This window comes from Bartonella sp. AP88XZML (assembly GCF_042195565.1).
Taxonomy (GTDB): domain Bacteria; phylum Pseudomonadota; class Alphaproteobacteria; order Rhizobiales; family Rhizobiaceae; genus Bartonella.
Genome location: NZ_JBHIOQ010000067.1, coordinates 1 through 56,015, shown reverse-complemented (window position 1 = coordinate 56,015; position 56,015 = coordinate 1). Strand labels below are relative to the sequence as shown.

The window sequence follows — 56,015 nt, the reverse complement described above, 5'->3', positions numbered from 1 at the left end:
ATCGTACGGTATCATCTCAATCAAATATATCAAGCACTATGTATACAGACCCGCGAATGCTATCATACGGTAGTGGTATGATACAAAGCACTGAATTGCCACCTGTGGAATCAGGTGATGATTCGTGGGGAGATGACAATTCTCCCTATAATTTTCCACATCAAGATAGGATAACTTCTTCTGATGGTCGCGTTATGGGCTCCCCTCCACGTAATCTTGGAACACTTTCTCGTTCACAAATGGATAAATCTCCTATTTTTCGGCGGAATTCTTATATTGTCCAGAGTGGAGATACACTGCTCAGTATTGCACGACAAGTAGGGATTAGTGTTGAGGCATTAAAATTAGCAAATGGTATAAACAGCAATTCCATTTATATCGGTCAGGTCCTTGTTGTTCCAAGCAGGCGTACATTAGCAGCTTCAAATGCACACAATAATAACGATTGGGCAGTGTCAACAACAGAATCTGCATCCCAGTCTGTGATGTCCTCTATAAAAAACAAGAAGTCTTCTCCTATATATAAAGCTCCTGTAACAACGCCACCCTCTGCAAAGATGAACAAATCAAGTTCTGAGAAAAATTTTTCTAAACAGATGACGCAATTGAAACATGAGACTGGTTTGTCAAGTACTGTTACGAATACAGATAATATGACGACTCCGCAAGCCACAGGAATTTCTAAGATGCGTTGGCCAGTACGAGGGCGTTTATTAAGCCAGTTCGGTCAAAAAAAGGGAACAGTAATGAATCGAGGAATAGATATTGCAGTGCCTGAAGGGTCTTCGGTAAAGGCGGCAGAAAATGGTGTGGTTATTTATGCGGGAGATGGACTAAAAGAGCTTGGTAATGTTGTGATGATTCGACATGAAAATGATATTATCACTATTTATGGATGTAATAGTAAGCTTGTTGTTAACAAAGGACAAAGGATAAGGCGCGGTGATGAGATTGCTAAATCTGGTGTTTCAGGAAATGTTAAAACGCCACGTGTCTATTTTGAGATGCGTAAGAATTCATTACCTGTTGATCCCCTTAAATATTTAGAAAACTAATTTATTGATGACGTTTACATTTGAATAGTCTTACAGTTTATAGAAAATTCATGAAAAATAATTGATTTTCTTAAATCAATGACATTACAGCAAAAAATCATTGGTTTTAGAAAAGTAGTTCGTTGGGGTCGGTAAATATTACCATTTTTGTATTTATGAAAGTGTAAGACAATAGTATCATACTATTTGTCAGCTTTGAGTGTTTCAATTGCTCTTGCATTTGAGAGAAGCATGAAAAAGATATTTTCACGCCTTTCTTAAAAAGTTTTTATCTACAGGCTCATTTAATATGTGTGACGTGCAAGAAAATCGTTTTGATTAATTCAGAAGGTTTGAAATGAGAGCGTTTTATTGTATTTAGATCTGTCATTTGATATCAAAAACGATAAATTATCTATATAAATTAAGTTTGTTCATTAGAAAAATTATCTTGTATAATTTATTGAGTTAGTGAAAAGATTTGTATTGTAGGATATACAATAGGGGAAAGTGAATCTATTTTTTAAGATTTTTCTCATTGTATTTTGGTATTCTGCCTCTTAAGGATTTATTGTATTTTTGTAAAGCTGTGATTAGATTATGTAGTTATTGCTTTTTATGATAAATTCTTTAGGAATTTTTTCTGTATCGGAATTTCATTTTAATAGAGTGGGAAATACCTGAGGTTTAACTATAGGAGATAAAAATGTTTATTACGAACGCTTATGCTCAAGTTGCAGGCGATGTTTCCGGTGGAATTTCATTTGCTAGCGCTGTCCCATTCATTTTAATTTTTGCAATTATGTATTTTTTTATCATTCGTCCACAGCGTGCCCAAATGAAAAAACGCCAAGAAATGCTTAATGCAGTACGTCGTGGTGATACAGTTATAACGGGTGGTGGTATTATCGGCAAGGTTACGAAGGTTCACGACGAGAGTGGTGAATTAGAGGTTGAAATTGGTGAGAGTATGAATATTCGTGTTATTCGCTCAACATTAGCTGATGTGCGCGTTAAAGGTGAGCCGATTGCAGAAAAAAAATCAAAACTTAATGCTAAAGCAAAAAGACCACAAAAGTCTAAATCTAAAACGACAACGAAAGAAGATATGAGTATCTCTAAAGAGAAAAAAGCTATATCAAAGGAAAATGCATCTTAAGGTGTAATGGCAGTTTATTACATTTTTTAAGCATTTTTATAAAAAGCTTGGCAAGATCAAGACAATTTCATTGAAAAAGGGGCTTTTATAGTGGCTACAGAAAATGGAGTTTTTGTTTTCTTTAGATGATTAAAATAGTTGTTTTATTTATGGAATATTACGCAATTTTTTCTGTTTTTAAAACAAGATCATTGTTTCTATAAAAAGAAATTTGCGAGTAAATAAGCTGAGAAAACTTTTTAAAAGATAGATTTATTTAAGCAGGTATAGCTTTTGATTGCGGTTTATTATCGAATTTTCATATACTTGTTGTATGAGAAGATTAGGGTTTTATATAAAATTTCCACTTCAATACTAGGCTATGGTTAAGATATCAATGTTTGTATCAGCCTTCCTTTAATTTTATGGTGAGAAGTAGCAAAGACAATTGGATTATTCAAAAATAAAGGGTGCTTGTTCATGTTCGATGCAATTCAAATTCGTGAAGCACATTTTCCAAGTCGCGCACCTATTGATGCTTATGGAAATGGTGGATTTCGTTTTGCTGATATGTCTCATAGAGGTTCTATTGTTTGTGTACCATCAGGTATTTATGGCATTGACATGGCAGGGCCTGTTCCCACTCAAAGGGATATATCTCGTATTTTAGAAGAATCTTCTGAAATCGAAGTTTTATTAATAGGTACTGGAATTGAATTATTACGATTACCTGAAGAGTTACGGGTGCTTTTATGGGAAAAACGTATTTCATCAGATACAATGAGTACGGGAGCGGCGGTGCGTACATTTAATGTTTTATTGGCTGAAGATCGCGCTGTTGCGGCGTTATTATTTGCGGTAGAATAGAGTATTGTTTAATAAAACAAAGGCTCTGGTCTAGCATGAAAGACTTGTGTGATTATTTTCTGCGCTGTAAAATACTGTCGTTTAAGGCGGTGATATAAGGGTATAGAATATACATAACTTAACACATTAAGTGTTTTTTAAATACAGCAGCAAGTATTCAGGACAAAGTTTGCTCATAGTTCCTAATGAATCACATGAGTGATCAGCTCTTGGGACTTAAGACAGTTCATAAGAGGCATTTTAATTCTTTCTTATACAGTTTTTACCTACAAGCCAGTTCCGCTTATGACGTGCAAGGGAATAGTTTTTATTGATGTAACATGGAATTGGTTTGAAATGAAAGTATATCTACGATATTTGGGATTCTAATTTAATATACAAAACACAAAATTATGATTATAAATCAATGCGTTTATAGTAACAGAAACGCACCGAGAGCAATTGGATTTTTTACAAATTGGTGTTGGTAAGAACCTTTGTCTTTTAGGATGGGGAGGAGGTCAATGATTGATGAAGTTTTTGTGATCAGTGCATTTTTTATAAAATAACATTGTCATCTATCCACTGAAAAAGTGTTTTGCGTTGTTTGTTGTTCAAGTTTTACTATGCATGTTACGATTGGTTTTTAGCTTTTTTATTGCAAATGAAAACTTGAAGTCCGATAAGATAAGTTTTATCAGAAAAATTATTTATTTAATTTTTTTCTTTCTAAAACGAAAAGGGATTAGAAAAGAAATTTTAATTCATAATACAGTTAAGAGACACATTTAAAAATCTTATTTTCTGAACTGTATTTGCTTATCCTTCATTTTTTAATATGAATAAAAAGAGGGTATTAATTTAATTGCTAAAAAAGGGACGTTAATAGGTTCATAGAATGATAGGCTCTCTTCCTTATTGTCTTGATATTTTACGTACCATAGATCGTGATCGCTATATATCGGTTTTATTTGCACCTAAAAAAAAGCGCCAAGCATTGGCTGCTCTTTATGTATTTAATGCTGAAGTTTCTCGTATCCGCGAAAGTGTACATGACCCACTCATAGGAGAAATACGGTTACGTTGGTGGTATGATGCTATTGCTCATGGTGAAATGCAAACGAGTGGAAACAATCCGATTTTGAATGATTTATTAAAAGCAATCACTCTTTTTAATTTACCTAAGACAGCTTTTTTACGTTATTGTGATGCGCAAATTTTAGATCTTTATCACAATCCAATAGAAACACTTCATGATCTAGAGCATTATTGTGGTGAGACAGCAGGCATAATTTTACAGCTTTCTTGTCAGATATTAGATCCTGAAACTGCACAAGAGTTTACAGATATCTATGAACATGGAGGGATTTCTCAAGGATTAAGCGGTGTATTGCGTCTTTTATCATTCATGCAATCACGATATCAATATTATTTACCCACTGATATATTAAAGGCTGTAGGAGTGAATAGGGAAGATTTGGAATCTCATCGTCTCAGCGATCAACAAAAGGGTTGTATTGTTGAAGCTATGGTAGCATTATCGCGCGATCATTATACCCAATTTTACGAGTATTCTTGTACTTTACCTAGAGTTCTTAAGCCAGCTTTTCTTCCATTGGTCATTGTACCAGCTTCTCTTCAAAAAGCTATACAGCTGGGGGCAGCAATTTTTCAAGAGAGTGCAACTTTGCCATTGATGTATCGCTATTGGTTGATAACAAGGGCAGCAATAAGCGGCAATTTTCCAAAGATATTGTAAAAAAATATTACTACGTTGGAATGCGTAACATGTAGACTGATTTTTTCATATGAAGATAAAAGGAGCTATTGTGATTCCAAACCATTTTTTTGTTATAAAAAATGTTGATGTTTTGGTTGTTATGAACGCAAAAGAATAAGAAATTTTATGATCTTGAAAATACGCTGTATTTCTTCATCAGTAATATGTTTTATTCAGTGTATTGGATGGGTGAGATGCAGAGAAAGAAAAACATGAGATAAAATTTCTATTTTATGAGAGAAGTTATCTTAGCAGTCTATAAGTCTATAAAAAACTCTTATTTTTGAGAAATTATAACATCATAATTGATGACTGTTATGATTGATGAATATATTGATTTATAATGATAATACGTTTTTTCTTATATTGAATGAGAGTCTTGAATAGAAAAAGATTTCTCCATTTTTATAATGAATTTTAAAAATAGTTTTTTATCTATTATAAGTTGGATGTGTAAATGAAATCATTTAAGGAAGAAGCAATACACTCCCTATGAATGAATATTAAGAGTAGCAATATAATGAGCTATGAATGAATGACGATAGGGATGATGTTTATAGCTTAATGGGCGGCAACCTTTACGACCTTTGGATGGATAATGTTTTTTAATGCATTGCAAAAACGATTCTACATTCCATTGACTATTTTCTCGCAAATCCATACATGCACTGTTTTGCGAGAAAATGAATCATTATACAAACGCTGATCCTAAGATATGCAGACAAGAAATCCGTCTTACCTCTTCAACTATAGACGAAGAGCTGATGAAAACTTTATCAATAAGTTCTTAAAATTATGCACAATCTTTTTATTGGAGAGCGTTAAAGATCTGATTATAATTTGTGCTATTAATTTCCAAAGGATGTTCTTTATTGGCAACTTGTAGCATTTCTAGCTTGAGATCTTCTCTTATCATCATATCTATATTGGCGCGGACCTCAGTTGAAAGAGTATGAGACGTGATATCTTTAGGCATGGTTACAGTCTTTATTTGATAAATGATACGGTTTGTTGCAACCGGACCTTTTATGATGCCATAATGACCTTTGGGAGCGGAAAATAATGCTTTAATGCCTTCAACGCCAAGGGTTTCAGATGAGTCTTGACGCCGGAGGGTTGGTGTTGTTTGTTTTGTAACACCAAGGGTATGAGCAAGAGCAACAAGACTTTTTCCTTCCGTGAGCTGTTTGAGAGCATTTTGGGCTTTTTCATCAAGAAGACGTTGGATTTCCTCATTTTTCCATTGAGAAAGAACATCTAGCTTAGCCTCTTCAAGTGTCTTATCACGGGAAGGAATAATTTTATCGACCTTGTACCAGAGATATCCACCATTTTGAAAAGAGAGAGGATCAAGATCGACTCCTTCGTTTGATTGATAGATGGCATTCAGTAAAATATCTTTTTGAGGTAAATCCGTGAGTATTGCACCTTCAAGCGTTTTTCCCGTTTTATCAATAGTAATTGTGCGCAAAGATAACTTGTATTGGTCAGCTAACTCTTTGAGAGAAGCACCCTCAAAACGAGCATTTTCAATGGCAGCATAATTGTTACGGATATCATCAGTAGCACGATTTTTGGCAAGTATTTGGCGAATATTTTCTTCTACACTTTCAAAAGGAAGAGAGCTTGAAGGTTCAATATGCGTAACGCGAATGAGAACAGGTCCCTGTAAGTCATTTATCACAGGACTGACTTGGCCTTGTTGAAGTTCAAAAATTTCAGATGTCAGATGATTAGGAAGTTCGTTTTCTGCGAGAGGACCTTTTTTTATGTCATTAAGAGTCTTTTTTTCAGCTTTTACCAGTTCATCAAAACTCAATCCGTCAGCTATTTTTTTTGCTGCATTATCGGCTTCTTCGCGTGAGGGGAATCGCAGTTCTTCGAATGTACGCTTTTCAGGCGTTACAAAACGTGAAGCATTTTGTGTATAATAGGCTTTCGCCTCATCTGTTGAGATATCTTTAGGTTTTACAAAATCATTAAGTTCCATAGATAGCAAAGAGACAGTACGGTATTCTGGAGCACGAAATTGACTTTGATGTGTTTCAAACCATTTTTGTAATGTTTCGTAATCAGGATCAGCAATTGTTTTCTTTTCTTTTAGATCAATAACGAGATAATCAGCAATACGCATTTCTCCTTGATAAAGAGCAAGTGCTTTATAAAAGAGATTTGGTGCCTTCATATCAGAAAGTAAAGCAGCAATCAGCTGATTACGCTTTTCTTGTTTGGTGTAATAATTAAGAAAAGCACTTTCACTAATACGTAAATGCTGAAGATAGTTATAAAACAAGTTTTTATCAAAAGTGCCATTTACCTGGAACATCTTATCAGAACCAATCGTATGAGCTATTGTATCTTTTGAAAGACTTATTTTCATTTTACGTGCTTGTTCATCAAGCAGTACATTTTGTTGTAATTGATTAAATACAAAAGCAGGAATTTGGTATTGCTGCATTTCATTTGTTGTAAACATTCGTCCAAGATGAGCAGCATATGCTAAACGTGCGCTTTGATCGGCGAGTGCAAGACGATAATCATCGACAGTTACTGTGGACTTTCCAGAAGTAATAAGATCTCTTTCACTTTTTTTGTGTAACTGCGGTACCCCCCATAAAAGAATGAAGCATAAGAGTAAAATAGCAAGGAAAATTCTAAAAATCCAAGAATTTGTAGCATTTCTTATGATGTCAAGCATTGTTCAAGTCCATTTTTAATGTGAGTTATTATCAAAGCTGTAATGGAATTTGCAATAAAGAGATGAAAGATGCAAGCTTTAAAGACTTGCTTTCATTTTATAATTTGGTAACTACAGATAAACAATGTATTGTAAAAGCTCTTGAGGTGAAAATATGTCTCCAAATATTCGGCCTTTTCTTGCTGGAAATTGGAAAATGAATGGAACGAGTGAATCGCTTGGAGAGTTACGTGCTATTGCTACAGGCGTTAGCTCTGATCTAGGTCATCTATTTGAAGCCCTAATTTGTGTTCCAGCAACGCTTTTATCGCGTGCTTCTAATACGCTGAATGGTGAAAATCTCCTTTTGGGAGGACAAAATTGTCACTTTGATGATCATGGTCCTTATACTGGAGATATTTCAGCTTTTATGCTTAAAGAAGCAGGAGCAAGTCATGTTATTATTGGGCATTCAGAACGTCGTACAGTGTACCAGGAAAATGATGCGATTGTCTGTGCCAAAGTGCAAGCTGCGTGGCGAGCAGGTCTTGTGGCTCTTGTATGTATTGGTGAAACATTGGAGGAGCGTAATAATAATAAAGTACTGGATATTCTCACGCAGCAGCTTGAAGAATCTCTCCCAGATGATGCAACAGCAGAGAATACCATTATCGCTTATGAACCAGTTTGGGCGATAGGCACCGGCAATACAGCGACTCCAGAAGATATTGCAAAAGTACATCATTTCATTCGTGATAGGGTGCGCTCTCGTTTTGGTGATGAAGGTAATAAGATACGTTTGCTTTATGGTGGATCCGTAAAGCCATCCAATGCATTTGAGCTTTTAAGCATTGCTCATGTTAATGGTGCTTTGATAGGTGGAGCAAGCTTAAAAGCGATTGATTTTTTAACAATTTGCGATGTTTGTCGTAAACTATAGCAGAGAAATTTGAGTTTCCCCTTGGATTGTGCGTTATTTATGTGTAAATAGCTATTAAAGAGTTATTTGAAGAGCAGGGTTTATGCAAACAGTACTTATAGTTATTCATTTTTTGATTGTGATTACTTTGGTTGGTATTATATTAATTCAACCTTCAGAAGGTGGTGGGTTAGGTGTGAGTAATAGCTCAGGGTTGATGAAAACTCGTGGATCTCAAAATCCTTTAACACGTTTGACTGCTATTTTAGCCTGTTGTTTTTTTGTTGTGTCTATTGGACTTACCGTGGTGAGTAATATATCAAATTCTAGTTCTGATATTTTAAAGCGTATACCGGTTAATTCAGAGCAGAATTCTACCAATAAAGACTCAGGATCAGTCCCATCATCAGATGGTGAGTCTTCCCCTTCTATTCTTGAACAGCTAGGAGGCACTTCGAATTCTCCGCAGGAACAGAAACAGTCCACAAATCCTGAAGCAGAAAGTCCAGTTCCTCAGGTTTTTGAAAATACAGTTCCGGATAACAGTACAAAATAGTTTTTTTAAGAAAACATAGACTTTTTAAAAAAGGTGATTTTTTTCGCCTTTTTTATTTTAGAAGAAAAATTGTTTCTTTTTGCATTTTTTGCTGGAAAAATCATTATAAATTGCTTATCACCATAAGCCCATGGCACGTTATGTTTTTATTACTGGTGGTGTGGTTTCTTCCCTTGGAAAAGGCATCGCAGCGGCGGCGTTAGCAGCGTTATTACAGGCTCGTGGCTATCGCGTACGTCTTCGCAAACTTGATCCTTATTTAAATGTTGATCCAGGTACGATGTCACCTTATCAACATGGCGAAGTATTTGTGACCGATGATGGTGCAGAAACGGATCTTGATCTTGGTCATTATGAGCGTTTTACTGGGCGTTCTGCAAATAGCCAAGATAATATTACAACAGGGCGTATTTATCGCAATATCATTGAACGAGAGCGGCGTGGTGATTATTTGGGGGCAACAGTCCAAGTTATTCCTCATGTTACAGATGAAATTAAGAGATTCATTACGATGGAAAATGAAGAATTTGATTTTGTTTTGTGTGAGATAGGTGGAACGGTTGGTGATATTGAAGCAATGCCTTTTCTAGAAGCGATTCGTCAGCTTCGCAATGAGCTACCGAGACAAAATGTCGTTTATGTCCATCTCACATTAATGCCTTATATTCCTTCAGCAGGTGAATTAAAAACGAAACCAACACAACATTCTGTCAAAGAATTGCAAGCAGTTGGTATTTCTCCTGATATTTTGCTTGTACGTGCAGATCGATCTATTCCAGAAACAGAACGGTGCAAATTATCACTTTTTTGCAATGTTCGCTCCAATGCAGTCATTCAGGCATTAGATATGCCAACAATTTATGATGTTCCTATGGCATACCATAAGGAGGGTTTGGACTCTGAAGTTCTTTGCGCTTTTGGAATCGATTCGGCACCTTCCCCAAAGATGGATCGTTGGGAAGATATTACGCATCGTATTCACCATCCTGAAGGAGAAGTTACGATTGCTGTTGTAGGAAAATATACGGGCTTAAAGGATGCTTATAAATCTCTTATTGAAGCGATTGCACATGGTGGTTTAGCGAATAGAGTGAAGGTTAATATTGAGTGGATTGATTCGGAGCTTTTTGAAAAAGAAGATTCTGTTTCAGCTTTACAAAAAGCCCATGGAATTTTGGTTCCAGGTGCTTTTGGGGCACGAGGGGCAGAAGGGAAGATTCGAGCAATTCAATTTGCGCGAGAGCGTAAAGTTCCATTTTTAGGGATTTGTTTTGGGATGCAATTAGCTTGTATAGAAGCTGCGCGCAATATTGCACAGATTGAGAATGCTTCATCAAGTGAGTTTTGCGAAACAGACAATCCAATTGTAGGTTTAATGACAGAATGGCTTAAAGGAGACGTTCTTGAAAAACGTACAAGAAATGGTGCTCTCGGCGGTTCAATGCGCCTTGGTGCTTTTGCTGCTGAATTAAAAGAAGCGAGTCATATTGCTCAAATTTATGGGATGACCAAGATTGTCGAGCGACATCGTCATCGTTATGAGGTCAATATTGATTATAAGGATAAGTTAGAACAGTGTGGTTTGATTTTTTCTGGGATGTCTCCTGATGGTATTTTACCAGAAACGATAGAATATGTAGATCATCCATGGTTTATTGGTGTTCAATATCATCCAGAATTAAAATCTCGTCCTTTCGATCCACATCCGCTTTTTTCTTCTTTTATTGAAGCCGCTGTAGAACAAAGTCGATTAGTTTAATGCGTAAATTGGATTACTTTGCTTTTGAGGGATAAAATGACTAAACCAAATGCACGTGTGAAAGTTGGAAATATGATTTTTTCAAATGAAATGCCTCTTTCATTAATTGCAGGGCCGTGTCAGATGGAAAGTCGTGATCATGCTTTTGAAATGGCTGGTCGTATTAAAACAATTACCGATCAGCTTGGTATCAGGTTTGTTTATAAATCAAGTTACGATAAAGCCAACAGAACCTCTTTGAATGCGGCACGTGGCATTGGTCTTGAAAAAGCAATGGCTATTTTTTCTGATTTAAAAAAAGAGTTTGATTGTCCCATATTAACTGATGTGCATACAGAAGAGCAATGTACAATTGTTTCTTCTACAGTTGATATTTTACAAATACCGGCTTTTTTATGTCGTCAAACAGATCTTTTGGTAGCAGCCGCCAAAACAGAATGTGTTATTAACATTAAAAAAGGTCAGTTTTTAGCGCCGTGGGATATGGAGAATGTTTTAAAAAAGGTTGTTTACAGTGGTAATCCGAATGTTATGCTTTGTGAGCGAGGCACGTCATTTGGTTACAACCGACTTATTTCTGATATGCGTTCGTTGCCTATTTTACGTTCATTTGGAGCTCCTGTTATTTTTGATGCAACGCATTCTGTTCAAGAACCTGGGGGGCAGGGGGCTTCATCTGGTGGACAGCGTCAATTTGTTGAAATTTTAGCGCGTGCAGCTGTTTCTGTTGGGGTAGCTGGTATTTTTTTAGAAACACATCAAGATCCAGATAATGCACCTTCTGATGGACCCAATATGGTTAAAGTTGATGATTTACAAAGATTGCTTGAGACTTTAATGGAATTTGATTATCTGTCAAAAAAGTTGAGTTGAGAAGAGAAAAAATATTTCATTAATAGGGCATTATAAATGAATCGAGACTTTTATTGGATAAGGAAATACATATGACTATAATTGTCGATATCATTGGGCGTGAAGTTCTTGATAGCCGTGGTAATCCAACGGTAGAAGTTGATGTTCATTTGGAGAATGGAGCTTTTGGTCGCGCTCTGGTTCCTTCGGGAGCTTCAACAGGAGCATACGAGGCTATAGAGCTTCGTGATGGTGGTTTGCGCTATCAAGGGAAAGGTGTTGAAAAAGCGGTTGCTGCAGTTAATGGCGAAATTCTTGAAGAACTTGGTGGGCGGGATGCAACAAATCAAATTGCTATTGATCAAGCAATGATTGCTTTGGATGGAACGCCAAACAAAGCCCGTCTTGGTGCCAATGCACTTCTTGGTGTTTCATTAGCTGTTGCAAAAGCAGCTGCGGATTCATTAAATTTACCTTTGTATCGTTATATTGGTGGTACACAAGCGCATATTCTTCCAACCCCCATGATGAATATTATTAATGGTGGCGTTCATGCTGATAATTTGATTGATTTTCAAGAGTTTATGATTATTCCTATAGGAGCTCCTACTATAAGAGAAGCGATCCGTTATGGCGCTGAGATTTTCCATGCATTGAAAAAGCGTTTAAAAGATGCGGGTTATAATACCAATGTTGGTGATGAAGGTGGTTTTGCTCCTCAATTTAAAAGTGCTGATCAAGCAATTGATTTTATTATGGAATCTATCATGATATGTGGCTATAAACCAGGTGAACAAATTGCCATTGGTTTAGACTGTGCTTCAACCGAATTTTATAAAAATGGTTCGTATTTTTATAAAGGTGAGGGGAAATGCCGTGACACCCAAGAGCAGGTAGATTATTTAGCGCAGCTTGTGAAAAATTATCCTATTATTACAATTGAAGATGGAATGGCAGAGGATGATTGGGAAGGTTGGAAGCTACTTACTGACACAATGGGAGAAAAATGTCAGCTTGTTGGCGATGATTTGTTTGTAACGAATTCAGCACGTTTGCGTGATGGTATCAAAATGGAGGTAGGCAATTCTATTCTCATAAAAGTTAATCAAATTGGTACATTGAGTGAAACACTTGATGCTGTAGAGGTAGCACATAAAGCAGGTTATCGTGCCATTATATCTCATCGTTCAGGCGAGACAGAGGATTCTTTCATTGCAGATCTTGCTGTTGCAACGAATTGTGGACAAATTAAAACAGGTTCTCTTGCACGTTCGGATAGATTAGCAAAATACAATCAACTTATCCGTATTGAGGAAATGCTAGGAGCCCAAGCACATTATGCTGGTGATTTATATCGTGTATAGTTGTGAGCAAAAAATATGAAAGTATACAATCATTTAGATTATGAAATTGAGATTTCTTATCAAAGGCATATACGCAATAATTTTTAAGTATTTAAATTTATAGGGATTAAGATGAGAGGTATAATTATTAGTCAAGATCAAGGAACTTATCTCGTTTCGGGTGATGATGGTAAACGTTATCAGTTTGCGACTTGGGATTGGTTGGGAAAGAATCCACCAAGGATTGGTAATGCTGTTGATTTTGTCTGTGAAGGGGGGGGTGTCAGTTCTGTTTTTCCATTGTTGAGACCAGGTACAGAGAACTCAAAGATAATGTTCGCACTCCTTTGTTGGTGTGCAGGTATCTTTGGTGTCCATCGTTTTATGGTTGGTAAAGTTAGGACTGGTGCTTTAATGCTGGTTCTATCTTTATCATTGTTTGGATTGATAATTACCGGAATTTGGGCAGTTGTTGATTTTATAGTCATTCTTGGAGGAAGATTTACGGATAAAGATGGGAATCAGATTACAGATTTTTAAAAATTTTATAATAAAGAGAAAGTAATTCAGTTCGCTTTTTATTTTTATAAATAATTAAGTTGCATCATGCAAAATTATTGTACTATATTTATTTAATATGAGATATTAAAAAACATGTACAGCTAAGTAAAAGTATTGAAAAAGACAATGCTATTTTATACGGGTAAAGCAAAGACGCAAATTAATTAAGGCGTGCATTGTTTTTCTGCTTATAGCAGTGGATAGCATTAGATTATTGGAGGCTCCAAACTATCCTAATTTCACGTTTATTACGGCTGCTATAAATTGTATTTACACCGTGAGGTTAATCCGCATATTATCAAATTAGAAATAATCTCTTTATGAATAACACATAAGGAGCGTGGGTAAGGATGAAGGGTGAAATTATGGTTCAAAATCAAGGGGGTTATCTCGTTTTGGGAGGTGATGATAAGCGTTATCAATTTGAGGATTGGAATTGGTTAGGAAAAAACCACCAAGCATAGGGGATACCGTTGATTTTATCTTTATTTTAATAGGAAATTTTAGGAAAAAGCTACAAATTAGAGGATATCCAATATTTATAATATAAAAAGTAGGTCATTCAGCTTACTTTGATTGTATTAAGGGGGATAAATTGAAAATAACAAATTATTTAGTGTAGATTTGGTAATGAGGTATTAATCAAAATCATGCATAGTTGGGCAAAATATTAAGAAATTTGTGCTGTAAAGACTGTGCTATTTTATGTGGACAAAGCAGAAACGTCGATCAATCAAAGTACGCTTTGTACTACCTCTTATGACGGTGGGAGTCTTAAGCTATTTCAGTTATCACATTTATCATGGTGAGTATGGATTGTATTCACGCAGTGAAGTTAATCAGCATATTAGCGAATTAGAAAAGGAGCTTCATAAAATAGAAGCTGAGCGGATATTCATGGAAAAGCGTATTTCTCTTTTACGCAACGGGCATATAGAAAAAGATATGTTGGATGAGTATGTCCGAAAGAACTTGAACTTCTCTAAGTCAAATGAACTGACAATCTTAATACCTTGAAATGATACTAAAGGTAAATGAAAAATCGCTTAATTTAAACAACAATCAGCAATGATATTGTTTAAGCCGATTGATAAGGCTTGTAACTTTTGTTCGTAAAGGTTATTCCTAAATAATCATAAAAGGGAGTTTAATATGGCAGAACGACTTAAAAAAAATTCTGCGTCGGCGGCGCGCACTGCATTATCAAGCACCACAAAGAAAGCACCAATAGCAGATTTTACAAAAGAAGAAGAAATTGATGCTTATCGTGAAATGCTTTTAATTCGCCGTTTTGAAGAAAAAGCAGGACAACTTTATGGTATGGGGCTTATAGGGGGATTTTGTCACCTTTATATTGGTCAGGAAGCCGTTGTTATAGGAACATTGAAAGCGGCAAAAGAAGGTGATCAGGTTATTACGTCTTACCGTGATCATGGACATATGTTAGCGGTTGGGATGAGTCCGCGTGGTGTTATGGCAGAATTAACGGGACGTCAAGGGGGCTTTTCTAAAGGGAAAGGTGGCTCGATGCATATGTTCTCTAAAGAAAAGAACTTTTATGGGGGACATGGTATTGTTGGTGCGCAGGTTCCCATTGGTTCAGGTTTGGCATTTTCGAATCAGTACCTTGGTAAAGATAATGTGACATTGGTTTATTTTGGTGATGGTGCTGCAAATCAGGGGCAGGTTTACGAGAGTTTTAATATGGCTTCACTTTGGAAGCTTCCTGTTGTTTATATTATTGAAAACAATCAGTATGCTATGGGAACGTCAGTTTCACGTGCATCTGCAGAAACTGATTTTTCCCGACGTGGTCTTTCTTTTGAAATTCCAGGTATTGTTGTTGATGGTATGGATGTTCGATCAGTAAAAGGAGCTGCTGATGAAGCAATTTCTTGGGCACGCTCAGGTAAAGGACCGATCATTCTTGATATGCAGACCTATCGCTATCGTGGTCATTCCATGTCTGACCCAGCAAAATATCGTTCAAAGGAAGAAGTCCAAAAAATAAAAGAGGAGCACGATCCGATTGATCAAGTAAAAAGTCGGATTCTTAAAAAAAATTGGGCGAGCGAAGACGATTTAAAATCTATTGAGAAAGAGGTCCGTGCAATTGTTGCTGATGCGGTAGATTTTGCACAAAGTGATCAAGAGCCAGATGCTTCTGAGCTCTATACTGATATTTTAGTTTGATGCGAGGGAAGCAAGTATGTCTATTGATATTTTGATGCCGGCGCTTTCACCAACTATGGAAGAAGGTAAACTGTCTAAATGGCTCAAGAAAGAAGGTGATAAGGTTAGCTCTGGCGATGTTATTGCTGAAATTGAAACGGATAAGGCTACAATGGAAGTAGAGGCCGTTGATGAAGGTACTCTTGGTAAGATTTTTGTGCCTGAAGGGTCTGAAGGTGTAAAGGTTAACACTGTTATTGCGGTTTTGTTAGAAGAAGGTGAGCGTGTTGAGGATATTTTGCAACCTACCGATACAGCACAAAAACCTAAGGAATTTCCTCTTTCTCTACCTTCGTCAGTTCCGCAGGCTGCTCCTACTTTTGATACATCTCCTGATTTTGATATTCCAGCGGGAACCCAAATGGTTACGATGACAGTACGTGAAGCGCTTAATCAGGCTTTGGCTGAGGAAATGCGGCGTGATGAAAAAGTTTTTCTCATGGGGGAAGAGGTCGCGCAATATCAAGGTGCTTATAAGGTTAGTCAAGGTTTGTTGGAAGAATTCGGAGAACGCCGAGTTATTGATACCCCAATTACAGAGCACGGCTTTGCTGGGCTGGCTGTTGGGGCTGCTTTTGGTGGGTTACGTCCCATTGTTGAGTTTATGACATTTAATTTTGCGATGCAGGCGATGGACCAAATTATTAACTCAGCAGCCAAAACACGTTATATGTCTGGTGGACAAATGACCGCTCCTATGGTTTTCCGAGGTCCCAATGGCGCGGCTGCCCGTGTTGGTGCTCAACATTCTCAATGTTATGCTGCATGGTATAGTCATGTACCAGGTCTGAAAGTTGTCATGCCTTATAGTGCTGCAGATGCAAAAGGTTTGCTGAAAGCTGCTATTCGTGATGATAATCCTGTTATTTTCCTTGAAAATGAGATTTTGTATGGGCATCAATTTGATGTTCCTCAACTGGATGATTTTCTTTTGCCTATTGGTAAGGCACGTATTCATAAGTCTGGACAAGATGTGACGATTGTTGCATGTGGAATTGGGATGCATTATGCTGTTCAAGCGTTACCAGAAATTGAAAAACTTGGTATTGATGTTGAATTGATTGATTTACGAACCATTCGCCCGATGGATTTTCCAACAATTCTTTCGTCAGTTAAAAAAACAGGTCGTTTGGTAACAATTGAAGAGGGATTTCCTCAGTCATCTGTGGGAACTGAAATAGCAACGCGTGTTATGCAGCAGGCTTTTGACTATCTTGATGCGCCAATTGCTACGATTTCTGGCAAAGATGTTCCGATGCCTTATGCCGCTAATCTTGAGAAGTTGGCTTTGCCTAATACTGCTGAAATTATTGAGGCCGTTAAGGCTGTGACATACAGAGCATAACGGAGGAAAGCATAATGCCCATTAAAATTACAATGCCAGCGCTTTCCCCTACGATGGAAGAGGGAAATTTAACAAAATGGAATATTAAGGAGGGAGATAAGGTTTCCTCTGGTGATGTTATTGCTGAGATTGAGACGGATAAAGCGACAATGGAAGTCGAAGCCGTTGATGAAGGTAGGGTTGCTAAAATTGTTGTTCCTGCTGGAACACAAGGCGTTAAAGTAAATGCTTTAATTGTTGTTTTAGCAGAAGAAGGTGAAGATTTAGCTGAAGCTGCAAAAGTTACAGAAGAAATCTCTTCTTCTACAAGACAAAAACCAGAGGGCATCAAACAGACAGATTCTCTGAAACAGACGGACTCAAAGGGAATAAAAATGTCTCATGAATCATCAACTGGGCAATTAATACAGCAAGATAAAAAGGAAGCTCGTCTTTTTGCCTCTCCCTTAGCGCGGCGATTAGCATCTCAGGCAGGTCTTGATTTATCCCTTATTTCTGGAAGTGGTCCGCATGGGCGTATTATTAAGCGCGATGTAGAAAAAGCTGTGAGCAGCGATATGTCTAAAGTGTCTTATTCATCACCGATAGGGGAGCTAATAGCTACAGGTGCTTCGGACAAACAGATATTGAAACTCTTCAAAGAGGATGAATATAGCTTCGCTCCCCATAATAATATGCGTAAAACAATCGCGACACGTTTGGTGGAATCAAAACAGAGAGTCCCACATTTCTATGTAACGGTAGATTGTGAACTTGATGCGCTATTAGCACTGCGTACACAACTGAATGCTGCTGCTCCAATGGTTAAGGGGCAGGAAGAAACTCAGCCTACTTATAAGCTTTCTGTTAATGATATGGTGATCAAAGCTGTCGCACTTTCTTTGAAAGCGGTTCCTGATGCGAATGTTTCTTGGCTTGAAGGCGGGATGCTTCATCATAAACATTGTGATGTTGGGGTTGCTGTTTCTATTCCCAATGGATTAATTACACCGATTATTCGCCATGCAGAGGAAAAGCCGTTATCACTTATTTCCAAAGAGATGAAGGATTTTGCAAAGCGTGCGCGCGAGGGCAAGTTAAAAATGGAAGAATATCAGGGTGGAACAACGGCTGTATCAAATATGGGGATGTATGGTATAAAAAGTTTTTCGGCTATTCTTAATCCACCGCATGCGACGATTTTTGCGATTGGTGCAGGGGAGCAACGCGCCGTTGTTAAAAATGGTGCATTAGTTGTTGCGACAGTTATGTCAGTTACGCTTTCTGCGGATCATCGTGCTGTCGATGGTGCTTTAGCAGCAGAGCTCGCGCGGACTTTTAAGAAGATGATTGAAAATCCATTAGCAATGTTGGTTTGAACTGTTTAACAGTTCTTCACGTAAATTGTGAGAAAGCGTGTTAAGAGAATAGAAACAAATTTAAAGAGTTTAAAGAGCAATGTTATTGCTATTTCTGGTTTGGATAAAGCATTTGCGTGAAGCTTAAAGCAAAAGACATAAGATAATTCTCTCATGTTGTTTTACAGACTTAAGTTCAAAAAATGCATATCCATTTTATATATATCCATGGAGGAATTACTGTGGTAAATCTTTATGATGTAATTGTGATTGGATCAGGTCCAGGCGGATATGTAACCGCAATTCGTGCAGCACAATGTGGCTTTAAGACTGCGATTGTTGAACGTGAACATTTGGGAGGGATCTGTTTAAATTGGGGATGTATTCCAACAAAGGCCCTTCTACGTTCAGCGGAAATGAAACATTTTGCTGAACATGCGACAAATTATGGATTAAAAATTAATGGTTCAATTGAGGCAAACATCAAAGATGTTGTGGCACGTTCACGGGGTGTTTCAGCACGTTTAAATGCTGGTGTTGGTTTTTTAATGAAAAAAAACAAAATTGATATTATCTGGGGTGAAGCAAAGCTTACTAAAGAAGCAAAGGGAAGCCTTCCTGCGGAAATTATGGTTTCTTCATCCTCCAAACCGATTATGCAACCGCAAAATCCAGTCCCTAAAGGGACGTTAGGGGAGGGAACTTATCAAGCAAAGCATATCATTATTGCAACGGGCGCACGTCCTCGTGTCCTTCCTGGTATTGAGCCAGATGGAAAACTCATTTGGACTTATTTTGAAGCTATGATACCGCCAGCAATGCCAAAATCGCTTTTGGTTATAGGGTCTGGGGCTATTGGCATTGAATTTGCTTCTTTTTATCATGATATGGGGGCGACAGTAACTGTTGTTGAAATGATGCCCCATATCATGCCTGCTGAAGATATTGAAATTTCAACGTTTGCTCGTAAACAGTTAGAGAAAAAAGGTTTACGCATTCTTCGTCAAGCAAAAGTAACAAAGGTTGAAAAATCTTCCGATTCTGTAAGTGTACATATTGATGTTCAAGGTAAAATAGAGTCAATGACTGTTAACCGGTTGATTTCCGCTGTTGGGGTGCAAGGTAATATTGAGAATCTTGGTTTAGAAGCTTTGGGAATAAAAACCGATCGCGGCTGCATTGTAACTGATGAATGGAGTTGGACGGGGGTGGAAGGTATTTATGCTATTGGTGATGTAGCAGGCCCTCCTATGTTGGCCCATAAAGCAGAAGAAGAAGGTGTGATATGTATTGAGCATCTTGCAGGTTTGAAAAGCGCTCATCCGCTTGATAAAAGAAAAATTCCAGGGTGTACATATTGTACACCACAGGTTGCCTCTGTAGGGCTTTCAGAAGCGGCTGCAAAAGAAGCAGGTTATGATATACGTATTGGTCGTTATTCTTTTGCTGCGAATGGTAAGGCGATTGCTTTGGGTGAAGATCAGGGGTTAGTAAAAACGATTTTTGATAAAAAAACAGGACAGCTTCTCGGGGCCCATATGGTAGGGGCTGAGGTAACAGAATTGATACAGGGTTTTGTTATTGCTATGAATCTTGAAACAACAGAAGAAGAATTAATGCATACTGTCTTTCCACATCCGACCTTATCGGAAATGATGAAAGAAAGTGTATTGGATGCTTATGGTCAAGTTTTAAACGCTTGATGACTGGATTGTATGAAAAATTTTATATTTTTGATTGTTACTTCGTATTTATAAGGCAAAGGCTTAAATGGTTACGGTTGTTGATAGAGTTGCAAATAGACGATTGCGTCATCCTGAAAAGGCACATCGTCCTGATACAAGCGTTCAAAAAAAGCCAGATTGGATTCGTGTAAAAGCGCCAACATCACCAATTTATAAGGAAACACATGGTATTGTACGTACGCATAAGTTAGTGACTGTATGTGAAGAAGCTGGTTGTCCTAATATTGGCGAATGTTGGAGCCAGAGGCATGCTAGCTTTATGATTTTAGGTGAAATATGTACGCGTGCTTGTGCTTTTTGTAACGTTGCAACAGGTATTCCACTTGCCGTTGATGATAATGAGCCAGAACGTGTCGCTGATGCTGTTGCACGGATGGAATTAAAACATGTTGTCATTACATCTGTTGATCGTGATGATCTTGCTGATGGTGGTGCTGAGCATTTTGCAAAAGTTATTTATGCGATTCGTCAAAAAACTCCTAAAACAACAATTGAAGTTCTTACACCTGATTTTCGTCATAAGGATGGCGCTTTAGAAGTTGTTGTTGCTGCTAAGCCTGATGTTTTTAATCATAACTTAGAAACAGTTCCTTCTAAATATTTGAAGGTCCGTCCAGGGGCACGTTATTTTCATTCAATTCGTTTGTTACAACGTGTTAAAGAACTTGATCCAACAATTTTTACAAAATCGGGAATTATGGTTGGCCTCGGGGAGGAGCGAAATGAAGTTTTGCAATTGATGGATGATTTGCGCGCTGCTGATGTTGACTTTATGACAATTGGACAATATTTACAGCCTACACGAAAACATCATCCAGTTGTTCGTTTTGTGCCTCCTGAAGAATTTGAGTCTTTTGCCAAGATTGGTAAAGTAAAAGGATTTTTACATATGTCCTCCAATCCTCTAACGCGTTCATCTCATCATGCTGGAGATGATTTTGCCATTTTGCAAAAAGCGCGTGATGAAAAATTTTCCTTACAGAGATAATTATGCCGATTTTTACAATACATCGGCAGATCACCCATAGTGCCAGTGAAATGTTTGATCTGGTTTCAGATATTGAGCGTTATCCTGAATTTTTACCAATGTGTGAGTCTTTAATAATACGTTCTCGAAAAGAATATGGAAAAAAAATATTGCTTCTTGCGGATATGACCGTTGGCTATAAGATTATTCGTGAAACTTTTACGACTCAAGTATTTCTTCAGCCGGAAAAAAGTCTTATAGAAGTTAAATATATTGATGGTCCATTCAAATATCTTGAAAATCGTTGGGCCTTTCATGATATTGAAAATACCAATGCATGTAATGTAGAGTTTTTTATTGATTATGAATTTAAAAGTAAAACGCTTGGATTAGTGATGGGCTCAATGTTTGATATTGCGTTTCGTAAATTTACCGAGGCTTTTGAGAAGCGTGCGCATCAGATTTATGGCTCTACGGTAACATAGTCTATTCTGTTATTTTTTAACAATACGTATTGCTTAAACAGCGTGAAGGTGAAAACCGGTTTCCATCTTTACTATTTGTTTTTAATTCAGCTTTCAAAAGCATATTGAGGGAATATCATTTTAAATGATGAAGATGATGCACAGCTTCATGCTTTTGTTTCTCTCTTTTTTAATAGATGCACACTCGTTAAACAAAACGCCCAAATAGAACATGCTTGCGTCATACCCATTTCATAATAGTGCTCATAATAAATAGTATAGATTCTCGTAAAAGTATATAAAATCTACATCTGTACACTTATGAAGAAGTTCTCCTGTATCATTTATTTGCCATCTCTCAAGATGTTGTACCAGCTCTTAGCACTTGAGAGAGAGGTACAAGTTTTCCTTTCATTAATCATTTTATTTATACAGTTTTTTCTCTTGTGGCGTGTAAGTGAATAAATTTGATTAATTCAACCTACACAGGACTAAAGTGAGATAATTTTACGCTAGTCAGATCGTTCATTTTCAAGTTGTGATACAATAAATTTTTTTCAAGATGTTGACGATTATAGACTCGATGGAGAATAAAGAATTTTGAAATTAGTATGGGGAATTCAGTGAAGCAATTCCAGAATCATTTTAAAAGCATTTTCAACAGTTGCATGGCGGATAGCATTGCGATTAAGATGAGCAAAGTGCATTTCTTTGTGCAGGGGGGAGTGGTTTTTATAAGCTACTGCGCAATGCACAAGTCCTACAGGTTTATCAAGACTTGCACCTCCTGGACCAGCAATTCCTGTTACAGAAACTGCAATGTCAGCTTGTGAATGTTTTAATCCACCCTCAGCCATTGCAAGAGCAACTTCTTTTGAAACGGCACCATAGGTTTTTATAAGTTCAGCACAAACGCCAACAAGGCGTGTTTTAGATTCATTTGAATAAACAACAAATCCACAATCGAGAACATCTGATGATCCTGCTATATTTGTGAGGCATGCAGCAATGAGTCCCCCTGTACAAGACTCTACAGTTGTTAACAGCAAACCTTTTTGGCGAAAGGTATTAAGGACTTCATGTGCTTGTTTTTCACAAAGATATGTCATTGGGGAAGTTCTCCTGAATAAAGAACGCTCGCTGTTGCAAGAGCAGCAATTCCTTCACCACGACCAATAAATCCAAGCCTTTCATTTGTTGTTGCTTTGATAGAGATTCGATCAGGTGTCATTGAAAGTATTGTCATAAGATTTTCTGTCATGGCATGACGATAGGGACCAATTTTAGGATTTTCAGCGATAATTGTGATATCAACATTGGCAATACGTCCACCTGCTTGTTTAATAATATCAAGAGCATGACGGAGAAAAATTTCTGATGATACATTTTTCCATTGAGGATCAGAGGGAGGGAAATGTGTGCCAATATCTCCAGCACCTCGCGTAGCGAGCAGGGCATCTGTTAGCGCATGAAGAGCAACATCCGCATCGGAGTGTCCATTTAATTTTTTATGAAAAGGGATTTTTATACCACATAAAATAAGAAAATCACCATCCTCGAAAGAGTGAACATCATAACCATTGCCGGTGCGGATATCAGGAAACATTTGCATTTTCTTTTGGAGATATAAATGTGCAGTATTAAAATCTTCATGCCATGTAATTTTTATGTTGTTAGGATCCCCAGGAATGGCACGCATAGGAATTCCAAACCATTCGGCAATTGCAGAATCGTCAGTGAATTCTTGTTTGCAAGCTTGTTTTGCTTGTTTATGGGCCGCTAAGATATGTTCAAAGGGAAAACACTGTGGAGTTTGTGCACTATAAAGATGGGTACGGGGAATTGTTTCTAAAATATGCTGATTATTTATACGTTTAAGGGTATCAGAGATGGGCAGAACAGGAAGAACACCTTCTTGAGGCGTGATAGTGTTGTGAATGTTATTAAGAAGCTTGTTTTCGATAAAAGGGCGTGCACCATCATGAATATGCACATATTGGGGGGCAAATTTTTTGAGTGCATGAAGTCCATATAAGGTAGAGATTTGACGTGTACTGCCTCCTTCAACGATAATAAGGCGCTCTTTAAAATCGTCAATAGCTTGTTCACAGATTTGACGATCTTCTGGATGAATAACAAGAATAATTGTTGTGATAGCTGGATGCTGCAAAAAACAATGCACGGTATGATAAATAATTGGCTTTTGTCCTAGAAGCCGATATTGTTTTGGAATTTTATGGGGAGATCCTGCTCTTTCACCCCGTCCAGCGGCTAATATTATTGCTGCAATAGAAATACTTAATCTCCTTGTATTATAATCTTAGTTTGCTTTTTTGTCATTAATTTTAAAATGATTTTGAAAGGATGGTTGTTGTAGATCAGCAAGGGATATCACGGATAATACCTCAAAAAAAGCATTTAATGCTTTTTGAAGTGCGATATTTAAACCACAAAAATCAAACAAGGGGCAAGTTGGTTCTGCAGTATCGAAGCATTCTGCGAGGGAAAAGTTGTCTTCTGTTACTTTCACAACATCCGCGACTGAAATCTCTGCTGCGGGTTTAGCCAATCTAACTCCACCATTGCGTCCACGCACTGTTTGTATAAAACCTGCTTGAACAAGCAGCTGAAGGATTTTAAATAAAAAAAGCTCTGAAACGGCATATGCTTTAGCGATTTCTGGAACACGACTGAGAGTTCCCTGATTATCTGCACAATACATGAGCATTCTAAGAGCATAATTTGTTTGTTTTGTTAATCGCATCTCATTTCCTTCGTAAAGTATCGTCGAACACAGTCTATTTTAAAGATATTTTGCAAAATGTAGAAGTTTTTTCTCGTTGACTATATTTGCTCTATTTTAAATGTAGTATTAGTATTGTCAATTTTTGCTACAAAAGGTTATATGAGAATAATGGGATAAGGGTATGTAAGCTCATGACGAATATAACATCTGTGACGAATCTTCAAGACATAGATAAAAATACTTATAACGATGAGTTGTATCGTTTAAGTAAGGTATATATTTTTTTAGGGATTACAATTATTGTATTGGCTTTACTTACGGCCTCTGTTTCATTTATTATTCTTATTGGATTAACTCCTGTTGTTCCCAGTAGAACAGTAACCCTTATTCTTATAGGAATTAATAGTTTTTGGGTTTTAGGGCTTATTGTCATCGTTTTTTATGAGATGATACCGATCATTCGTGCTTGGCGTTCAAGGCGTGCAGGATCGCGTCTTCATGTGCGCCTTATTTCATTGTTTGCACTTGTTGCGACAATGCCAGCTGTTGCTGTAGCTCTTGTATCGGGTCCAGCACTAAATTTGGGACTTGATCGATGGTTTGATACAACAACGCGGCAAATTGTGGGCTCTTCTATTGATTTAGCAAATGCTTATGCAGATGAAATGCTTCAAAATTTAAAAAATTTATCCTACGCGATGGCATTTGCACTTGATAACAAAAAACTCTTAGAACGTAATCCAGCTGAATATAGGATGCAATTGACGCGTCATGCTCTAGGACGCAATTTGCGTGGTGCATTTTTGTTAAGTTCTAGCGGAGCTATTTTTGTATCGAGTGCTCTTGGTGATGAAGATAAACTGCCAATTCCTCCTTCCCATCTTATTGAACGTGCAACCAGTGCGAGACCTTTTTCTTTTCAACCAGGCGTTCATGATTATTTTGGTATTATTTTAAAATTTACCAATATTCCAAACACATTTTTATATTTGGTGCGTGACGTTGATAAAGGTGTTTTATCTGCTTTGCGTTTGACAGAAGTTAATACAGATCGTTATCGTGATTTAAATGAAAATCGCCTGCTGACACAGATTGCATTTGGTATGCTTTATTTGTGTCTTTTTTTTAGTTTATTCTTATCAGCCATTTGGGCTGCTATTGCTGTTGCTGATCGCTTAGTACGTCCTATTCGTCTTCTCATTAGTGCTGCCGATGATGTTGCTTCTGGAAATATGGAAATTTTCGTGCCAGTACGAGCAAAAGATGGTGATATTGGGCAATTATCCAAAACTTTTAATTACATGGTCAGTGAATTGAAAAGTCGGCGTAATGAATTGATTGCAGTGCGTGATCAAATTGATGAAAGACGGCGTTTTTCTGAAGCTGTGTTATCGGGTGTAACAGCGGGAGTAGCAGGTATAGATGATAATGGTGATATCACCATTATCAATCGGTCTATTGAAGCGATGTTTGATATTCGCTCAGAGCACGTTGTTGGAAAAAGTCTTTTATCTTTAAGCGCTGAAATTTGGCAGGTTTTTCAGTTTGTGCGTTCATTGGATCGTAAAAACCATCGTGAGCAGGTCACTTTAAACGTTGCAGGAAAAGAGCGTGTCTGTAATGTCCAAGTTACGATGGAGGAGGATGATGGACAAGGGCAATCTTGGGTTCTAACAATTGATGATATTACAGACCTTGTTGCAGCGCAACGTACAGCGGCGTGGGCGGATATTGCGCGGCGTATTGCACACGAAATTAAAAATCCTCTTACACCTATTCAGTTATCCGCTGAACGCATTCGTAAACGTTATAACAAAGCTATTACACAAGATAGAGAGGTCTTTGAGCGGTGTATTGACACAATTATTCGGCAGGTTGGAGATATTGGGCGTATGGTTGATGAGTTTTCCTCTTTTGCACGTATGCCCAAACCAAAAATGCATATTTTAGATATACGAGAATTGTTGCGCGAAGCATGTTTCTTGATAGAAGTGACGCGACATGATATTCATTTTGAGCAAGATTTAGGAACTCTACCACTTATGGGTGCATTTGATAACCGTCTCATTGTACAGGCTTTTTGCAATGTTATCAAAAACGCGAGCGAATCCATAGATTCAGTTATGCGAGAGGAAAATATTCACGGTCATATTCTTATCCGTTCTTATCGTCAGGAAGAATGGGTGGTTGTGGATGTTGTTGATAACGGAAAAGGACTTCCTAAAGAGCAAAGACAAAAGTTATTAGAACCCTATATAACAACGCGGGAAAAAGGAACAGGGCTGGGGTTAGCTATTGTGCGCAAAGTTATTGAAGATCACGGTGGTTTCATGGAGCTTCATGATGCACCGGAGAGTTTTTATGAAGGTCGTGGTGCGATGATCCGTTTGATATTTCCAGCGGATGGGGGTAAGCAGGGTAATATTATACAAGCCATAAATCATAAGATAGGGGAATAGTATGGTATCAGATATCTTGATTGTTGATGATGAAGCAGATATTCGTGAGCTTGTTGCTGGTATTTTAGATGATGAAGGTTATGAAACGCGTGTTGCTTGTAACTCTGATGAAGCATTGGCTCAAATTAGTGAGCGTATTCCAAAGCTCATTTTTTTGGATATTTGGCTACAGGGTAGTCGTCTCGATGGTTTAGCACTGCTTGATGAAATTAAAACACAATATCCGGCTCTTCCGGTCGTTATGATCTCTGGTCATGGTAATATTGAGACGGCTGTTTCCGCTATAAAGCGAGGAGCATATGATTTCATTGAAAAACCTTTTAAAGCTGATAGACTTGTATTGGTTGCAGAGAGAACACTTGAAAATTCAAATTTAAAACGTGAGCTTTTAGAATTGCGAAAGCGTTCGAACGAGACATTAGAGTTGCTCGGAAAATCGACAGTTATAAAAAATTTGCGTCAAATCATAGAAAAAGTAGCACCAACCAATAGTCGCATCATGATAACAGGTCCTTCAGGGGCAGGAAAAGAGACTGTTGCACGAACTATTCATGCGCTCTCAACGCGTTCGAATGGGCCATTTGTTACAATAAATGCTGCAACGATTACTCCAGAAAGAATGGAAATAGAGCTGTTTGGCAGCGAAATGGAGGGAAGAGAGCGTAAAATTGGTGCCTTAGAGGAAGCTCATGGCGGTATCTTATATCTTGATGAAATTGCTGACATGCCGCGTGAGACTCAAGGGAAGATTCTTCGAGTTTTAACGGGGCAAACATTTGAGAGAATTGGCGGCACAAAACGTGTTAAGGTGGATGTCCGTATCATTTCTTCGACAGCGCAAAATCTTGAAAACCTCATTTCTGATGGGCGCTTTAGGGAGGATCTTTTTCACCGTCTTTCCGTTGTTCCTATTGTTGTTCCGCCCCTTTCAGCGCGTCGTGAAGATATTCCAGAACTTGTACATCATTTTGTAAAAACAATATCACAGCAGGTTGGGATTAAACCGCGTGCAATCAGTGATGATGTGATTGCTATTTTGCAAACGCACGCTTGGCCGGGTAATGTGCGGCAATTACGTAATAATATTGAGCGTCTTCTTATTCTTGTGCGGGATGGTGATGGTCCTATAACAGCGGACTTTCTTCCCAGTGAAGTAAGTGATTCTTTGCCACGTCTTCAAATGGATTCAGATGAAAGTATAATGGATTTGCCGTTACGTGAAGCTCGAGAATTATTTGAAAAGAGATATTTAGTGGCGCAGATTGGGCGTTTGGGTGGAAATATATCACGTACTGCTGAATTTATAGGCATGGAGCGTTCAGCTTTGCACCGTAAACTTAAAGCGCTTGGAGTTTCTTAAAGCGATGCGTATTATTATTTGTGGAGCAGGACAGGTTGGTTATGGGATAGCAGAGCGTCTTGCTGCTGAAAATCACGATGTTACTGTTATTGATATTGAAACGAGATTAATTGAAAAGATTCGCGATACATTGGATGTGAGAGGTTTTGTTGGTCACGGTTCACGGCCTGAAGTTCTTTTGGCTGCAGATGCAGACAAAGCTGATATGTTGATTGCTGTCACTTTGTTTGATGAAGTTAATATGGTAGCTTGCCAAGTAGCACATTCATTATTTAATGTGCCCACAAAAATTGCTCGTATTCGCTCACAATCTTATTTAGAACCACGTTATAAGACGCTTTTTTCCAGAGAGAATATTCCCATTGATGTGGTTATTTCGCCAGAAGTTGAAGTTGGGGAAATGGTTTTGCGCCGTATTGCTTTACCTGGTGCAATAGATGTTCTTTATTTTTGTAATGATGATATTGTGGCACTAGCTTTGGAATGCATGGAAGATTGTCCAGTTATTAATACACCTTTGCGTCAATTAACAGAGCTTTTTCCAGATCTTCATACGACGGTTACTGCTATTAAACGTGGCGCGGAATTATTGGTTGCACATTCAGAAACGCAATTACGCGTTGGTGATATAACCTATCTTGTTGTTTCTCGTGAACAGATGCGTCGTGCTGTTGGGCTTTTTGGTCATAAAGAACAAGATGCCCACCGCATGATTATTGCAGGGGGTGGTCACATTGGCCTTTATGTTGCACAGGCTATTGAAAAGCGTTTCCATAAATTAAAATTGAAGATTATAGAAGCGCATAGAGAAAGAGCCCTCACAATTGCTGATCAGCTTGAAAAAACAACAGTTTTATACGGTAACGTGTTAGATCCAGTGATTCTTCAAGATGCGGGAATTGATCAGTCCGATTTAATGATTACATTGACCAATCAAGATCAGGTTAATCTCTTAAGCGCTATTATTGCTAAAAGATTGGGCTGCAAAGCCAATATGGTATTGATTAATAATGTTGCCTATCAAGAATTTAGTCGTGCTGTTGGTGTGGATGCATATCTTAATCCCCATAGTGTTACAATATCGAGAATTTTGCAACAAATGCGCCGTGGGCGTATTCGTTCTGTTCATTCAGTTTTTAATGGCCGAGCAGAAATTATTGAAGCTGAAGTGATGCAAACATCTTCATTGGTTGGTAAGTCATTATCAGAGCTCAATTTATCAGATGGTTTGAGAATTGGTGCAATTTATCGCAATAAGACAATAATACAGCTTTCGGCAGATACGCGCATTTTGTCTGGTGATAGAATAGTGATTTTTGCTCTTGCTGATAGGGTTCGTGATGTTGAACAACTCTTTCGCGTAAGTTTAGAATATTTTTGATATATTATCTATGGATATTTGTACTTTTTGGTATAGTGGACAATTAAGATTGGTAGATAGGCTTTGTTTGTCCTCAATGGTTAAAACTGGACAGCGCGTTAAGCTTTTTAGTTATGATAAAAAATAGATAATCTCCCTGCTGGTGTTGAGCTGCATGAAGCCGAATCAATTTTACCACGCTCAGCAATTTATCGCCTTGATCCCTGTAGTTTGACACTAGGTTTTGTACTAAGTGGGAAAAGGTGGGATTAGGTAGGAAAAGGTGGTAATCTGTTGTTTTTATGTATAAAATTTAGCATTAAATGCGCGTTTTGTCAAAATAGATTTTGACACCTAAAATTGTAAAAAAGAGCTAAAAAGAGCGAAAATCAGAAAAAAGTGCGTTTCAAAGGTAAAAATGAGAGAAGGCTTTGAAAGGTCTTTGAAAAACCTGTGAAAAATTTTAAAAAGTCTGTGAAAGCCCAGAAAACCGCCTTTGAAGACCCTGTGAAAAAAATTCGGTAAATTGTGAAGCTCACTCCAAAATCAGCCCAAAATAACCAAAAAAGCAAAAAAGATTTCCATATATAAGTGGAAATCTCTAAAAATTGAGTAAAAAGTATTTTTTATCAATAATTTATATAAATTTTTTAATGTAAAAAGATTTCCACTTTCATTTTTCATTTTAGAGAGGCATTAAGCTGTATCTTATGTAGTTTCTGGATGTGCATTTTCAGCCTCTATTTGACGCTTTAAATGCAATTTTAGAAGAGGTAAAATAAGCTCGACTTCTTCCGTGTCGTTGATATCTTGAACAAGCTCTTGCAGTTTTCCATAAAGTTCTGCCGCGAGTTCCGCTATATCTTCAGGGGGGATCTTTATATTTGCATCGCGATGGGTTGTATAAGCTATGCGACCAAGCTTTTTCATGAGTCCAGTGGGAATAGTGGGTGCTTTAAAACCTGCTGCTTTCGCTTTTGCCATGTCTGTAAACATTTCGCCTTCACCCGTAACGAGCCAATGAGGATTAATGTTATAGGCCGTATAATAGGCGTTAATTGTTGAGCATGTTGGTTCGTGTGCTCCAATTTCATAATTGGCAAGGGTGCCACGTTGTAAATTAAGCCGTTGCGCAAAGATACTACGTTCTTCATTTCCGTAGATTCGTCTTATTTCACGTAGGCGTTTTGCCAATGGTGTTTTAGGTTCTAGTTCGGGGCGTGCCAAAAATGCTCCTTATTCATATTTAGGTTAGCTTAAATTACAGGATTTTAAAAAGAGCTTCCCCCATTCATCTTAGAGTAGCATTAAGCCGTATTTTGTGCAGCTTTGGAGTGTTCTTTTTCAGCTTCTATTTGACGCTTTAAATGAATTTTAAGAAGAGGGAAAGTCGCTTCGACCTCTTCCATGTCGTTGATGTCTTGAACAAGCTCTTGCAACTTTATACAAAGCTCTGCCGCTAATTCCGCTATATCTTCAGGGGGGAGTTTTATATTTGCATCGCGATAAGTTGTATAAGCTATGCGACCAAGCTTTTTCATGAGACCAGTAGGGATAGTTTGTGGTTTAAAACCAGCTGCTTTCGCCTTTTCCATGTCTGTAAACATTTCGCCTTCTCCAGTGAGAAGCCAATGAAAGTCTACGCCATAAATTTTGTGATAGGCAATTACGATAGATGCTGGTGGCTCATTTATACCAAGCTCATAATTTGCAAGCGTATTTTTTGCCAAATTAAGAGATTTGGCAAAAGCACCGCGTTCTTCGTTTCCGAGGATTCGTCTTATTTCACGTAGGCGTTTTGCCAATGGTGTTTTAGGTTCTGTTTCTAAACGTGCCAAAAAAATACCCATTAAGACCATTTTATGGGTTGACAAACCCGTAAAATGGTTTTAACTGTTATTACCGCCCGATACGAAGGGCGTTTATTATACATTTAACCCCACAAAAAACGGATGGTTTGAGCATCCGTTTGAAGCAGGAGCGAAGTTTATGACAACCACCCAAACATGCATTCAAGTATGGGATCGCCATAGCATTTTAGCCGAGCTACGCCGCCGTAATATGACCTTGGCGGAGCTCGCGAAAGCTTATCAACTATCGTCATCCAGTGTTCAACACATTTGGACACGGTCTAACGAGAAAGCCGAACGTGCTATTGCCGATTTTATCGGTTTGCCCGTCGAGCAGGTTTTTAGCGACCGCTACCCCAAAAGTCGCCGTCGCATTTTTAAAGCAGCAAAACATGCCAACACAGATTCGCGTGCGCATTCCACATTGCGCGGTAATGCTGCTTGAACTTCGTTACACGGCTTTGCGTTTTTGCGCATTTGCCATGAATTTAAATACCATAAGATAAAAAGGTTTATCAATGTCTAAAGATCAATACGAAATAGGCAAGATAAATTGCATAGAGTTGCATCATAGAACAGCCGTTTGCATGGGTTGGTTCTGGCGATTAGATGGTGGTCATATTGTTTTTATAGGGGGTGGTTATGGTTGTTGCTTGTAATTTATGGACCCCAGATGTCAGAAACGATATCGTTAATCCTTATTCAGAAGTTGAACGTTTACAGGTGATGCTTTCCTGTTCTTTAAAAGCCGTGAGTAGTGGATTTAAGCATCTGCCGATCCGGTATATTATTGACCCCCCGCATGGCTTATTTGATGCGGCGTTAGCACGACAGATTGTTATTCATATTTTGCATTATCAGTTTGAGGTGCCACGGCGGCGTATTGTTGCGATACAGGCACGTCAGCGGACTTCTATTTCTCTATCTATGCAAGTGATTAACCGGCGTTTGGAAGAACCTGTATTTGCGAAAGCTTATCGAAGATGGGCGGGGCATGCGATGGATTTATTCTTTAAAGAGATCAGAAAGGCGGCAGCGTGATGGCACAGTTTCAAAAGCTTGCTCTTGATGTGATTGTGGTACCGGAGCGTATACGCCCTGTAGATGATGAGCATGCCAAGGCACTTGCACAATCAATAGTGCGAGAGGGATTGATGAATCCGATTACGGTGCGCCATACCCCCAATGCTAAAGAGGGCAATTATACGCTTATTGCTGGTGCGCATCGGCTTCGTGCTGCGGAGCTTTTGGGCTATAGTGACATTGATGCGGTTGTGGTGCAGGCGGATAAGGATAATGCTGCGCTTTTAGAGGTTGCTGAAAACCTCTTTCGCAATGAGTTGTCTGTTATTGACCGTGCGCTTTTTGTCCAGACTTACCGCGAGTTGTGGGAAAAGAAGTATGGGGAAATTAAGGTTGGTGGGGACGGTAGTAATCAACATAAAGTCAAAAAAGAGCAATTCGGTCAAGTTGACCGAATTGCTCATACCGATGAAGAAAGTGATAAGGGAGTTACTTTTTGCTTTGCTAGACATGTGGCAGATCGCATTGGTTTATCTGAAGAGTCAGTGAGACGACTTAATCGTATTTCCAAGTATTTACAGCCAGAATTACGCTCTGTTTTGCGGGGGACGGCATTGGCGGATAATCAAGCGCAATTGTTGAAATTAGCCAAGATGGAGCCGGTTGCGCAACGGCGGGTGGCAATTGCTTTGCAACAGGTTGAGGGGGATTTGAGGCGGGCTGTTGATTTGGTCAATGGGATTAATACACCTCCGCAAATTAATGAACAAGAGCGGGTTTTTGCTCAGTTATTGGGTGTTTGGCAGAGAGCAGATGCGCAGACAAAGGCGCGGTTTTATGATTATTTGAACAAGCAATCGGGGGAGGTGCTGTCATGAAGAGGCATGGTTCCGGGCAGCTTGATTTTTTCCAAAAGCCGGTTTTTCCTTGTCGTGAACCCGTTGCGCAGATTGATTTAGGGCGGTTTCGCTCACGCATTAAGCGTGCGATGGCGCGGGCTTTGAGAGAATGCCGGCATGAGCGCAGTGTGATTGCGGAGCGTATGGCGCATTATTTAGGGATTGGGTGTTTAAGTAAGGCGAGTTTGGATGCTTATGTTGCGGAAAGTAAGCAGGTGGATATTTCCCTGCCGCGGTTTAAGGCATTTGTGCGGGCGACAGAGGCATTTTGGCTCTGGGATGAGGTGGTGAGTGAAGATGGATTGTTGCTGTTGCAAGGGGATGAGGCACGTTTAGCAGAGATTGCGCGGTTGCAGCAGGAACAGCGGGAGATTGCAGCGCAATTGAAACTCATGCGCGCAACGCCGGTTCGCATTAAAAGGGGGCAGCCATGAAGGAATGGTTTACTATTGCCGAATTGGCTGAGGCAGCTTTGCCAGGGTTGCCGAAAACATATAAAAGTCTTGAAAACCACGGACGGGCATATTGGAGAAAAAACTCTGAACTTTCGAGGAAAGTGGGAGGCAAAACCAAGCCGGTTTGGGAGTATCACATTTCGTTATTGCCGGAGGGGGCACGGGCGGCATTGTTGGTGCGGTTTGGTGGGGCTGTTGATGTGAAACAAACGCAAGGGGAGCAAAAGACAAGTATTTGGGTGCGTTATGAGGGGCTTTCAAAGGCGCATAAAAGGCGCTGTGAAGAGCGTTTGAAGGCACTTTGCTTTTGGGAAGATTTGCTCCATGCCGGTATGGGTGTGCATGATGCGGCAAGTTTGAGTGCGGTGCAATTTGGTGTGAGCCGGATGTCGCTTTTTAATTGGCGGCAGATGGTGGAGGGGTATGAGCGCCCTGATTGGTTGGCAGCTTTAGCGCCTTGTTATGGTGAGGAGAATGTTTCGCAATTTGCGCCGTGTCATGAGGGGGCGTGGGAGGTTTTTTGTTCGGATTATTTGCGCCCCTCTAAACCTGCTTTTTCGGCGTGTTATCGGCGCATGGTTTCGGTTGCGCAGGAGCGGGGTTGGCAGCCCATTCCTTCAGAGCGGGCTTTGCGGCGTCGTTTTAAGGCGCAAGTTTCCAAAGCGGTTGTGGTTTTAGCGCGTGAGGGAGAAGAAAAGGCAAAAAAGCTTTATCCAGCCCAACGGCGTGATCGCTCGAGCTTGCATGCACTGCAAGCAGTGAATATGGACGGGCATAAGCTGGATGTTTTTGTGAATGTTCCTTGGACAGAGAAGCCTGTGCGGCTTTATCTGATAGCGATACAAGATCTTTATTCGGGCAAGATTTTATCGTGGCGCTTGTCAGATGCTGAGACTTGGGAAATCGTTCGTTTGGTGATTGGGGACATGGTAGAGGCTTATGGGATACCGGAGCGTATGACCTTGGATAATGGGCGTGCCTTTACCAGCAAGTGGATTTCTGGAGGTGTGCAAAACCGTTTTCGTTTTAAGATTAAGCCGGATGATCCGCAGGGGCTTTTGACGAGTTTGGGGGTGCAATTGCAATGGACCACCCCTTATAGCGGACAGTCTAAACCGATTGAGCGGGCATGGCGTGATCTGGCAGAAGCGATTTCGAAACATCCCTTTTGTGCGGGGGCTTATACGGGCAATAAACCGGATGCCAAGCCTGAAGATTATGGAAAACGCGCGATAGGATTTGAAGCGTTTAAAGCCCATGTTGGTGCGCAAATTTGTGCACACAATGCGCAAGCAGGGCGTAAGGCGGTTAATTGTGCGGGGCGCAGTTTTGATGAGGCCTTTACTGAGAGCTTGCAAGCAGAGGGGACGATTATTCGGCAAGCGAGTGCAGCACAACGGGCTTTATGGCTTTTGACCTCAGAGGCGTTGCGTGCGCAAAAGGGTACGGGGGAGATCCATTTTTATGGCAATCGTTATTGGGCGCGGGCGTTGAATGAGCATGCGGGGAAAAAAGTGATTGTACGCTTTGATCCGGATAATTTGCATCAAGATTTACGGGTTTATGATTTGAATAATCGGTTGCTTTGTTTGGCACCATGCCTTTGTGATGTAGGTTTTTATGATCAGCAGGCAGCGCGCTTGAATGGGCGTTTGCGTAAAGAATATGTGAAGGCTGTTAAAGCAGAAAAACAGCTAGCGGCAAAGCTTGCGCCTGATCACTTGGCCGATGTTTATGGTCGCCTTGAGAAAAAGGATGAAGCGTTCAAATCGAAGCTTCCGATAAAGCCAAAGGTGAGCCGCTTGATGCCAAACAATGTGGGGAATTTAGCTTTGAAAGCAGACGATGATGAGGCTTTGGGGGAGGAAGAATTCAGTCAACACTTGCATAAAGCTTTGAGAAAGCTTTCCGCCTCTGATGAGGGGCGTGAGGTGATCAAGTTTCCTAAACGATAGGAAAGGAAAGAGGGGGGATTTGTAAGAATTCTCAAAAGGAAGCTGGTTTTGTATCGCGTACCAGCTTGAAGCGTTAACAAAGAAAGGGGGGGAGGAATCTTATCCATTTCATAGTCTAATCAATACATGAAGTTTCTAGGTGTCTTTGCCTGATCGGGTGAGATGCGTGGAGTTAGCAAGTTCCCTGATGTGTGAGAAAGAGAGGGGATTTGCAAGGTTAGCCGTTTTAGTATCGCGTACGGCTTTTAAATGTTCATTCTAAAGACAAAAGATAAGGGGCGGGTGGGAGCCCTTCCCCTTATCAACAGTCTAAAATCAATACGAGAGGGGAATATACATGAAAAACGCGATAAATGCAACGGTCGATAAAAATCCTTGGGCGCGACCTAAAATCCAGCCTAATGGAACAGCACAAAACCGCAACAGTGATGACATTGCTTTATGGAATGAGCTTGTGGATGCGGTGAGAGCTTTGGGGCAAATGAATGATTGGTCGAAAGCAGAGGTGGCGCGGCGCATAGGCATGCCGGATGGGACGTTTTCGCAATGGTATGCGGGCAGTTATGCGGGGCAATTGGGTAAGCAAAATGCAAAGGTTCAACAATGGGTTGAGGTTTTAAAGGAAACGGCGGGGTTTTTGGAGCGCATTCCTGAAAAACCAGCCTTTCAGAGGAATCGAATTGCCAGTGAGATTATTGATACTTTAACACTGGCACAAAGTACGGGAGATATGGTGATGATTACGCTTGATGCGGGCAGTGGTAAGACCGAAACCTGCCGTCATTATCGCTCTACCCGCCCGCATGTTTATCTGGTGACAGCAAGCCCGCATACGCGCAGTGTTCACGGTATTTTGAATGATATGGCAGCAGAATTGGAGGTGGTGGAATATAATCCCACCCGCTTAACGCGTGCTATTGGCAAAAAGTTAGAGCGCGTGGGCAGTGGCACGTTGTTGATCGTTGATGAGGCGCAAAATTTAACGGATGAAGCGATTAATCAGTTGCGCCACTTTGTTGATATCAATGGTACGGGGTTGGCTTTGGTTGGCAATGATGAAATCTCTGGACGGTTGGTTCATCGTCAAAATGGTCCCTCTTATGCGCAAATTAAAAGCCGATTGGCGATGCATTTGAAACGGCGCAAGCCCTATAGTGAGGATATTGCGGCGCGCATTCATGATTGGGGGATTGAAGATGTTGGTGCGATAAAGTTTTTGACAGGGATAGGCTTAAAGGCTGGAGCTTTGCGGCAAATTGACAAAACCATGATGTTGGCACGCATGGCAGCGCTTGGAGATGGGTGTGAGGTAACCCTGAAACATGTCAAAGCGGCATGGAAAAACCGTGACGTGGAGGAATTGGCATGATCTCTTTATGCGACAAAGAATTATCCGATACGCTTTTTGGTCTTTATGACGATTATCAATGCGGTTTTGATATTGGAGAAAAGCTTAAATTGTGTGTTGATTTGGCGTTATTGCTTGAATTGGAGTTGAGTGTTCACCGTTTGGGGGAGGCCGATGCGATTTTGGAAGGCCAAGTTTCAGAAGTTTTGGCTGAGTGTGAAGGCTCTGATGCGGATGAGAGCAATTGTGTGATTTATATGGATTTTGGAGGAAGCAGATGATGGAACGCAACCCCTATATGGTGAGAGATAGCTTGATTGCTTTGCGCTCTGCCTTGTTAAAACATGAAATGGATGGGATTTTTATGCATGGACAAGATGTTCGAGAATTGAATGAGTATTTGCGTCGTTTGGCAGGCTATAACCACGTTTTAGGTCATGAGCTTATGCGGTGTCGTTGGCAATTGAAAGCGGGATGTGCGCCTTCTTCAGGGGATGTTGTGCCATTTCGTCGGTTTCAAAAAACACAGGAGGAAGTTGGTGATGAATCCACAAATTGAACTTGAAGGTACGCGTTATATGAAGGATGCGAAAGGGGCTTTGGTGCCGGTAAGTTTGATCCGCCCTGCGGATTTGTTAGAGGATGAAACGGTACGCAAAATTATGGGTTTTGCGAAAGAATTATCGGCAAGGATTGCACGTTTTAACAACCATACGATTGCGGATTTGAGTGATTTTGATAGCTTGCTTGCGCAAGAATATGGTGTGGAGCGGCGTGGCAAAAAGGGCAATTGTACTTACACAAGCTTTGATGGTTTGCAACGCATTAAGGTGCAGGTACAGGAAAGTGTTGATTTTGGACCGCAATTGCAAATTGCCAAAAGCCTTCTTGATGAGTGCTTGAATGAGTGGTCTGCGGATGCGCGCCCTGAAATCCGTGCGATTATTACGCGTGCTTTTAATACGGATAAAGAAGGCAAGGTGAATCGGGGGGAGATCTTTATGCTGTTGCGTTTGGATATTGATGATCCACGCTGGAAAGAGGCGATGCGTGCCATTCGTGAAGCGATCCGTGTGACGACATCTAAGGAATATGTGCGTTTTTATGAGCGCGATACATTAGAAAGCGCTTGGCGTGCTGTGACCATTGATCTGGCGAAGACATGAGGGGAGGGAGATGTCTTTAGCTGTCCTTCATATGGGAAAACGCGCGTTAGGTCTTGATGATGAGACCTATCGCGCACTGCTCTATCGCTTAACAGGCAAGCAATCGGCGAAAGATTTGAATTTTTCAGAAAAGCACTTGGTTATCGCTGAAATGAAAGCGTGTGGTTTTGAGCCGAATGGGAAGCGTTTAGAGGGAAAATATGCCAAGAAGCTCCAGGCGCTTTGGATTGCTGGGTGGAATCTTGGCATTATTCGTGATCGTTCAGATAAGGCGTTGCTTGCCTTTGTGAAAAGACAGACAGGCGTTGATCATATTCGCTTTTTACGCGATAGCGATGATGCATGCAGAGCCATTGAGGCGTTGAAAGGTTGGTTGCAGCGTGAGGGTGGGGTTGACTGGAGAGGGAAAAACCGCGAAGATTCATGGAGGAAGAAACCAAGCATTTCCATTTTATGTGCCCAATGGAAGTGTTTAAATCCGGATGCTGTGTTTGAGCTTGGGGCTTTTCATCAAAGTGTTATGGCGTTAAGTGGTAAAGCTTTGGGCGAGATGAATGGGAACGATTTTAGAGAAGTGATGAATGTTTGGGGGCGGAAAATCCGTAAAAGTGTAAAAAGCGAGGGGTAAGCATGTATGCAAGAGGAAATCTATAGCGATTTTCCTGCCTTATTGCGTGAAATAGCTGATGTTGCGGGCAGTGAAGCAGCATGGAATATGATGCGGGCTTTTGGTGGACGAGAAGTTTATATACCCGGGCGTCTTGAGAGTGCGGATTGGTTGATTGAAATTGTTGGGTTTGAAGAGGCGCAGCAATTGATCAACCATTTTTGTTTTAATGGTTCGGGTGTGCGCCTTCTTATCCCCCTTGGCAGAGATGCTGAACGGCGGCAAAAAATGGTGCAAGCGTTGCAAAAAGGCTGGTCGGTGGATGCTGCCGCTGCTGTTTCTGGTATGCATGTGCGCACAGCTTATCGCTTGAAGAAGAAAATTTCTTTGCAAGAACCACAAGGTTCGTTATTTTCAGAGTTTTATGAGTATTGAGAGTTTTGACTGACAGTGTCAGGCTTATATTGGGGGTTTGAAATCCGATAAACTGCGAATGAATTTTTATTCATTGAGTGGTTTGTTATGGTTTCAATAGATGCTTCTTTTCTTCATCGCCTTGCGCCTAAATTGGCGCATCATGCGCGCCAAGATTTTATTATTGTTGAAATGGCACGCGTGTTGCCTAAAGCTTTATCTTATGGGGCACTCACAACACCGTTGCGTATTGCACATTTTTTAAGCCAATGTGCCCATGAGAGTGATGGCTTTTTTACTGTTTGTGAATATGCCTCAGGGCGCGCTTATGAGGGGCGGCGTGATTTAGGCAATGTCAACCCTGGGGATGGGGTGCACTTTAAGGGGCGTGGTTTGATCCAGTTGACGGGGCGCAATAATTATCGTCGTTTTACGAAGTTTTGGCGCCTAGTCGATGAACAAGCGGTTGATTGTGAGGCATTTCCGCAAGAGCTGGAAAAGTTTCCAGCAGCGCTTTGGTCTGCTGTTTGGTTTTGGCAAATGAAAGGCTTGAATAGGCTGGCTGATCAAGATGATTATCTAGGGATTACCAAGGCGATCAATGGGGGAAGAAATGGACTTGTGCAACGTTTGATTTATTTGAACCGCGCCAAAAAGCTTTTGGGACTTGGAGGCGAGGTAAAGGCATGAAGCCCTCTTATCGTGGTTCTAGGCTCTATTTATGGTGGTCTTTTTGGTTTGCTTGGGGGGTTATTTTTTTGCTTGTTTCTGGTGGTTTGTGGGGGGCTCCGCATATTGTTGATATGGCGAGCATTTCTATTCCTTCGATGGTGGCGATTATTGTTGGCAATCTGGGGGTGCATCGTGGCTTTGGCTCGTTGGATTTTTCTAATAGGAAACATTCCCATAAGCGGCATAGCAGCTCCTATGATGGGGTGGAGATAACGAGGTGGGGAGATAAAAGCAATGTTTAGCCCACTTTCAAAACTGTCTTTTGGTCTGCTTTTTTTGGTCAGTGTGATGTTGGCGGCTTTTGGCTTTATGAAAGCGCAAATTTTAAAGGCGGAAAAGGCGCGTGATTTGTATTGGCAGTTGGAGATTGCCAAGGCTTCAGCACGTGCACTGCTTGTACAAGAGCGACAAAGACAAGCAGCGTTGGAAGCTGAGCATCAAGCGCAAGGGGTGATTTCGGCTTTGGAACAAAAGCTTACAAAAATGGAGGAAGTCAATGGGAAGTTGCCGGTTACTGGCGGTGGCATTGGGCTTGAGCGTGTGCGCTTGCTCAACACACAAGCCGGTGGGTAGCCTTTCTTATCATTTTTTATCGGTTGAATTGCCGCCTGTTGTTCGCATGGCGTGTGCCCGCCCAGCTTTATTGCCAGAGCGTGCTTTGAATGCGCGCGAAGTGGTGCATTATTGGAGCCGTGATCGTGCTGCTTTATTGATTTGTGAACAGCGTAGAAAAGCTGCGGAGCGGGCGATTTTAGGCAAAAGAGAGGGGACTTTTAAGTGAATTTGGATATCAGTGTTGCCAATGGCTGGTTGTCTTTATTGTTATCGGTTATTGCGATTTGTGGGGTTTTGAGAGCCTATTTTTCTTCCGGTGCGCGGGAAATGCTGAAAGATATGACAGTGCTTAAAGAGCGTGTGCAAAAGTTAGAAACAGAGATGGATTTTTTGCCTGATCGTGATGCGCTGCAAAGATTGGAAGTGAATATGGAGAAATTGAATGGTCGTCTCAACACGCTTTCTGCACAATTACAACCGGTGGCAGCCATTGGTGAGCGCTTGCAAGAGTTTTTGTTGGAGAATGCCAAGAAATGAAAGCAGATATGGATAAAATCATCCGTGAAGAAGCGCGGTTGATTATTTTAAAAGGGCTTGCTTGTGAGCGCAGTGAAACTTTATCGAGTGCGATGATTGAGCGGCTTTTATACAGTTATGGCATCAGACGCGATCGCGATTTTGTGCATAATGAACTGGCATGGATGGAAGATCAAGGTGCTGTTACTTTAAAATGTGTGGGTTCGGTTTTTCTTGCGGCATTAACAGAACGGGGAGCGCGTCATTTAGACCGAAGCTTTTCCATTGAGGGGATTAAGCGGCCTAAACGTTCATCAATAAAAGACGAGGTGAAGGATGCGCAAGGTCGGGCGTGGACGTTTAACGGCGATTGATTTATTGCCGCAAGCTTGTGATCAAATTATTGCTGCTGCTGCTGAGGCTTTAAATGGGCGTGAGAAGACGCAAAAAGCCATTTATGATGAATTTAAAGCAGCTTTGAAGGCTTTAAAAAAAGAAATGGGTTTAAGCTTTTCTATACCCTCCTTTTCCAGTTTTAATCGGTATTCTTTGCGGCTAGCCGTGATGTCACGGCGCCTAGAACAGACAAGAGAAATTGCAGCAAGCCTCTCGCAGCGCTTTGATGCTAAAGCTTCTGATAATATCACTCTTTTGACGGCGGCAGCGATTAAGGAGTTGATTTTTTCCACGTTGAGCAGTGGGAAAAACCTTTCGCCAAAGGCAGCACAAGAATTGGCCAATGCGCTTAAAGGCGTGTTGGCGGCTGAACATTTGTCGACCACCAGACGGCAAAAGTTGGAAAAAGATTTTACCAGCAAAGCAAGCAAAGCGGTTGACGCAGCAGCGGCGGCGGCGGGGCTCTCAGAAGAAACAGCGCGAGCTATTCGTGCGCAGGTGTTGGGGGTAAAACATGGCTGAACAGCCCTTTTCAAAAAGTCATGTCTTTGATCATCAAAGTGGTTTTGATATTTGGCAGAGAAGTACTTTTCCCAAAGAGAGTGATCCCTTAGCGGAAGGCGTTTTGATGGCGCATCAACGGGCATGGATTGAAGATAAGTCCCCATTAAAATTGGTGGAAAAGGGGCGGCGGACCGGCATTACTTTTGCAGAAGCTTTGGATGATACACTGATTGCAGCGGCGGCACGTGAAGCGAGGGGCGATAATGTTTTTTATATTGGTGACACCAAAGACAAGGGGCGGGAATTTATTGGCTATGTGAGCCATTTTGCTTCGGCAATTACGAGCCATAGTGGGGATGTTGAGGAATTTTTATTCTCTGATCAAAGGGCGGATGGTTCAACGAAATATATCTCTGCTTATCGGGTGCGTTTTGCTTCGGGGTTTCGGATTGAGGCGCTTTCTAGCCGCCCTGAAAATATTCGCGGACTACAGGGCATTGTGGTGATTGACGAGGCGGCGTTTCATCAAGATGTGCGCGCTGTTTTGGATGCTGTCAATGCTTTGCTCATTTGGGGAGGCAAGATCCGTGTGATCTCCACCCATAATGGTGTGCTCAATCCTTTCAATGAATTGATCCGTGAAGCACGAGCAGGCAAAGTGCCTTTTTCGGTGCATTGTTACCCCTTTGGTGTTGCTGTTAAAAATGGCTTGTTTAAACGGGTTTGTGCCATGAAGGGGGAGGTGTGGAGTTTAGCATCTGAGCAACAATGGGAAGAGCAAATTCGTGCCTCTTATGGGGTGCGTTTGGCTGCGATGCGCCAAGAATTAGATGCCATACCAGCCGATCAAGAAGGGGCGGCTTTAACACGTTTGCAGATTGAAAATTGTTGCGCGCCTGACATTGCATTGTTGCGTTTTGCTTGTGTGGATGATTTTAAAAATCAATCGGAACATCAACGAAGTGTTGCTGCTTTTGCTTGGTGTGAGAAGCATATAAAACCTCTTCATGCTGGGCTTGACCGGCGGCGCCAACATGTTTTTGGTGTTGATTTTGCGCGGAGTGGCGATGCGACATCGATTGTGGTGATGGAGGTGGGACAAGATTTGGTGCGCCGTGTACGGTTTATGGTGGAATTGCGCAATACGCCGTTTGATCAACAAAGAGAGATTTTATTTTATGGGGTGAATGGTTTGCCGCGTTTGATGGGCGGCGCGTTAGATGCGCGGGGCAATGGGGCTTATTTAGCCGAAAAAGCGGCGCAGCGTTATGGGGCTTGTGTGAAGGAAGTGCCCTTGTCACAAAGTTGGTATGGCAAGGAAATGCCGGCTTATTTAGAAGCTTTTGGGGATGGGACGATTGTTTTGCCGCGCGATAGTGACATTGTTGCCGATCATCAAGCGCTTGCTTATGTCAATGGCATTGTGAAAATTCCAGACAATCATCGTTTTAAAGGCAGTGATGGTTTTATGCGTCATGGTGATAGCGCGATTGCTTGCGCTTTGGCTTATTTTGCCAGCCGCCAAACTCCTGAAATTTATGATTATACACCTGTGAGAGAGGCTTATCGTTTTGATGAAAGCTCGCTCTTTTCAACGCCTTTTTTTTCAACAATGCGATTAAAAATTTATTGATGGGATGATGAGATGGTAAAACTTGTAGATCAGTGGGGCAGGGCGCTTAATATCAAAGGGTTGGAGCGAGAAGTTGCAAGCCCTACCGTTAATGGTATTCGTGATGTGTGGTCACAAACCATTGTCAGTGGTCTGACCCCTGCGCAACTTGCTGATATTTTACAACAGGCAGCAGAGGGTCATCCAGAGCAGTTTTTCCAACTTGCCGATGATATGGAAGAGCGTGATTTGCATTATCGTGCTGTGCTTGGCATGCGTAAAAATGCTCTCACAGGGGTGGAGCCTGGAGTGATTGCCGCAAGCAATAGTGCACAGGACAAAAAGATAGCAGATGCGGTGCGGGAAGTGATTAGTGCGCCTACCTTTGTTGATGATTATGTGACGGATTTATTGGATGCTTTGGGGAAAGGTTATGCGGTTGTAGAAACCTTGTGGGACAAGAGTGCCAAGGAATGGTGGCCGGTTGCTTGGAAATGGCGTGACCAGCGGTTTTTTCAATTGGATCGGCGGGATGGTTTTCATTTGCGTTTAAAAGAAGAGGGGTCTTTTAATGGAAGTGAATTGCCTGCTTATAAATTTTCTATTCACAGACCCAAGTTAAAAAGCGGTTTGCCTATTCGTTCTGGGCTTGCGCGGCTTGCAGCTTGGGCATTTTTCTTCAAGTCTTATACACTGAAAGATTGGATGGCATTTTTAGAAGTTTATGGCATGCCTTTGCGTGTGGGTAAATATGGGGCAAGCTCTTCTCATGAGGAGCGACGGGTTCTCATTCAAGCAGTGCGTGATTTATCCAGTGATGCGGCAGCGATTATTCCCAAAGAGATGGAGATTGAATTTATTGAAGCGGCAGGGGGCAGTGGCAATGCGGTGTTTGCTTCTAAGGCGGAATATTTAGATCGACAAATTTCTAAAGGTGTGTTGGGGCAAACCATGACGACGGATGATGGTTCGTCCTTTTCGCAAGCGCGCATTCATGAAAATGTGCGCCATGATATTGCAAGAGCTGATGCACGCCAATTAGCTTTAACGGCTAATCGTGATTTAATTGTGCCTTTTGTTGAGATTAATTTTGGGCGCCAAGAGCGCACTCCCCTTGTCTATTGGCCGATTTCGGAAAATGAAGATATTAAAGCCATCAGTGACGCTTTGGAAAAACTTGTGCCCTTGGGTTTGCGTGTTGGGGCGCAAGAAGTGCGCAATAAGATTGGTTTTTCGCAACCAAAAAAGGAAGAGGATGTTTTAAAGGCTCCTGATAATGCGCTTGATGATGAGAGGAGAGAAAAGGCTCATGTTTGTGCTGATTGTGGAGGTGTTTTTGATGTTTCTGTGACAAGAGAGAGCAAGGGTGCAAAAGAGCAGGGTGGAAAACATCACGACGAATTGGACCGGCTTTCTGAAGAAGCTTTAAGTGACTGGGAAGAGGACTTAGAACCCCTTTTAGAGCCTTTTAAAAAGCTTGTGAGAGAGGCTAAAAGTTATGAGGATATCCTTAAAGGCTTAGATGAATTGTTGGGCGAGATGGATCATCATGCATTAGCAGCGCGCTTGGCAAAGGTGCAAATGATTGCACGTGGGCTTGGGTATCATGGATGAGGAACTTTTTAAAACCGCCCCCAAAGAGGTCACCCGTTATTTTGAAGCCAAGGCACTTGTTCCAAGCTTTGATTGGCGTGATATAGCACCAGAAGAACATGCCTTTTCCTTTACGGTGGCAAAATCGCTAGGCTATGACATTTTAGAAGATTTTAAACAAGCGGTTGGAGAGGCTATAAAACATCAAGTTCCTTTTCAAGAATTTCAAAAAAATTTGATGCCGATTTTACAGGAAAAGGGTTGGTGGGGTAAAAAGACCAGCATTGACCCCAAAACTGGTGAAAAGAGCGTGGTGCAATTGGGCAGCCCGCGACGCTTAGAGACGGTCTATTGGGCCAATACCATGAGTGCGCATGCGGCAGGTGAGTGGGAGCGCACACAAAATAATAAAGAATTTTTGCCCTATCTCACCTATGCTTTGTCGAGTTCAGAACATAAGCGTTTAGAACATGAAAGTTGGGTGGGTTTTACGGCACCTGTTGATGATCCGGTTTGGGATTGGCTTTATCCACCCAATGGTTGGCGGTGTAAATGCAGTGTGCGACAGGTAAGCCGTTATGAAGCAGAAGATTTAGGCTATGAAGAGGGGGCAGAGCCACTTCATGTTGAAAAGCAGGTTTGGCACAATAAACGGACGGGGAAAGTTGAGAAGATACCAAAGGGGATTGATCCTGGTTGGCATTCTAATCCTGGGAAACATCGCGCGCAAAACTTAAGCAATTTTTTGAGTGATAAAGTCTCTGTGATGGGGGACAATGACAAACGCATTGCCATTGAAGATATTGTGGGTTCACCACTTTTGGAAGCCATGTTTGAAGGACGTATGCCTCGCGGGTTTATCCCCATTGCACCGATACCACAAAAGGTGGGTGATGTTTTTGCAGCGGAAAATTCTCTTATTCGCTTATCCGCAGACAGTGTGAAACATATTTTGTTAGAGCATCAAGCGCGTGATCTTCGCTTGGATGATTTTCGGGGCGCCATTCAAACACTCATTCGCCCCCATGGTGTTATTAGACGAAAAGATGCACAGAGTGTTGTGTTTTTGGGTGAAAATGGTGGGGCATGGTGGCGCTTTGCAGTCAAATGGGTAGCAAGCAAACAAGAGTGGTGGCTTATCTCGATGCATAAAAAGAGCTTTCGCGAAATTCAACGTTTGTTAAACGCCGCTGAAAAGAAGGATGAACGGTTGTTGTAAAGAGAACACCGAAAAAGATCTGCTGGCTTTTGTGAAAAGAGAAGGCGTGGAGGGCGGTCAACTCCTCGCAGATCCGGCAAAGCCGCCCTGGCATAACTGGCTCACGCCTCGCAGGTAATCTAACAGTTTCAACGTTCAAAAGCAATCTTTAAAAAACGGCTTGAGAGAGGCTTTTTTTTATAAGGCGATAAATTGTACCTCTCACTTCACAACGGCGCTCTATCGCCTTTGAAGTGCCTTTGAAAACGATTTTATGGGATGGTTTGGCACGGGGGTTTCTCTCACAAGGAGAATAATAGGGAAAAGAGTGCTTTTTGAGAAATGCTCTTTTGACTGACAGTGTCAGACTTATAGTGGGAGTAAGTTTCATGCATTGTATTGCCAATGACAATTGTAAAGCAATAGGCAATGTATGGAACAGGAATTTCACGAAGATCAAAAAGATGGGGATGCAGAAACATTTCATGCTGCGTTAATAGATCTTTGCCAAGACGCTACCGTTAGCCAAGCGCCTGAATGGGTAGAGCTTTTGCCCAAAGCGCCCCATGTGAAGGCACGTGATGGACGAGAGTGGCATTATAACCCGCAAACTATTTTAAAAGCCTTTGCAGCCAATAAAGGACCGCTTGTGATTGATTATGAGCATGGGCAACATCACCGTGCGAGAAATGGTCTAGAAGCACCTGCCAGTGGCTGGATTGAAGAATTAACAGAGCGGGATGGTGCGATTTGGGGGCGTGTTAAATGGACCGATATGGCCGCTAAAAAGATTGTTTCCCAAGAATATCGCTATCTTTCGCCTGAGTTTCGCCATTCCAAGAAAGGTGAAATTTTAAATTTAGCCGGTGCTGGACTGGTCAATCGTCCAGCCCTTGTCATGACGGCTTTAAGCCGTGAACAGCCCAAAATACCCCCTATAACTTTGACGGAGAAAATGATGGATTTGACAGCCATTGCCAGTGCACTATCGCTGGCAGAAGATGCTAAAGCGGATGAGGTTTTAGCAACGCTTAAAGCGCGCGAAAAAGAACGCGTAGAATTAAATGCCCAATTAACAAAAGCGCGAGAAGATTTAGCGCTTTTGCAAGAAGAGCAAAAAAACAGTGCCATTGAGAGTCTTTTAGATAAGACCATTGAAGAGGGTAAGATTTTGCCGGCTGCTCGCGAGGAATATCGTGCGCTCTGTAGCCTTGAAGGGGGGATGGAACATTTTAAAAGTTTGGTCGAGAAGTTGCCGGCGCTTGCCTCAACAAGCCCTCTAGAAGTGTGTGCCTTAGCACAAGAACCAAAGCTTGCACCTGAAGAGATTGCTGTTGCGGCACGCCATTATAAGGAAGAGCAGAAGCAAAAAGGCTTCGACATCACCATTAGCCAAGCAGTTGATTATATTTGCGAACAAAAGGAGCGCTAATCATGAGTACGATGATTTTAATTAAATCTTTTCGCGCCATAGATGTGATTTCACCTTATTGCATTGTTGCAGCCCGCGGTGATGGAACGGTGGCAACGGCTTCTGGTAAGGGTGATAAATTATTAGGGACTGCTGGTTCTTTGGGCGCAAAGGCTGGTGAGATGCTTGATGTTGGCCAATGTGGCTGGGGCGAAGTGGTTTGTGGAGGCAATGTTTCTTTTGGTGATTTTTTGACCTCTGACCCCAAAGGACACGCCATTAAAGCGGAAGCCGCAGATCGCACGATTGGTATTGCCATGAGTGATGGTTCTGCTGGTGATGTTATTTCTTTTAAAATTAATTAATCGAGGCATAAAATGAACAGACCTTTTCCCATTGATCCAACACTTACTGCTATTGCTATTGGTTATCGCAATCCAGCAGGTTCTCTTATTGGCGATAGAGTTTTGCCACGCGTTTGTGTTTTAAGTGAGGTGTTTAAATATAGTGAATTTCCTTTAGCGGAAAATTTTACCGTGCCTGAACTTGAAGTTGGGCGAAAAGGGCGCCCGAATGTGGTGGAATTTTCTGCCTTTGAACGGGAAGCCAGTGTCAAAGATTACGGACTTGATGATCTTATCCCCAATTCAGATATTGAAGCAGCGGCACGCGCACGAGCAGAAAAGCGCTCTCGTTATAACCCCGAAAAGACAGCTGTAGAGGGACTTGCCAATTTGCTGGAATTGGGGCGTGAAGTGCGTGTTGCAGCCCTTGTGCAAAGAAGTGAAAATTACGCACCAGAGCGGGTGATTACGCTTAAGGGTGAGAATAAATTTAGCGATTATGAGAAATCTGATCCTTATGCTGTTTTAGATGAGGCGATGGATAAAAGTCTCGTCTATACGCCCAACACCATTGTGATGGGCAAAGTTGTTTGGTCAAAACTCAAACGTCATCCCAAAATCATTAAAGCCGTTAAAGGGGGTGGCACTGCTGATGGTTTTGTCACCAAGGCGCAATTTGCTGATCTGATGGAAATACACCCCGATCGTTTACTCATTGGTGAATCGCAAGTGAATTTGGCACGTAAAGGGCGTTCGGCACAATTGGCACGCGTGTGGGGCAATAAGATTGCACTGCTTTATATTGATCCTACCAAACAACAGGCAGATGGATCGGTGATCAGTTGGGGCTTTAGCGCCCAGTTGGGCGAGCGTTTGTCTGGAGTGATCCAAGATCCAGATATCGGCTTGTCGGGTGGTAAACGGGTGCGTGTGGGGGAACGCGTGTGTGAATTGGTCGCTGCAAAAGATGCCGGCGTTTTGTTGCAAGAAGTTGTCTAAGGGAAACTTTTAAACATGGCTTATGCAAGCAAAACATTGATTGAAGAGCTCTGGGGCGTTGATTTCTTGACCGACTTATGCGGGATGGATGAGAGTTCTGATCCAGTTTTTTCAGAGCAAGCCATTGCCCGCGCGCTCGAACAGGCAAGTGGTGAGATTGATGTGCATTTGTCTCATCGCTACTGCGTCCCCATTGCTGGACAGCCGGCGGCTTTGGGTATGATCTGTGTCAATATTGCTGTTTATAATTTAGCCATACGCCATACGGCACTGACCACGACTATTGAAGATCGTTACAAACAGGCGGTTGATTTACTGAAACGCATTGCGGAAGGCAAAGCGGGTTTAGGGGTCGATGAACCTAAAATTATGAGCGAAGATGGTCCCGTGCGTGATGGGGCTTTTTTCCATGCCAAACCGCGTTTGATGGGAAGATAATATGTCTGTTGCAACCCATATTGAGATTAAAGAGACAGGGCTTGAAGCGGCTTTATCCTTTTTGCAAAAGGGAACTGATCGCTCGATGGGGACTTTGGCACAAGGGGTTGGGCGTCTTATCCAAGAGAGCACAAGGCGGCGGATTCAAAGCGAAAAAACCTCTGCCCAAGGAGAGAAGTGGAAAAACAATTATGCCCGCACCTCCATTCTTTATGCCAGTGGGGCGCTTTCACGCTCCATTGATGTGAAAGCTTCACCAGAACAGGTGATTGTGGGCTCTGGGTTGGTTTATGCGCGGATTCACCAATTGGGTGGGGTTATTCGCCCGAAAAATGGCAAGACACTGCGCTTTTTTCTGAAAAGCAGCAAAGCACACCGCTTTGTTTGTGTGCATCAAGTGACCATGCCCGCACGCCCTTATTTGGGGCTTTCAGAGCACAATAAAGTGGAAATTGTCAAAGCGGCAGAAGACTGGCTGGAAAGGGTCTTTTCATGAGTCAAACGGTCAAGCAAGCAGGGCGCATTAATCAGTTTCGTGAAGCGGTGATAAGAAGCCTTAAAGGCGCTTTACCGGATGTGCGTGATTGCGGCTGTCAATTTGGACGTTTTAACTTAGAAGAGCTTGAAACACAGATGCTGGTGGCTCCAGCAATACGGGTTGCGGTGTTAGAAAGTCGCTTGAGTTCTGTGGCTTCTGGACAGCAGAGTACTGATCTTCATTTAGGGGCTTTTATTATTACCACGGGTAAAGAGCGTGATATCCAAAGTTGGCTTCTGGCAGAAGCTATTGCGGTTTTATGCCATAGCGGGCAATTGTGGGGGCTAACGCATTTGAGTGCCCCGCGTGATGTCCAGATTGAACCGATTATCTCTGCGGCGATTAAGCAGCGTGGTGTGTCGATTAGTGTGGTGGAATGGCACCAAGATTTGTATCATTTGGGAAAAGATATTTTTTGTGATGAAGGACAACTCAAAAGTGGTTTGATTTCATGGGACAATGAGGTGGGGCATGAATGATGCACATCTCTTAAGTGATACCTTTCGACAAATCATGAAGCGTCTTGATGCGCTTGAACGCTGTCTTGCCAACCAGCACATGATCGGGCGGGTTGTGCAAGTTGATGGCCATAGGGTGCGGGTGAAACTTTCCGAACAGGGTTCCAATGGACAAGCGGTTTTATCGCCTTGGCTACAAGCGCAAGAAGCTTCTGGCACTCTCTCAAGCAATATGCCCCTCCATGTTGGTGATCCGGTGCGGTTGTTAAATCCCCATGGCGAAATTGGCTCTGCTTCTCTGGTGGTGCGCGATAGCTATAGTGAGGATGCGCCTAATCCCGCCCGTCACGCCGAAGAGTTGGCGCTCTGTTATGCCGGTGGCGCTTTGCGGATGACAAAAGATGAGCTCATTCTCTCCCATGGGGAAAATCAAATTCATTTGAGTGCACAAGGTTTGGTGCTTTCTCATCAAGCAACCCGTGTTGAATTAACGGGCAGTGTGCATATTCAAGCAGAAGATTTGCAGCACAATCAAAAATCTGTTGGCGCAAGCCACAAACACGGTGGGGTCAAAATGGGTCCCTCCACAACCTCTTCCCCTCTTTAAAGGAGTTTTATCATGCGTGAGAACACTTATGTTATTTTAACCAATGCCGATTTTGTTGCAGGCAAGCGTTCACCGGGCAAGGGTGAGGAAATTTGTTTAAGTGAGGAAGAGGCTAAATATCCGTTGCTGCTTGGTCAGATCGCTGAAAAACCAGCCCCTGTTGTTGCAGCGGCCCCAACTGTTTCTACCACAAAGACAAGCAAAGGAGCTTAAAGCATGCGGTGCGGGATGAGCGAAAAGGATGGCTCTCTCTTGTATGGCTTTGCGCATTGCCAACAATCACTCCATAAATGTTTAATGACAAGGGTAGGAACACGGGTTTTGCGTCGCCATTATGGGTGTGATGTCAGAGAATTCCAAGACGCCAATGCTGATCCTGCAACAATCTTACGTCTTTATCAAGCTATTGCCTGCGCGCTTGATGATCCAGAATGTGGAGAGCCTGGGTTCTCATTGCAAAGGATTGATCTGACCAAAGCAACGCGTGAGGGAACATTCCACTTTGTTTTAAGGGGAGTTTTTTATCCCGATGGCCATTTGGGGGATTGGTCCCATGGGCAAGAGATGCAATTTCCTTTAGAGGTCTCTTATGGCAGAGCTTGAACATTTACCCTTTTCACAGATTCCTTTGCCACAAATTATTGAAGAGCTTTCTGTTGAAGCAATTTTAGAGCAAAAGATTGCGCGTTTGATGGATGTTTTTGCAGCCCATCATATTCCTTATAATGTGGAAAAGACCGCCTATGACCCCGTGGTCATTCAATTACAAGCGGCTGCTTATGAAGAGTTGCTGTTGCGCCAACGGATCAATGAAGTAGTGCGAGACAATTTACTAGAATTTGCGCGTGGGACAAGTTTAGACCATTTGGGGGATTTTCATGGGGTCACGCGCCTTTTGGATGAAGATGATGAGCGGTTTCGCCGTCGCATTCGCTTAAATAGACAAGGACATTCCACAGGGGGCACAGCGCCACGTTATCAATATTTTGCGCTCTCCAGTGATATCCATGTCAAAGATGCTTTTGTTTATCGTGTGGGCAAAAGCCCGATTATTCATGTGGCTCTTTTTAGTGATAGTCCATCAGGGGTGGCAGATGAAGCTTTAATTGCCAAGGTGCAAGCCGCCCTTGATGAAAAACAGGTAAAAATGACCAATGATACTCTCTTGGTCAAAAGTGCGGTGCAGCGGGTGATCAATGTTTCTGCTGATTTTTGGTTGTTACCGGATGAAGGCTCCTTTGTTTTGGAAAGAGCAGAGCAGAATTTGAGAGAAGAATGGGCGTGCACATGGAGGCTTGGGCGTGATTTGTCTTTAAGTTGGATACTCAGTCGTCTGATGGTTGAGGGTGTGCACCATGTGAACATAACGCAACCGTGCAAGGATATTCTGGTCGCACCTGATGAAGCAGTCGCACTAGGGGATATTGTTTTGTTTGAACGGGGGCGTGCTTATTGATGCTTTCCTCACTTTTGCCCCCGAATTCGAGCTTGTTTGAACGTTGTCTTGCTGACGCAATGGCTGTTGATCCTCAAGTTAAAAGGGCACTCGAAGATATTTCCCGTGCCAAATTAATCACGCGTCCGCCTTCTTGGTTACCCTCTCTCATTGATGAATATGGTTTGCAAGAATTAAGCCCTTATTTCTCTAACTCTTATGATTTGATTGACCAAGGACTTGCATGGCAAAATATTCGCGGCTCCCTTGCGGCAATAGAGATGGGGTTGAGATGGTTAGAGCTTTCTGCGCATTTTAAGCCCGCATGGTCTGGGCGTGCATGGTGGAATTCCTTTCAACTTTACTTTGACAGCCTCCCTAAACAAAACAGCCTTGAAGCCATTGAAGCAATCACAGATCTCTCCAAAAGTTTGCGCTCTGATTTTCGTCGTGGGACCTATGGTTATGACGTTGGAGCTGTTGAATGCAATATGTCACGCCTTGATCACAGCATGTTGGATTTCGAGAGCGGTATCTGTCTTACAGCTGGGGGAACTTTGTTTTCCTTTGGACGCACAACAGAAATCAATCATACCCTCACAAAAGAAGAAGGCAAGCTTATTGGTAATTGGATAGATGACTTCGACGAGGAGTTAAGCTGGAACCAAATTGATTATCCATGGGATTTAGCAAATTTTCCCTGGTGTNTGTTTACCGTAAAGGCAAAGACCCAACCATCTATGTTGCTCTTTTTGGCAACAATGAAGAAGGAACAGCCTCTGAAGATCTCATACAAATAGTTTCAGAAGCTCTGCACAGAAAAAATATCATCATGACCAATGATACAATCATTGTTCACGCTGCTGTCAAAAAAGTGCTGGATTTAGAAGCAGATGTTTGGCTGTTACCAGAAACATCTTTGAAAATTCTCACAACAATGGAAACAAATTTAAGAGCAGCATGGAGACAAGAACAAGCCATTGGTCGTGAATTAAGTTTGTCGTGGTGGATTTCAAAACTCATGATTTCTGGTGTCCAAAAAGTGATCGCCATTACACCAACAAGGGACAGTACGGTTTATGATGAAGAAGTTTTATCGATTGGAAAAATCACCTTAAACTTCAAAGGGCGTGCGCGCTAATGGTTGGTTCCCTCCTTCCCACAAACGCAACAGAATTTGAAAAGCGCCTTGCCGATGCTTGCGATTTTCATCAAGATATTGATGGTTCTGTTTTGGGGATTTCACGTGCAAAACTAATCACACGCCCTCCCCGCTTTTTGCCATGGTTGATTGAAGAATATGGACTTGGTGAACTTTCGCCTTATGTTCCAAACCTCTATGATTTGATTGACCAAGGGCTTGCATGGCAGCGTTTGCGCGGCTCCCTTGCTGCAATAGAGGTGGGGCTTGAATGGCTAGGGATTTCGGCACGCTTTCAACCCGCCTGGACGGGGCGAGCATGGTGGAATTCCTTTCAACTTGATTTTGATCAGTTGCCTGAACGGAAAAGCCTTGAAGCCATTGAAGCGATTACCGACCTTTCCAAAAGTTTGCGCTCTGATTTTCGTCGTGGTGTTTATGGTTATGATGTGCAAGCTGTTGAATGCAATATGTCACGCCTTGATGACAGCATATTGGAGTATGAAAGCGGTGTTCGCTTAACAGCTGGGGGCACTTTGTTTTCCTTTGGGCGCACAACAGAGATCAATCACACGCTCACAAGAGAAGAAGGCAGGCTTATTGGCAATTGGATAGATGATGGGGATGAAGAGTTAAGCTGGGATCAAATTGATTATCCATGGGACATGGCAAATTTTCCGTGGTGTTCGGTCAAAAAACATGAACGCGATATACTCATGGCAGAGTGGTTTAGCAACCGCACGCTTTATCTCGTGTTAAGAGACAGCCAAAATAGCGTGATTGGGTATCGCAGATGCTATGCTGTAGCGCCTGTCGAACAAGCTTTGGATGGTGTGTACAGCCATTGTGGAAACAAATTTAACCCTTCTACAACCGGGACTCTGTTGTTTCTTGCAGCCCGCACANGGCAAGCTTTGGCTTGGAGCTCATGAACTGCGTGGTGGTGTAGAAATTCTTAAAACACCTATCAATATTCCTTTGCGTGCTGATGTTCGCGAACAATTCAAAATTTTATTGAGGTTTTAACATGAAGCATGAAAGTGGTTTACCCTTTGCAATTGACAGATCTCGCGGCAAAGAGGAACAACAAAGCGTGGTGTTTTATGGCACGCGTCCCTTTATTCAAAGTGGTGAACTCAATGAGGTTCAAACCATCATCAGGGGGCGTCATGACCGTTTGGGACGCCTTGTGGCAAAAGAAGGAGACCGCGTTGAACGGGCTGATGCTTTTGTCAATAAAGAGACAAGGACTGTCACTTTAACGGATGGCAAGATTTATATCGCAGGCGATATTTTCCCCGTTGCACCAGCTGTACTCAACAATGTTGCCATGATTGGGCGCTTGGAAATTGGTGTGAAGCTGCAAAAAAAATGGATAACACACGAAGATGATCCAGAGCTCTTGGGGCAAGTCGCCGGCAGTTTGGCAGAAGGAGAGCCCGGAGCGGCACGCGAAGTCGCAAAACTTGTCTGGGCTCTCAAAGATGATGAGCAGCAAGGGGCTTTCTTTCCGGTCTATATCTTACAAGATGGCGTTTTGATTGATCAAAAATCGCCCTCACTCCTTGAACCGGCCATGCAAGCCATTGCGACGTACGACCGCGCCCATGGGCATTATATCGTGGGGGGATGCCGTGTAAGTGCATTGGGAGCAAATAACGGTTGCCAAGTGTTTAGCATTCAAGAGGGAGAAGCCAATATCAATGGTTTTAAACGCAAACGCTTAGCAGCTTTGCGCCATGAAGAGCCAGAGGATTTTTCGACAAGCGTTGTTCCAAGCGAAACGCATATTTTTGCGCCCCCAAAAGGGAAAACAAGTTTCACCTTTAAACCCTATTATTTTCCTATTGCTGATATTCAGTCTCTTTTGTTGACAAAAGAAAAAACCGTTAACGTCACCCGTGGTGCAGTTGCTTCGGGGCGTGATGGTGTTCCTGATAAAAGCATCACCGCGTTTATCAAAATCGTTCAAGGAAGCAAGGAATTTAAAGAAGGCACAGATTTTAAAAAAACAGGAGACACCATTGATTGGGCACCGGTGGGAGACGAACCTTTAGCAGGGAGCAGCTATAAGGTGACTTACCGCTATCGCGCAAAAATCACGGCTGATAAAGTAACAGCGCAGGAAATCACTGTCTCAGGTGGGGCGCAAGGTGGTGATATTATCGTCAGTTACACTTACAAACTCCCCCGCATTGACCGCATAGGACTGAACACAGGGGGCAATGTGGTTTACATCAAAGGTATCTCAGTAGATCATCCCATGGCACCCAGTGTCCCTGATGATGTGTTGTCCCTTGCAACCATTACCAACAATTGGCTTGAAACGCCGGTTGTGGTC

59 protein-coding genes and 4 pseudogenes (1 of these 63 running past the window's edge) are annotated in these 56,015 nt (G+C 41.6%); 57 read left to right on the top strand and 6 right to left on the bottom strand.

The window, feature by feature from the left end:
• From ACFIK2_RS07995 to ACFIK2_RS07980, 4 genes are all read left to right on the top strand, one after another.
• Window positions 1-1,055: the 3' portion of a peptidoglycan DD-metalloendopeptidase family protein gene (locus ACFIK2_RS07995; protein ID WP_375634093.1), read on the top strand. The gene continues 124 nt to the left of window position 1, outside the view; 1,055 of the gene's 1,179 nt are visible here — the last part of the coding sequence; the start codon falls outside the window, past its left edge; its stop codon occupies window positions 1,053-1,055.
• A 685-nt stretch (window positions 1,056-1,740) separates the two neighbouring features.
• Window positions 1,741-2,193: a preprotein translocase subunit YajC gene (gene yajC, locus ACFIK2_RS07990; protein WP_375633099.1), complete on the top strand. Its 453-nt coding sequence runs from the start codon at window positions 1,741-1,743 to the stop codon at window positions 2,191-2,193.
• Between the two features lie 459 nt (window positions 2,194-2,652).
• Window positions 2,653-3,039 carry an Mth938-like domain-containing protein gene (locus ACFIK2_RS07985; RefSeq protein WP_375634090.1) on the top strand — a complete coding sequence of 129 codons (387 nt, stop codon included), beginning with the start codon at window positions 2,653-2,655 and terminating at the stop codon, window positions 3,037-3,039.
• A gap of 877 nt (window positions 3,040-3,916) precedes the next feature.
• On the top strand, window positions 3,917-4,777 hold the full coding sequence (locus ACFIK2_RS07980; protein ID WP_375611260.1) for a phytoene/squalene synthase family protein: 861 nt from the start codon (window positions 3,917-3,919) through the stop codon (window positions 4,775-4,777).
• Between the two features lie 829 nt (window positions 4,778-5,606).
• Here the strand turns inward: ACFIK2_RS07980 and ACFIK2_RS07975 are convergent.
• Window positions 5,607-7,496, bottom strand: a complete 1,890-nt coding sequence (locus tag ACFIK2_RS07975; protein WP_375636299.1) for a peptidyl-prolyl cis-trans isomerase — start codon at window positions 7,494-7,496, stop codon at window positions 5,607-5,609.
• Between the two features lie 154 nt (window positions 7,497-7,650).
• Here ACFIK2_RS07975 and tpiA point away from each other — a divergent pair, with 154 nt between their 5' ends.
• The 13 genes from tpiA to ACFIK2_RS07910 all read left to right on the top strand — a co-directional run bounded on the left by tpiA (window position 7,651) and on the right by ACFIK2_RS07910 (window position 21,576).
• Window positions 7,651-8,415, top strand: a complete 765-nt coding sequence (gene tpiA / locus ACFIK2_RS07970) for a triose-phosphate isomerase (protein ID WP_375620758.1) — start codon at window positions 7,651-7,653, stop codon at window positions 8,413-8,415.
• Window positions 8,416-8,497: 82 nt separating this feature from the next.
• Window positions 8,498-8,950 carry a preprotein translocase subunit SecG gene (gene secG, locus ACFIK2_RS07965; RefSeq protein WP_375633091.1) on the top strand — a complete coding sequence of 151 codons (453 nt, stop codon included), beginning with the start codon at window positions 8,498-8,500 and terminating at the stop codon, window positions 8,948-8,950.
• Window positions 8,951-9,080: 130 nt separating this feature from the next.
• Window positions 9,081-10,709, top strand: a complete 1,629-nt coding sequence (locus ACFIK2_RS07960) for a CTP synthase (protein ID WP_375633089.1) — start codon at window positions 9,081-9,083, stop codon at window positions 10,707-10,709.
• Window positions 10,710-10,745: 36 nt separating this feature from the next.
• Window positions 10,746-11,582, top strand: a complete 837-nt coding sequence (kdsA, locus tag ACFIK2_RS07955) for a 3-deoxy-8-phosphooctulonate synthase (RefSeq protein ID WP_375633087.1) — start codon at window positions 10,746-10,748, stop codon at window positions 11,580-11,582.
• Between the two features lie 71 nt (window positions 11,583-11,653).
• Window positions 11,654-12,925, top strand: a complete 1,272-nt coding sequence (gene eno, locus ACFIK2_RS07950; protein WP_375633085.1) for a phosphopyruvate hydratase — start codon at window positions 11,654-11,656, stop codon at window positions 12,923-12,925.
• Between the two features lie 111 nt (window positions 12,926-13,036).
• Window positions 13,037-13,444, top strand: a complete 408-nt coding sequence (locus ACFIK2_RS07945; protein ID WP_375633083.1) for a TM2 domain-containing protein — start codon at window positions 13,037-13,039, stop codon at window positions 13,442-13,444.
• Between the two features lie 726 nt (window positions 13,445-14,170).
• Window positions 14,171-14,482, top strand: coding sequence for a septum formation initiator family protein (locus ACFIK2_RS07940; protein WP_375617692.1), 312 nt, complete (start codon window positions 14,171-14,173; stop codon window positions 14,480-14,482).
• Window positions 14,483-14,617: 135 nt separating this feature from the next.
• The gene (gene pdhA / locus ACFIK2_RS07935; RefSeq protein ID WP_273791144.1) at window positions 14,618-15,658 is read left to right on the top strand and encodes a pyruvate dehydrogenase (acetyl-transferring) E1 component subunit alpha; all 1,041 of its coding nucleotides are present in this window, start codon (window positions 14,618-14,620) and stop codon (window positions 15,656-15,658) included.
• A gap of 16 nt (window positions 15,659-15,674) precedes the next feature.
• Complete coding sequence (locus tag ACFIK2_RS07930; RefSeq protein WP_375677129.1) at window positions 15,675-17,042, top strand: pyruvate dehydrogenase complex E1 component subunit beta; 1,368 nt, start codon at window positions 15,675-15,677, stop codon at window positions 17,040-17,042.
• 14 nt (window positions 17,043-17,056) lie between these two features.
• Complete coding sequence (locus tag ACFIK2_RS07925; RefSeq protein WP_375633079.1) at window positions 17,057-18,400, top strand: pyruvate dehydrogenase complex dihydrolipoamide acetyltransferase; 1,344 nt, start codon at window positions 17,057-17,059, stop codon at window positions 18,398-18,400.
• A 221-nt stretch (window positions 18,401-18,621) separates the two neighbouring features.
• Window positions 18,622-20,082, top strand: coding sequence for a dihydrolipoyl dehydrogenase (gene lpdA / locus ACFIK2_RS07920; protein ID WP_375677128.1), 1,461 nt, complete (start codon window positions 18,622-18,624; stop codon window positions 20,080-20,082).
• A gap of 67 nt (window positions 20,083-20,149) precedes the next feature.
• Window positions 20,150-21,112, top strand: coding sequence for a lipoyl synthase (gene lipA, locus ACFIK2_RS07915; protein ID WP_375633075.1), 963 nt, complete (start codon window positions 20,150-20,152; stop codon window positions 21,110-21,112).
• Between the two features lie 2 nt (window positions 21,113-21,114).
• Entirely contained in the window at window positions 21,115-21,576 is a 462-nt protein-coding gene (locus ACFIK2_RS07910; RefSeq protein ID WP_273791149.1) for a type II toxin-antitoxin system RatA family toxin, read from the top strand.
• 599 nt (window positions 21,577-22,175) lie between these two features.
• Here ACFIK2_RS07910 and ACFIK2_RS07905 read toward each other — a convergent pair.
• The 3 genes from ACFIK2_RS07905 to rirA are packed head-to-tail and all read right to left on the bottom strand — an operon-like array spanning window position 22,176 to window position 24,319.
• Entirely contained in the window at window positions 22,176-22,664 is a 489-nt protein-coding gene (locus ACFIK2_RS07905; protein ID WP_375628982.1) for a CinA family protein, read from the bottom strand.
• Window positions 22,661-23,851, bottom strand: coding sequence for a bifunctional 2-C-methyl-D-erythritol 4-phosphate cytidylyltransferase/2-C-methyl-D-erythritol 2,4-cyclodiphosphate synthase (locus ACFIK2_RS07900; protein ID WP_375634298.1), 1,191 nt, complete (start codon window positions 23,849-23,851; stop codon window positions 22,661-22,663). Before ACFIK2_RS07900 ends, ACFIK2_RS07905 begins: the two co-directional genes overlap by 4 nt.
• Before the next feature lie 24 nt (window positions 23,852-23,875).
• A complete protein-coding gene (gene rirA, locus ACFIK2_RS07895; protein WP_375677127.1) occupies window positions 23,876-24,319 on the bottom strand; it encodes an iron-responsive transcriptional regulator RirA in 444 nt (147 codons plus the stop codon).
• Between the two features lie 173 nt (window positions 24,320-24,492).
• Between rirA and ACFIK2_RS07890 the strand changes: the two genes are divergently transcribed.
• From ACFIK2_RS07890 to ACFIK2_RS07875, 4 genes and pseudogenes are all read left to right on the top strand, one after another.
• Window positions 24,493-26,760, top strand: a complete 2,268-nt coding sequence (locus ACFIK2_RS07890; RefSeq protein WP_375631782.1) for an ATP-binding protein — start codon at window positions 24,493-24,495, stop codon at window positions 26,758-26,760.
• A 1-nt stretch (window position 26,761) separates the two neighbouring features.
• On the top strand, window positions 26,762-28,120 hold the full coding sequence (locus ACFIK2_RS07885; RefSeq protein ID WP_375617700.1) for a sigma-54-dependent transcriptional regulator: 1,359 nt from the start codon (window positions 26,762-26,764) through the stop codon (window positions 28,118-28,120).
• 4 nt (window positions 28,121-28,124) lie between these two features.
• Complete coding sequence (trkA, locus tag ACFIK2_RS07880) at window positions 28,125-29,501, top strand: Trk system potassium transporter TrkA (RefSeq protein WP_375611279.1); 1,377 nt, start codon at window positions 28,125-28,127, stop codon at window positions 29,499-29,501.
• 10 nt (window positions 29,502-29,511) lie between these two features.
• Window positions 29,512-29,705, top strand: a pseudogene (locus tag ACFIK2_RS07875) (hypothetical protein); the annotation flags it as partial.
• A gap of 483 nt (window positions 29,706-30,188) precedes the next feature.
• Here ACFIK2_RS07875 and ACFIK2_RS07870 read toward each other — a convergent pair.
• A complete protein-coding gene (locus tag ACFIK2_RS07870; RefSeq protein ID WP_375677126.1) occupies window positions 30,189-30,707 on the bottom strand; it encodes a helix-turn-helix domain-containing protein in 519 nt (172 codons plus the stop codon).
• An 80-nt stretch (window positions 30,708-30,787) separates the two neighbouring features.
• The gene (locus tag ACFIK2_RS07865; protein ID WP_375677125.1) at window positions 30,788-31,318 is read right to left on the bottom strand and encodes a helix-turn-helix transcriptional regulator; all 531 of its coding nucleotides are present in this window, start codon (window positions 31,316-31,318) and stop codon (window positions 30,788-30,790) included.
• A 151-nt stretch (window positions 31,319-31,469) separates the two neighbouring features.
• On the opposite strand from ACFIK2_RS07865, the gene ACFIK2_RS07860 reads away from it, so the two are divergent.
• The 36 genes and pseudogenes from ACFIK2_RS07860 to ACFIK2_RS07685 all read left to right on the top strand — a co-directional run.
• Window positions 31,470-31,775, top strand: coding sequence for a helix-turn-helix transcriptional regulator (locus ACFIK2_RS07860; protein ID WP_273783612.1), 306 nt, complete (start codon window positions 31,470-31,472; stop codon window positions 31,773-31,775).
• A gap of 73 nt (window positions 31,776-31,848) precedes the next feature.
• Entirely contained in the window at window positions 31,849-31,989 is a 141-nt protein-coding gene (locus tag ACFIK2_RS07855; RefSeq protein ID WP_273755279.1) for a hypothetical protein, read from the top strand.
• Window positions 31,973-32,371, top strand: a complete 399-nt coding sequence (locus ACFIK2_RS07850; RefSeq protein ID WP_375677124.1) for a hypothetical protein — start codon at window positions 31,973-31,975, stop codon at window positions 32,369-32,371. Before ACFIK2_RS07855 ends, ACFIK2_RS07850 begins: the two co-directional genes overlap by 17 nt.
• Window positions 32,371-33,231 carry a ParB/RepB/Spo0J family partition protein gene (locus ACFIK2_RS07845; RefSeq protein ID WP_375664245.1) on the top strand — a complete coding sequence of 287 codons (861 nt, stop codon included), beginning with the start codon at window positions 32,371-32,373 and terminating at the stop codon, window positions 33,229-33,231. Before ACFIK2_RS07850 ends, ACFIK2_RS07845 begins: the two co-directional genes overlap by 1 nt.
• Window positions 33,228-33,686, top strand: coding sequence for a hypothetical protein (locus tag ACFIK2_RS07840; protein WP_375677123.1), 459 nt, complete (start codon window positions 33,228-33,230; stop codon window positions 33,684-33,686). Before ACFIK2_RS07845 ends, ACFIK2_RS07840 begins: the two co-directional genes overlap by 4 nt.
• Window positions 33,683-35,662, top strand: coding sequence for a transposase domain-containing protein (locus ACFIK2_RS07835; protein ID WP_375677122.1), 1,980 nt, complete (start codon window positions 33,683-33,685; stop codon window positions 35,660-35,662). Before ACFIK2_RS07840 ends, ACFIK2_RS07835 begins: the two co-directional genes overlap by 4 nt.
• A gap of 337 nt (window positions 35,663-35,999) precedes the next feature.
• Complete coding sequence (locus ACFIK2_RS07830) at window positions 36,000-37,031, top strand: AAA family ATPase (RefSeq protein ID WP_273790128.1); 1,032 nt, start codon at window positions 36,000-36,002, stop codon at window positions 37,029-37,031.
• The gene (locus tag ACFIK2_RS07825; RefSeq protein WP_375677121.1) at window positions 37,028-37,291 is read left to right on the top strand and encodes a hypothetical protein; all 264 of its coding nucleotides are present in this window, start codon (window positions 37,028-37,030) and stop codon (window positions 37,289-37,291) included. Before ACFIK2_RS07830 ends, ACFIK2_RS07825 begins: the two co-directional genes overlap by 4 nt.
• Window positions 37,291-37,569: a hypothetical protein gene (locus tag ACFIK2_RS07820; protein ID WP_375677135.1), complete on the top strand. Its 279-nt coding sequence runs from the start codon at window positions 37,291-37,293 to the stop codon at window positions 37,567-37,569. Before ACFIK2_RS07825 ends, ACFIK2_RS07820 begins: the two co-directional genes overlap by 1 nt.
• On the top strand, window positions 37,553-38,176 hold the full coding sequence (locus ACFIK2_RS07815) for a DUF3164 family protein (RefSeq protein ID WP_375613741.1): 624 nt from the start codon (window positions 37,553-37,555) through the stop codon (window positions 38,174-38,176). Before ACFIK2_RS07820 ends, ACFIK2_RS07815 begins: the two co-directional genes overlap by 17 nt.
• Window positions 38,177-38,186: 10 nt before the next feature.
• The gene (locus ACFIK2_RS07810) at window positions 38,187-38,804 is read left to right on the top strand and encodes a regulatory protein GemA (protein WP_375677120.1); all 618 of its coding nucleotides are present in this window, start codon (window positions 38,187-38,189) and stop codon (window positions 38,802-38,804) included.
• Between the two features lie 6 nt (window positions 38,805-38,810).
• Window positions 38,811-39,218: a helix-turn-helix domain-containing protein gene (locus tag ACFIK2_RS07805; RefSeq protein ID WP_375629092.1), complete on the top strand. Its 408-nt coding sequence runs from the start codon at window positions 38,811-38,813 to the stop codon at window positions 39,216-39,218.
• An 87-nt stretch (window positions 39,219-39,305) separates the two neighbouring features.
• The gene (locus ACFIK2_RS07800; protein ID WP_375613744.1) at window positions 39,306-39,887 is read left to right on the top strand and encodes a glycoside hydrolase family 19 protein; all 582 of its coding nucleotides are present in this window, start codon (window positions 39,306-39,308) and stop codon (window positions 39,885-39,887) included.
• Window positions 39,884-40,171, top strand: coding sequence for a hypothetical protein (locus ACFIK2_RS07795; protein ID WP_375612317.1), 288 nt, complete (start codon window positions 39,884-39,886; stop codon window positions 40,169-40,171). Before ACFIK2_RS07800 ends, ACFIK2_RS07795 begins: the two co-directional genes overlap by 4 nt.
• Entirely contained in the window at window positions 40,164-40,502 is a 339-nt protein-coding gene (locus ACFIK2_RS07790) for a hypothetical protein (RefSeq protein WP_375633719.1), read from the top strand. The genes ACFIK2_RS07795 and ACFIK2_RS07790 overlap by 8 nt, the downstream gene beginning before the upstream one ends.
• Window positions 40,495-40,710 carry a hypothetical protein gene (locus tag ACFIK2_RS07785; RefSeq protein ID WP_375633720.1) on the top strand — a complete coding sequence of 72 codons (216 nt, stop codon included), beginning with the start codon at window positions 40,495-40,497 and terminating at the stop codon, window positions 40,708-40,710. Before ACFIK2_RS07790 ends, ACFIK2_RS07785 begins: the two co-directional genes overlap by 8 nt.
• On the top strand, window positions 40,707-41,021 hold the full coding sequence (locus ACFIK2_RS07780) for a DUF2730 family protein (RefSeq protein ID WP_375633887.1): 315 nt from the start codon (window positions 40,707-40,709) through the stop codon (window positions 41,019-41,021). Before ACFIK2_RS07785 ends, ACFIK2_RS07780 begins: the two co-directional genes overlap by 4 nt.
• Window positions 41,018-41,374, top strand: coding sequence for a hypothetical protein (locus ACFIK2_RS07775; protein WP_375612320.1), 357 nt, complete (start codon window positions 41,018-41,020; stop codon window positions 41,372-41,374). Before ACFIK2_RS07780 ends, ACFIK2_RS07775 begins: the two co-directional genes overlap by 4 nt.
• Entirely contained in the window at window positions 41,337-41,918 is a 582-nt protein-coding gene (locus tag ACFIK2_RS07770) for a phage protein Gp27 family protein (RefSeq protein WP_375624034.1), read from the top strand. Before ACFIK2_RS07775 ends, ACFIK2_RS07770 begins: the two co-directional genes overlap by 38 nt.
• Entirely contained in the window at window positions 41,911-43,533 is a 1,623-nt protein-coding gene (locus tag ACFIK2_RS07765; RefSeq protein ID WP_375677119.1) for a hypothetical protein, read from the top strand. Before ACFIK2_RS07770 ends, ACFIK2_RS07765 begins: the two co-directional genes overlap by 8 nt.
• Before the next feature lie 12 nt (window positions 43,534-43,545).
• On the top strand, window positions 43,546-45,126 hold the full coding sequence (locus ACFIK2_RS07760; protein ID WP_375677118.1) for a DUF935 domain-containing protein: 1,581 nt from the start codon (window positions 43,546-43,548) through the stop codon (window positions 45,124-45,126).
• Window positions 45,119-46,324 (top strand): phage minor head protein, encoded by a 1,206-nt coding sequence (locus ACFIK2_RS07755; protein WP_375677134.1) that lies wholly within the window; start codon window positions 45,119-45,121, stop codon window positions 46,322-46,324. The genes ACFIK2_RS07760 and ACFIK2_RS07755 overlap by 8 nt, the downstream gene beginning before the upstream one ends.
• Window positions 46,325-46,736: 412 nt before the next feature.
• Entirely contained in the window at window positions 46,737-47,735 is a 999-nt protein-coding gene (locus tag ACFIK2_RS07750; protein ID WP_375677117.1) for a phage protease, read from the top strand.
• A gap of 2 nt (window positions 47,736-47,737) precedes the next feature.
• The gene (locus ACFIK2_RS07745; RefSeq protein WP_375677116.1) at window positions 47,738-48,079 is read left to right on the top strand and encodes a hypothetical protein; all 342 of its coding nucleotides are present in this window, start codon (window positions 47,738-47,740) and stop codon (window positions 48,077-48,079) included.
• 12 nt (window positions 48,080-48,091) lie between these two features.
• On the top strand, window positions 48,092-49,057 hold the full coding sequence (locus ACFIK2_RS07740) for a capsid protein (RefSeq protein WP_375668588.1): 966 nt from the start codon (window positions 48,092-48,094) through the stop codon (window positions 49,055-49,057).
• 15 nt (window positions 49,058-49,072) lie between these two features.
• Window positions 49,073-49,495 (top strand): gp436 family protein, encoded by a 423-nt coding sequence (locus ACFIK2_RS07735; protein WP_375677115.1) that lies wholly within the window; start codon window positions 49,073-49,075, stop codon window positions 49,493-49,495.
• A 1-nt stretch (window position 49,496) separates the two neighbouring features.
• Window positions 49,497-49,991 (top strand): phage virion morphogenesis protein, encoded by a 495-nt coding sequence (locus tag ACFIK2_RS07730; protein WP_375677114.1) that lies wholly within the window; start codon window positions 49,497-49,499, stop codon window positions 49,989-49,991.
• Window positions 49,988-50,512 (top strand): hypothetical protein, encoded by a 525-nt coding sequence (locus ACFIK2_RS07725; protein ID WP_375677113.1) that lies wholly within the window; start codon window positions 49,988-49,990, stop codon window positions 50,510-50,512. Before ACFIK2_RS07730 ends, ACFIK2_RS07725 begins: the two co-directional genes overlap by 4 nt.
• Window positions 50,505-51,098, top strand: coding sequence for a baseplate assembly protein (locus ACFIK2_RS07720; RefSeq protein ID WP_375677112.1), 594 nt, complete (start codon window positions 50,505-50,507; stop codon window positions 51,096-51,098). The genes ACFIK2_RS07725 and ACFIK2_RS07720 overlap by 8 nt, the downstream gene beginning before the upstream one ends.
• A gap of 12 nt (window positions 51,099-51,110) precedes the next feature.
• Window positions 51,111-51,311: a hypothetical protein gene (locus ACFIK2_RS07715; RefSeq protein ID WP_375629470.1), complete on the top strand. Its 201-nt coding sequence runs from the start codon at window positions 51,111-51,113 to the stop codon at window positions 51,309-51,311.
• 3 nt (window positions 51,312-51,314) lie between these two features.
• Window positions 51,315-51,701 (top strand): GPW/gp25 family protein, encoded by a 387-nt coding sequence (locus ACFIK2_RS07710; protein WP_375607977.1) that lies wholly within the window; start codon window positions 51,315-51,317, stop codon window positions 51,699-51,701.
• Window positions 51,688-52,554, top strand: a complete 867-nt coding sequence (locus tag ACFIK2_RS07705; protein ID WP_375677111.1) for a baseplate J/gp47 family protein — start codon at window positions 51,688-51,690, stop codon at window positions 52,552-52,554. The genes ACFIK2_RS07710 and ACFIK2_RS07705 overlap by 14 nt, the downstream gene beginning before the upstream one ends.
• Window positions 52,554-53,240 (top strand): annotated as a pseudogene (locus tag ACFIK2_RS07700) (phage tail protein); the annotation flags it as partial. The gene ACFIK2_RS07705 and the pseudogene ACFIK2_RS07700, both read left to right, overlap by 1 nt.
• Before the next feature lie 2 nt (window positions 53,241-53,242).
• A pseudogene (locus ACFIK2_RS07695) lies at window positions 53,243-53,674 on the top strand (baseplate assembly protein); the annotation flags it as partial.
• Window positions 53,674-54,700 (top strand): annotated as a pseudogene (locus tag ACFIK2_RS07690) (phage tail protein). The pseudogenes ACFIK2_RS07695 and ACFIK2_RS07690, both read left to right, overlap by 1 nt.
• Window position 54,701: 1 nt before the next feature.
• Window positions 54,702-56,015: DUF4815 domain-containing protein (locus tag ACFIK2_RS07685; protein WP_375677110.1), on the top strand; the 1,314-nt coding region annotated here is incomplete at its 3' end.

What these genes read in the sequence shown, in the direction of transcription:
- yajC (WP_375633099.1), top strand. Translation starts at nt 1,741, where the DNA reads ATGTTTATTACGAACGCTTATGCTCAAGTTGCAGGCGATGTTTCCGGT.
- ACFIK2_RS07985 (WP_375634090.1), top strand. Translation starts at nt 2,653, where the DNA reads ATGTTCGATGCAATTCAAATTCGTGAAGCACATTTTCCAAGTCGCGCA.
- ACFIK2_RS07980 (WP_375611260.1), top strand. Translation starts at nt 3,917, where the DNA reads ATGATAGGCTCTCTTCCTTATTGTCTTGATATTTTACGTACCATAGAT.
- ACFIK2_RS07975 (WP_375636299.1), bottom strand. Translation starts at nt 7,496, where the DNA reads ATGCTTGACATCATAAGAAATGCTACAAATTCTTGGATTTTTAGAATT.
- tpiA (WP_375620758.1), top strand. Translation starts at nt 7,651, where the DNA reads ATGTCTCCAAATATTCGGCCTTTTCTTGCTGGAAATTGGAAAATGAAT.
- secG (WP_375633091.1), top strand. Translation starts at nt 8,498, where the DNA reads ATGCAAACAGTACTTATAGTTATTCATTTTTTGATTGTGATTACTTTG.
- ACFIK2_RS07960 (WP_375633089.1), top strand. Translation starts at nt 9,081, where the DNA reads ATGGCACGTTATGTTTTTATTACTGGTGGTGTGGTTTCTTCCCTTGGA.
- kdsA (WP_375633087.1), top strand. Translation starts at nt 10,746, where the DNA reads ATGACTAAACCAAATGCACGTGTGAAAGTTGGAAATATGATTTTTTCA.
- eno (WP_375633085.1), top strand. Translation starts at nt 11,654, where the DNA reads ATGACTATAATTGTCGATATCATTGGGCGTGAAGTTCTTGATAGCCGT.
- ACFIK2_RS07945 (WP_375633083.1), top strand. Translation starts at nt 13,037, where the DNA reads ATGAGAGGTATAATTATTAGTCAAGATCAAGGAACTTATCTCGTTTCG.
- ACFIK2_RS07940 (WP_375617692.1), top strand. Translation starts at nt 14,171, where the DNA reads ATGTGGACAAAGCAGAAACGTCGATCAATCAAAGTACGCTTTGTACTA.
- pdhA (WP_273791144.1), top strand. Translation starts at nt 14,618, where the DNA reads ATGGCAGAACGACTTAAAAAAAATTCTGCGTCGGCGGCGCGCACTGCA.
- ACFIK2_RS07930 (WP_375677129.1), top strand. Translation starts at nt 15,675, where the DNA reads ATGTCTATTGATATTTTGATGCCGGCGCTTTCACCAACTATGGAAGAA.
- ACFIK2_RS07925 (WP_375633079.1), top strand. Translation starts at nt 17,057, where the DNA reads ATGCCCATTAAAATTACAATGCCAGCGCTTTCCCCTACGATGGAAGAG.
- lipA (WP_375633075.1), top strand. Translation starts at nt 20,150, where the DNA reads ATGGTTACGGTTGTTGATAGAGTTGCAAATAGACGATTGCGTCATCCT.
- ACFIK2_RS07910 (WP_273791149.1), top strand. Translation starts at nt 21,115, where the DNA reads ATGCCGATTTTTACAATACATCGGCAGATCACCCATAGTGCCAGTGAA.
- ACFIK2_RS07905 (WP_375628982.1), bottom strand. Translation starts at nt 22,664, where the DNA reads ATGACATATCTTTGTGAAAAACAAGCACATGAAGTCCTTAATACCTTT.
- rirA (WP_375677127.1), bottom strand. Translation starts at nt 24,319, where the DNA reads ATGCGATTAACAAAACAAACAAATTATGCTCTTAGAATGCTCATGTAT.
- ACFIK2_RS07890 (WP_375631782.1), top strand. Translation starts at nt 24,493, where the DNA reads ATGACGAATATAACATCTGTGACGAATCTTCAAGACATAGATAAAAAT.
- ACFIK2_RS07885 (WP_375617700.1), top strand. Translation starts at nt 26,762, where the DNA reads ATGGTATCAGATATCTTGATTGTTGATGATGAAGCAGATATTCGTGAG.
- trkA (WP_375611279.1), top strand. Translation starts at nt 28,125, where the DNA reads ATGCGTATTATTATTTGTGGAGCAGGACAGGTTGGTTATGGGATAGCA.
- ACFIK2_RS07860 (WP_273783612.1), top strand. Translation starts at nt 31,470, where the DNA reads ATGACAACCACCCAAACATGCATTCAAGTATGGGATCGCCATAGCATT.
- ACFIK2_RS07855 (WP_273755279.1), top strand. Translation starts at nt 31,849, where the DNA reads ATGTCTAAAGATCAATACGAAATAGGCAAGATAAATTGCATAGAGTTG.
- ACFIK2_RS07850 (WP_375677124.1), top strand. Translation starts at nt 31,973, where the DNA reads ATGGTTGTTGCTTGTAATTTATGGACCCCAGATGTCAGAAACGATATC.
- ACFIK2_RS07845 (WP_375664245.1), top strand. Translation starts at nt 32,371, where the DNA reads ATGGCACAGTTTCAAAAGCTTGCTCTTGATGTGATTGTGGTACCGGAG.
- ACFIK2_RS07840 (WP_375677123.1), top strand. Translation starts at nt 33,228, where the DNA reads ATGAAGAGGCATGGTTCCGGGCAGCTTGATTTTTTCCAAAAGCCGGTT.
- ACFIK2_RS07835 (WP_375677122.1), top strand. Translation starts at nt 33,683, where the DNA reads ATGAAGGAATGGTTTACTATTGCCGAATTGGCTGAGGCAGCTTTGCCA.
- ACFIK2_RS07830 (WP_273790128.1), top strand. Translation starts at nt 36,000, where the DNA reads ATGAAAAACGCGATAAATGCAACGGTCGATAAAAATCCTTGGGCGCGA.
- ACFIK2_RS07825 (WP_375677121.1), top strand. Translation starts at nt 37,028, where the DNA reads ATGATCTCTTTATGCGACAAAGAATTATCCGATACGCTTTTTGGTCTT.
- ACFIK2_RS07820 (WP_375677135.1), top strand. Translation starts at nt 37,291, where the DNA reads ATGGAACGCAACCCCTATATGGTGAGAGATAGCTTGATTGCTTTGCGC.
- ACFIK2_RS07815 (WP_375613741.1), top strand. Translation starts at nt 37,553, where the DNA reads ATGAATCCACAAATTGAACTTGAAGGTACGCGTTATATGAAGGATGCG.
- ACFIK2_RS07810 (WP_375677120.1), top strand. Translation starts at nt 38,187, where the DNA reads ATGTCTTTAGCTGTCCTTCATATGGGAAAACGCGCGTTAGGTCTTGAT.
- ACFIK2_RS07805 (WP_375629092.1), top strand. Translation starts at nt 38,811, where the DNA reads ATGCAAGAGGAAATCTATAGCGATTTTCCTGCCTTATTGCGTGAAATA.
- ACFIK2_RS07800 (WP_375613744.1), top strand. Translation starts at nt 39,306, where the DNA reads ATGGTTTCAATAGATGCTTCTTTTCTTCATCGCCTTGCGCCTAAATTG.
- ACFIK2_RS07795 (WP_375612317.1), top strand. Translation starts at nt 39,884, where the DNA reads ATGAAGCCCTCTTATCGTGGTTCTAGGCTCTATTTATGGTGGTCTTTT.
- ACFIK2_RS07790 (WP_375633719.1), top strand. Translation starts at nt 40,164, where the DNA reads ATGTTTAGCCCACTTTCAAAACTGTCTTTTGGTCTGCTTTTTTTGGTC.
- ACFIK2_RS07775 (WP_375612320.1), top strand. Translation starts at nt 41,018, where the DNA reads ATGAAAGCAGATATGGATAAAATCATCCGTGAAGAAGCGCGGTTGATT.
- ACFIK2_RS07770 (WP_375624034.1), top strand. Translation starts at nt 41,337, where the DNA reads ATGCGCAAGGTCGGGCGTGGACGTTTAACGGCGATTGATTTATTGCCG.
- ACFIK2_RS07765 (WP_375677119.1), top strand. Translation starts at nt 41,911, where the DNA reads ATGGCTGAACAGCCCTTTTCAAAAAGTCATGTCTTTGATCATCAAAGT.
- ACFIK2_RS07760 (WP_375677118.1), top strand. Translation starts at nt 43,546, where the DNA reads ATGGTAAAACTTGTAGATCAGTGGGGCAGGGCGCTTAATATCAAAGGG.
- ACFIK2_RS07755 (WP_375677134.1), top strand. Translation starts at nt 45,119, where the DNA reads ATGGATGAGGAACTTTTTAAAACCGCCCCCAAAGAGGTCACCCGTTAT.
- ACFIK2_RS07750 (WP_375677117.1), top strand. Translation starts at nt 46,737, where the DNA reads ATGGAACAGGAATTTCACGAAGATCAAAAAGATGGGGATGCAGAAACA.
- ACFIK2_RS07745 (WP_375677116.1), top strand. Translation starts at nt 47,738, where the DNA reads ATGAGTACGATGATTTTAATTAAATCTTTTCGCGCCATAGATGTGATT.
- ACFIK2_RS07740 (WP_375668588.1), top strand. Translation starts at nt 48,092, where the DNA reads ATGAACAGACCTTTTCCCATTGATCCAACACTTACTGCTATTGCTATT.
- ACFIK2_RS07735 (WP_375677115.1), top strand. Translation starts at nt 49,073, where the DNA reads ATGGCTTATGCAAGCAAAACATTGATTGAAGAGCTCTGGGGCGTTGAT.
- ACFIK2_RS07730 (WP_375677114.1), top strand. Translation starts at nt 49,497, where the DNA reads ATGTCTGTTGCAACCCATATTGAGATTAAAGAGACAGGGCTTGAAGCG.
- ACFIK2_RS07725 (WP_375677113.1), top strand. Translation starts at nt 49,988, where the DNA reads ATGAGTCAAACGGTCAAGCAAGCAGGGCGCATTAATCAGTTTCGTGAA.
- ACFIK2_RS07720 (WP_375677112.1), top strand. Translation starts at nt 50,505, where the DNA reads ATGAATGATGCACATCTCTTAAGTGATACCTTTCGACAAATCATGAAG.
- ACFIK2_RS07715 (WP_375629470.1), top strand. Translation starts at nt 51,111, where the DNA reads ATGCGTGAGAACACTTATGTTATTTTAACCAATGCCGATTTTGTTGCA.
- ACFIK2_RS07710 (WP_375607977.1), top strand. Translation starts at nt 51,315, where the DNA reads ATGCGGTGCGGGATGAGCGAAAAGGATGGCTCTCTCTTGTATGGCTTT.
- ACFIK2_RS07705 (WP_375677111.1), top strand. Translation starts at nt 51,688, where the DNA reads ATGGCAGAGCTTGAACATTTACCCTTTTCACAGATTCCTTTGCCACAA.